Source organism: Streptococcus australis (assembly GCF_040226615.1).
GTDB lineage: Bacteria > Bacillota > Bacilli > Lactobacillales > Streptococcaceae > Streptococcus > Streptococcus australis_E.
Genome location: NZ_JBCOAT010000005.1, coordinates 57,057 through 114,727, shown reverse-complemented (window position 1 = coordinate 114,727; position 57,671 = coordinate 57,057). Strand labels below are relative to the sequence as shown.

At 41.6% G+C, this 57,671-nt stretch carries 57 protein-coding genes and 4 pseudogenes (2 of these 61 cut by a window edge); 39 read left to right on the top strand and 22 right to left on the bottom strand.

The window, feature by feature from the left end:
* The 4 genes in view from purK to purB are tightly spaced (at most 30 nt apart) and all read left to right on the top strand, a layout consistent with a single transcriptional unit that may run on beyond the window.
* Positions 1 to 596: the 3' portion of a 5-(carboxyamino)imidazole ribonucleotide synthase gene (gene purK, locus ABT997_RS06220; protein WP_350018967.1), read on the top strand. Its footprint begins 478 nt before the window's first position; only the last 596 of its 1,074 coding nucleotides appear in the window; its start codon lies beyond the left edge, outside the window; the stop codon is at positions 594 to 596.
* Between the two features lie 30 nt (positions 597 to 626).
* Positions 627 to 1,721, top strand: coding sequence for a GmrSD restriction endonuclease domain-containing protein (locus ABT997_RS06215; RefSeq protein WP_350018966.1), 1,095 nt, complete (start codon positions 627 to 629; stop codon positions 1,719 to 1,721).
* Entirely contained in the window at positions 1,714 to 2,751 is a 1,038-nt protein-coding gene (locus ABT997_RS06210) for a HEPN domain-containing protein (protein ID WP_350018965.1), read from the top strand. The genes ABT997_RS06215 and ABT997_RS06210 overlap by 8 nt, the downstream gene beginning before the upstream one ends.
* 20 nt (positions 2,752 to 2,771) lie before the next feature.
* Positions 2,772 to 4,070, top strand: a complete 1,299-nt coding sequence (gene purB, locus ABT997_RS06205; RefSeq protein ID WP_270616052.1) for an adenylosuccinate lyase — start codon at positions 2,772 to 2,774, stop codon at positions 4,068 to 4,070.
* A 385-nt stretch (positions 4,071 to 4,455) separates the two neighbouring features.
* On the opposite strand, the gene ABT997_RS06200 is transcribed toward purB, so the two are convergent.
* Positions 4,456 to 5,172, bottom strand: coding sequence for a GntR family transcriptional regulator (locus ABT997_RS06200; RefSeq protein WP_006595289.1), 717 nt, complete (start codon positions 5,170 to 5,172; stop codon positions 4,456 to 4,458).
* Positions 5,173 to 5,303: 131 nt separating this feature from the next.
* On the opposite strand from ABT997_RS06200, the gene ABT997_RS06195 reads away from it, so the two are divergent.
* The 14 genes from ABT997_RS06195 to ABT997_RS06130 all read left to right on the top strand — a co-directional run bounded on the left by ABT997_RS06195 (position 5,304) and on the right by ABT997_RS06130 (position 21,360).
* Complete coding sequence (locus tag ABT997_RS06195; protein ID WP_350018964.1) at positions 5,304 to 7,091, top strand: glycoside hydrolase family 35 protein; 1,788 nt, start codon at positions 5,304 to 5,306, stop codon at positions 7,089 to 7,091.
* Entirely contained in the window at positions 7,088 to 7,564 is a 477-nt protein-coding gene (locus ABT997_RS06190) for a PTS sugar transporter subunit IIB (protein WP_023027469.1), read from the top strand. The genes ABT997_RS06195 and ABT997_RS06190 overlap by 4 nt, the downstream gene beginning before the upstream one ends.
* A gap of 40 nt (positions 7,565 to 7,604) precedes the next feature.
* The gene (locus ABT997_RS06185) at positions 7,605 to 8,519 is read left to right on the top strand and encodes a PTS mannose/fructose/sorbose/N-acetylgalactosamine transporter subunit IIC (RefSeq protein ID WP_195348264.1); all 915 of its coding nucleotides are present in this window, start codon (positions 7,605 to 7,607) and stop codon (positions 8,517 to 8,519) included.
* The gene (locus ABT997_RS06180; RefSeq protein ID WP_023024889.1) at positions 8,506 to 9,327 is read left to right on the top strand and encodes a PTS system mannose/fructose/sorbose family transporter subunit IID; all 822 of its coding nucleotides are present in this window, start codon (positions 8,506 to 8,508) and stop codon (positions 9,325 to 9,327) included. Before ABT997_RS06185 ends, ABT997_RS06180 begins: the two co-directional genes overlap by 14 nt.
* Before the next feature lie 11 nt (positions 9,328 to 9,338).
* Positions 9,339 to 9,743, top strand: a complete 405-nt coding sequence (locus ABT997_RS06175; RefSeq protein WP_023024891.1) for a PTS sugar transporter subunit IIA — start codon at positions 9,339 to 9,341, stop codon at positions 9,741 to 9,743.
* 97 nt (positions 9,744 to 9,840) lie between these two features.
* Positions 9,841 to 11,004, top strand: coding sequence for an SIS domain-containing protein (locus tag ABT997_RS06170; RefSeq protein ID WP_350018963.1), 1,164 nt, complete (start codon positions 9,841 to 9,843; stop codon positions 11,002 to 11,004).
* A 27-nt stretch (positions 11,005 to 11,031) separates the two neighbouring features.
* Positions 11,032 to 12,072: an aldose epimerase family protein gene (locus ABT997_RS06165; RefSeq protein ID WP_350018962.1), complete on the top strand. Its 1,041-nt coding sequence runs from the start codon at positions 11,032 to 11,034 to the stop codon at positions 12,070 to 12,072.
* Between the two features lie 616 nt (positions 12,073 to 12,688).
* A complete protein-coding gene (ruvB, locus tag ABT997_RS06160) occupies positions 12,689 to 13,687 on the top strand; it encodes a Holliday junction branch migration DNA helicase RuvB (RefSeq protein WP_045760104.1) in 999 nt (332 codons plus the stop codon).
* Between the two features lie 6 nt (positions 13,688 to 13,693).
* Positions 13,694 to 14,260: a nucleotidyltransferase family protein gene (locus ABT997_RS06155; RefSeq protein ID WP_350018961.1), complete on the top strand. Its 567-nt coding sequence runs from the start codon at positions 13,694 to 13,696 to the stop codon at positions 14,258 to 14,260.
* Between the two features lie 118 nt (positions 14,261 to 14,378).
* Positions 14,379 to 14,801, top strand: coding sequence for a low molecular weight protein-tyrosine-phosphatase (locus tag ABT997_RS06150; RefSeq protein WP_061564578.1), 423 nt, complete (start codon positions 14,379 to 14,381; stop codon positions 14,799 to 14,801).
* Between the two features lie 57 nt (positions 14,802 to 14,858).
* Positions 14,859 to 15,272 (top strand): MORN repeat-containing protein, encoded by a 414-nt coding sequence (locus ABT997_RS06145; RefSeq protein ID WP_195348269.1) that lies wholly within the window; start codon positions 14,859 to 14,861, stop codon positions 15,270 to 15,272.
* Positions 15,262 to 17,079 (top strand): acyltransferase family protein, encoded by a 1,818-nt coding sequence (locus ABT997_RS06140; RefSeq protein ID WP_350018960.1) that lies wholly within the window; start codon positions 15,262 to 15,264, stop codon positions 17,077 to 17,079. The genes ABT997_RS06145 and ABT997_RS06140 overlap by 11 nt, the downstream gene beginning before the upstream one ends.
* 358 nt (positions 17,080 to 17,437) lie before the next feature.
* Entirely contained in the window at positions 17,438 to 20,089 is a 2,652-nt protein-coding gene (gene adhE, locus ABT997_RS06135; protein WP_350018959.1) for a bifunctional acetaldehyde-CoA/alcohol dehydrogenase, read from the top strand.
* Positions 20,090 to 20,310: 221 nt separating this feature from the next.
* Positions 20,311 to 21,360 carry a zinc-dependent alcohol dehydrogenase family protein gene (locus ABT997_RS06130; protein WP_154854679.1) on the top strand — a complete coding sequence of 350 codons (1,050 nt, stop codon included), beginning with the start codon at positions 20,311 to 20,313 and terminating at the stop codon, positions 21,358 to 21,360.
* 319 nt (positions 21,361 to 21,679) lie between these two features.
* Here ABT997_RS06130 and ABT997_RS06125 read toward each other — a convergent pair whose 3' ends face one another.
* The 5 genes from ABT997_RS06125 to ABT997_RS06105 are packed head-to-tail and all read right to left on the bottom strand — an operon-like array spanning position 21,680 to position 22,527.
* Positions 21,680 to 21,841 carry a hypothetical protein gene (locus ABT997_RS06125; protein ID WP_006595272.1) on the bottom strand — a complete coding sequence of 54 codons (162 nt, stop codon included), beginning with the start codon at positions 21,839 to 21,841 and terminating at the stop codon, positions 21,680 to 21,682.
* Positions 21,842 to 21,853: 12 nt separating this feature from the next.
* On the bottom strand, positions 21,854 to 22,021 hold the full coding sequence (locus ABT997_RS06120; protein ID WP_023024913.1) for a hypothetical protein: 168 nt from the start codon (positions 22,019 to 22,021) through the stop codon (positions 21,854 to 21,856).
* Between the two features lie 11 nt (positions 22,022 to 22,032).
* The gene (locus tag ABT997_RS06115) at positions 22,033 to 22,200 is read right to left on the bottom strand and encodes a hypothetical protein (RefSeq protein ID WP_006595270.1); all 168 of its coding nucleotides are present in this window, start codon (positions 22,198 to 22,200) and stop codon (positions 22,033 to 22,035) included.
* 12 nt (positions 22,201 to 22,212) lie between these two features.
* Positions 22,213 to 22,380 carry a class IIb bacteriocin, lactobin A/cerein 7B family gene (locus tag ABT997_RS06110; RefSeq protein WP_006595269.1) on the bottom strand — a complete coding sequence of 56 codons (168 nt, stop codon included), beginning with the start codon at positions 22,378 to 22,380 and terminating at the stop codon, positions 22,213 to 22,215.
* 21 nt (positions 22,381 to 22,401) lie between these two features.
* Positions 22,402 to 22,527 carry a bacteriocin gene (locus ABT997_RS06105; RefSeq protein WP_350018958.1) on the bottom strand — a complete coding sequence of 42 codons (126 nt, stop codon included), beginning with the start codon at positions 22,525 to 22,527 and terminating at the stop codon, positions 22,402 to 22,404.
* A 776-nt stretch (positions 22,528 to 23,303) separates the two neighbouring features.
* Here ABT997_RS06105 and ABT997_RS06100 point away from each other — a divergent pair.
* The 8 genes from ABT997_RS06100 (at position 23,304) to ABT997_RS06065 (ending at position 30,581) form a co-directional block, all read left to right on the top strand.
* Positions 23,304 to 24,002, top strand: coding sequence for an N-acetylmannosamine-6-phosphate 2-epimerase (locus tag ABT997_RS06100; protein ID WP_048717101.1), 699 nt, complete (start codon positions 23,304 to 23,306; stop codon positions 24,000 to 24,002).
* Positions 24,003 to 24,145: 143 nt separating this feature from the next.
* Positions 24,146 to 25,462, top strand: coding sequence for an extracellular solute-binding protein (locus ABT997_RS06095; RefSeq protein ID WP_048717102.1), 1,317 nt, complete (start codon positions 24,146 to 24,148; stop codon positions 25,460 to 25,462).
* A gap of 203 nt (positions 25,463 to 25,665) precedes the next feature.
* Complete coding sequence (locus ABT997_RS06090; RefSeq protein ID WP_048717104.1) at positions 25,666 to 26,553, top strand: carbohydrate ABC transporter permease; 888 nt, start codon at positions 25,666 to 25,668, stop codon at positions 26,551 to 26,553.
* A gap of 15 nt (positions 26,554 to 26,568) precedes the next feature.
* On the top strand, positions 26,569 to 27,408 hold the full coding sequence (locus tag ABT997_RS06085) for a carbohydrate ABC transporter permease (RefSeq protein ID WP_048717106.1): 840 nt from the start codon (positions 26,569 to 26,571) through the stop codon (positions 27,406 to 27,408).
* Positions 27,409 to 27,572: 164 nt separating this feature from the next.
* The gene (locus tag ABT997_RS06080; RefSeq protein ID WP_154854688.1) at positions 27,573 to 28,025 is read left to right on the top strand and encodes a NanQ anomerase/TabA/YiaL family protein; all 453 of its coding nucleotides are present in this window, start codon (positions 27,573 to 27,575) and stop codon (positions 28,023 to 28,025) included.
* A gap of 21 nt (positions 28,026 to 28,046) precedes the next feature.
* Positions 28,047 to 28,694, top strand: coding sequence for a YesL family protein (locus ABT997_RS06075; protein ID WP_154854694.1), 648 nt, complete (start codon positions 28,047 to 28,049; stop codon positions 28,692 to 28,694).
* A gap of 45 nt (positions 28,695 to 28,739) precedes the next feature.
* Positions 28,740 to 29,657 (top strand): dihydrodipicolinate synthase family protein, encoded by a 918-nt coding sequence (locus tag ABT997_RS06070; protein WP_154854698.1) that lies wholly within the window; start codon positions 28,740 to 28,742, stop codon positions 29,655 to 29,657.
* Positions 29,658 to 29,687: 30 nt separating this feature from the next.
* Positions 29,688 to 30,581, top strand: coding sequence for an ROK family protein (locus ABT997_RS06065; protein ID WP_154854701.1), 894 nt, complete (start codon positions 29,688 to 29,690; stop codon positions 30,579 to 30,581).
* A 173-nt stretch (positions 30,582 to 30,754) separates the two neighbouring features.
* Here the strand turns inward: ABT997_RS06065 and ABT997_RS06060 are convergent, their stop codons facing one another.
* On the bottom strand, positions 30,755 to 31,594 hold the full coding sequence (locus ABT997_RS06060; protein ID WP_154854704.1) for a MurR/RpiR family transcriptional regulator: 840 nt from the start codon (positions 31,592 to 31,594) through the stop codon (positions 30,755 to 30,757).
* 267 nt (positions 31,595 to 31,861) lie between these two features.
* Here ABT997_RS06060 and ABT997_RS06055 point away from each other — a divergent pair, with 267 nt between their 5' ends.
* From ABT997_RS06055 to ABT997_RS06005, 11 genes are all read left to right on the top strand, one after another.
* Positions 31,862 to 32,185 carry a hypothetical protein gene (locus tag ABT997_RS06055; RefSeq protein ID WP_129270542.1) on the top strand — a complete coding sequence of 108 codons (324 nt, stop codon included), beginning with the start codon at positions 31,862 to 31,864 and terminating at the stop codon, positions 32,183 to 32,185.
* Positions 32,175 to 34,124, top strand: coding sequence for a V-type ATP synthase subunit I (locus tag ABT997_RS06050; protein ID WP_350018957.1), 1,950 nt, complete (start codon positions 32,175 to 32,177; stop codon positions 34,122 to 34,124). Before ABT997_RS06055 ends, ABT997_RS06050 begins: the two co-directional genes overlap by 11 nt.
* Before the next feature lie 41 nt (positions 34,125 to 34,165).
* Positions 34,166 to 34,645 carry a V-type ATP synthase subunit K gene (locus ABT997_RS06045; RefSeq protein ID WP_023024938.1) on the top strand — a complete coding sequence of 160 codons (480 nt, stop codon included), beginning with the start codon at positions 34,166 to 34,168 and terminating at the stop codon, positions 34,643 to 34,645.
* A gap of 85 nt (positions 34,646 to 34,730) precedes the next feature.
* Entirely contained in the window at positions 34,731 to 35,321 is a 591-nt protein-coding gene (locus ABT997_RS06040) for a hypothetical protein (protein WP_154854712.1), read from the top strand.
* 8 nt (positions 35,322 to 35,329) lie between these two features.
* Positions 35,330 to 36,340 (top strand): V-type ATPase subunit, encoded by a 1,011-nt coding sequence (locus ABT997_RS06035; RefSeq protein WP_154854715.1) that lies wholly within the window; start codon positions 35,330 to 35,332, stop codon positions 36,338 to 36,340.
* A complete protein-coding gene (locus tag ABT997_RS06030; protein WP_023027501.1) occupies positions 36,330 to 36,650 on the top strand; it encodes a V-type ATP synthase subunit F in 321 nt (106 codons plus the stop codon). The genes ABT997_RS06035 and ABT997_RS06030 overlap by 11 nt, the downstream gene beginning before the upstream one ends.
* Positions 36,647 to 37,351 carry a GNAT family N-acetyltransferase gene (locus ABT997_RS06025; protein ID WP_154854718.1) on the top strand — a complete coding sequence of 235 codons (705 nt, stop codon included), beginning with the start codon at positions 36,647 to 36,649 and terminating at the stop codon, positions 37,349 to 37,351. Before ABT997_RS06030 ends, ABT997_RS06025 begins: the two co-directional genes overlap by 4 nt.
* A 33-nt stretch (positions 37,352 to 37,384) precedes the next feature.
* On the top strand, positions 37,385 to 39,175 hold the full coding sequence (locus ABT997_RS06020; protein WP_350018956.1) for a V-type ATP synthase subunit A: 1,791 nt from the start codon (positions 37,385 to 37,387) through the stop codon (positions 39,173 to 39,175).
* Entirely contained in the window at positions 39,162 to 40,559 is a 1,398-nt protein-coding gene (locus ABT997_RS06015) for a V-type ATP synthase subunit B (protein WP_048690706.1), read from the top strand. The genes ABT997_RS06020 and ABT997_RS06015 overlap by 14 nt, the downstream gene beginning before the upstream one ends.
* A 21-nt stretch (positions 40,560 to 40,580) precedes the next feature.
* Positions 40,581 to 41,204, top strand: a complete 624-nt coding sequence (locus ABT997_RS06010) for a V-type ATP synthase subunit D (protein WP_350018955.1) — start codon at positions 40,581 to 40,583, stop codon at positions 41,202 to 41,204.
* A 547-nt stretch (positions 41,205 to 41,751) separates the two neighbouring features.
* Complete coding sequence (locus tag ABT997_RS06005; protein ID WP_154854727.1) at positions 41,752 to 42,924, top strand: LysM peptidoglycan-binding domain-containing protein; 1,173 nt, start codon at positions 41,752 to 41,754, stop codon at positions 42,922 to 42,924.
* Between the two features lie 222 nt (positions 42,925 to 43,146).
* On the opposite strand, the gene ABT997_RS06000 is transcribed toward ABT997_RS06005, so the two are convergent.
* From ABT997_RS06000 to ABT997_RS05980, 4 genes are all read right to left on the bottom strand, one after another.
* Positions 43,147 to 44,364 (bottom strand): tyrosine-type recombinase/integrase, encoded by a 1,218-nt coding sequence (locus ABT997_RS06000; RefSeq protein ID WP_001291561.1) that lies wholly within the window; start codon positions 44,362 to 44,364, stop codon positions 43,147 to 43,149.
* 81 nt (positions 44,365 to 44,445) lie between these two features.
* Entirely contained in the window at positions 44,446 to 44,649 is a 204-nt protein-coding gene (locus ABT997_RS05995) for an excisionase (protein WP_000814511.1), read from the bottom strand.
* A 460-nt stretch (positions 44,650 to 45,109) separates the two neighbouring features.
* Positions 45,110 to 45,340, bottom strand: a complete 231-nt coding sequence (locus ABT997_RS05985) for a helix-turn-helix domain-containing protein (RefSeq protein WP_000857133.1) — start codon at positions 45,338 to 45,340, stop codon at positions 45,110 to 45,112.
* Positions 45,337 to 45,759, bottom strand: a complete 423-nt coding sequence (locus ABT997_RS05980; protein ID WP_000804885.1) for a sigma-70 family RNA polymerase sigma factor — start codon at positions 45,757 to 45,759, stop codon at positions 45,337 to 45,339. The genes ABT997_RS05985 and ABT997_RS05980 overlap by 4 nt, the downstream gene beginning before the upstream one ends.
* Before the next feature lie 504 nt (positions 45,760 to 46,263).
* Here ABT997_RS05980 and ABT997_RS05975 point away from each other — a divergent pair.
* Positions 46,264 to 46,485: pseudogene (locus ABT997_RS05975) on the top strand (helix-turn-helix domain-containing protein); the annotation flags it as partial.
* Positions 46,486 to 46,558: 73 nt separating this feature from the next.
* Here ABT997_RS05975 and ABT997_RS05970 read toward each other — a convergent pair.
* The 5 genes and pseudogenes from ABT997_RS05970 to ABT997_RS05950 form a co-directional block, all read right to left on the bottom strand.
* On the bottom strand, positions 46,559 to 49,477 hold the full coding sequence (locus tag ABT997_RS05970; RefSeq protein WP_001240982.1) for a Tn3 family transposase: 2,919 nt from the start codon (positions 49,475 to 49,477) through the stop codon (positions 46,559 to 46,561).
* Positions 49,478 to 49,480: 3 nt separating this feature from the next.
* Positions 49,481 to 50,035 carry a recombinase family protein gene (locus ABT997_RS05965; protein ID WP_000576156.1) on the bottom strand — a complete coding sequence of 185 codons (555 nt, stop codon included), beginning with the start codon at positions 50,033 to 50,035 and terminating at the stop codon, positions 49,481 to 49,483.
* A 354-nt stretch (positions 50,036 to 50,389) separates the two neighbouring features.
* The gene (erm(B), locus tag ABT997_RS05960; RefSeq protein ID WP_001038790.1) at positions 50,390 to 51,127 is read right to left on the bottom strand and encodes a 23S rRNA (adenine(2058)-N(6))-methyltransferase Erm(B); all 738 of its coding nucleotides are present in this window, start codon (positions 51,125 to 51,127) and stop codon (positions 50,390 to 50,392) included.
* A 124-nt stretch (positions 51,128 to 51,251) separates the two neighbouring features.
* Complete coding sequence (locus ABT997_RS05955; RefSeq protein ID WP_001814874.1) at positions 51,252 to 51,335, bottom strand: 23S rRNA methyltransferase attenuation leader peptide; 84 nt, start codon at positions 51,333 to 51,335, stop codon at positions 51,252 to 51,254.
* 48 nt (positions 51,336 to 51,383) lie between these two features.
* Positions 51,384 to 51,467, bottom strand: a pseudogene (locus ABT997_RS05950) (MLS leader peptide); the annotation flags it as partial.
* A gap of 283 nt (positions 51,468 to 51,750) precedes the next feature.
* Between ABT997_RS05950 and ABT997_RS05945 the strand changes: the two are divergent.
* Positions 51,751 to 51,888 (top strand): annotated as a pseudogene (locus ABT997_RS05945) (XRE family transcriptional regulator); the annotation flags it as partial.
* 59 nt (positions 51,889 to 51,947) lie between these two features.
* Here ABT997_RS05945 and ABT997_RS05940 read toward each other — a convergent pair.
* The 6 genes and pseudogenes from ABT997_RS05940 to ABT997_RS05915 all read right to left on the bottom strand — a co-directional run.
* Entirely contained in the window at positions 51,948 to 52,115 is a 168-nt protein-coding gene (locus tag ABT997_RS05940) for a cysteine-rich KTR domain-containing protein (RefSeq protein WP_000336323.1), read from the bottom strand.
* A gap of 118 nt (positions 52,116 to 52,233) precedes the next feature.
* Positions 52,234 to 54,153: a tetracycline resistance ribosomal protection protein Tet(M) gene (gene tet(M), locus ABT997_RS05935; RefSeq protein ID WP_000691727.1), complete on the bottom strand. Its 1,920-nt coding sequence runs from the start codon at positions 54,151 to 54,153 to the stop codon at positions 52,234 to 52,236.
* A gap of 15 nt (positions 54,154 to 54,168) precedes the next feature.
* Positions 54,169 to 54,216: pseudogene (locus tag ABT997_RS05930) on the bottom strand (hypothetical protein); the annotation flags it as partial.
* 313 nt (positions 54,217 to 54,529) lie between these two features.
* On the bottom strand, positions 54,530 to 55,462 hold the full coding sequence (locus tag ABT997_RS05925; RefSeq protein WP_001224319.1) for a conjugal transfer protein: 933 nt from the start codon (positions 55,460 to 55,462) through the stop codon (positions 54,530 to 54,532).
* Positions 55,459 to 56,460: a bifunctional lytic transglycosylase/C40 family peptidase gene (locus ABT997_RS05920; RefSeq protein ID WP_000769868.1), complete on the bottom strand. Its 1,002-nt coding sequence runs from the start codon at positions 56,458 to 56,460 to the stop codon at positions 55,459 to 55,461. Before ABT997_RS05920 ends, ABT997_RS05925 begins: the two co-directional genes overlap by 4 nt.
* Positions 56,457 to 57,671 carry the 3' portion of a CD3337/EF1877 family mobilome membrane protein gene (locus ABT997_RS05915; protein WP_000804748.1) on the bottom strand. It continues 963 nt past the right edge of the window, so the window shows 1,215 of its 2,178 coding nt (coding positions 964-2,178); its start codon lies beyond the right edge, outside the window; its stop codon occupies positions 56,457 to 56,459. Before ABT997_RS05915 ends, ABT997_RS05920 begins: the two co-directional genes overlap by 4 nt.

Genomic DNA, 57,671 nt, shown 5'->3' with positions numbered 1-57,671 from the left:
ATTTGGAAGAAGCCTATACACTAGCCGATTCAGCAGCTTGTGTCTTGGAAGAATTTGTCAACTTTGACCTGGAGATTTCTGTTCTTGTGTCTGGTAATGGTAAGGATGTGACAGTTTTCCCAGTTCAGGAAAATATCCATCGCAACAACATTCTTTCTAAAACGATTGTGCCAGCCCGCATTTCAGAAAATCTAGCTGAAAAAGCCAAAACCATGGCAGTGCGAATTGCAGAACAACTCAACCTGTCTGGTACCCTCTGTGTAGAAATGTTTGCGACAGCTGATGACATCATTGTCAACGAAGTTGCGCCACGTCCACACAATTCAGGCCACTACTCAATCGAAGCTTGCGATTTCTCGCAATTCGACACGCATATCTTGGGTGTTATCGGAGCACCATTGCCAACCATCCAACTGCATGCCCCAGCCGTCATGCTCAATGTCCTCGGGCAGCACGTCGAGGCAGCTGAAACATATGTGACAGAAAATCCAAGCGCTCACCTCCACTTATATGGTAAACTAGAAGCAAAGCACAACCGCAAAATGGGACATGTGACTTTGTTTAGTGATGTGCCAGAAAGTGTGGAAGAGTTTTAAATACGATAAAATTTAAAGAATGGAGAGAAAATGTCTATAGAGGAACTTTTAACAAAGCAACGAATTAAAGATTTATTGGATTCAAAATCTGATGATAGAATCGAGTTTCGAATTGTTACTGAACAAACACGTTATCCACTAAAAAATGTCAAAGAGATTTTTCAATCTTCTGACTATAAAATGGATCCATATTATCAAAGAAATGTTGTCTGGCCAGAATCAAAAAAATCAAAATTAATAGAAAGTTTTATTATAAATATTCCTATACCACCTATTTTTTTATTTGAGTATGAATATGGTAAGTTCGAAATTATGGATGGTAAGCAAAGGATTTCTACAATTATTTCATTTTTGGAAGATGAATTTCATCTAGAATCACTTGAATTTTTTCAGGAATACAATGGAAAAAAATATTCTGAATTGCCTGCGGATGTCAAAGAAACAATAACAAGAAGATATATTTCCGGAATAATCTTATTGAGTGAATCAACCAAAGATGAATCTGAGAAACAAAATATGCGACGACTTGTTTTTGAAAGACTGAATACAGGAGGCTTAGCATTAAACAAGCAAGAAGTGAGAAATGCGCTTTATAGTGAGCGATTTAATAAAATGTTGAAGCGCTTGGCATTAGACGAAGTGTTTAAACAATTATGGGCCCATCCGAAAAAAACTGAATACAATGAAAGATTAGAATATTCAGAAAAAGTCCTTCGTTTTTTTGCATATTTTAGTGCGGTACGTAATGACATTACTCCAATCTCTACTTCAAGACTATTAGATTTATATATGGAAGCATCGAAAGAGTTTACGGAATCTGAATTAGATGAATTGGAAGAATTTTTCAAAAAAGTAGTTACAACCGTAAGGAGACTTTTTGGAGAGAAAGCATTTATGTCGAGTGCAAAAAGTAAAAAAGCTGAAAATATGATTTTTGATAGTGTGATGCTTTTTACATCTAATAATTTAGATAATTTGGAACAATTTGATGATGGAGCTTTTGAACAATTGAAGTTTGATGTTTTGAAAACTAATAAAACAGATTTTAATGGTAAGTATACAGCAATAAAAAATGTAAAGACAAGAGTTTCTATTTTTGAAAAGGAATTTTTGAAAGATGAATAAATTTGTTCAAAATCAAACTTTCTATGAAAATATTGATAGTTTTAATGATATTATATCCGGTATTAAAGAATCAGATAAAAGATTTGTTGAAATGATTTTCAAAAAGAATTTTACAATTACACTTTATACCTTTTGGGAGAGTAATGTTAAGAAAATTCTTTTTAATCATTTAGTAGAGCATGCCAATATAATTTTTACAGAGGAATTTCTTAAGTCGTTTTATAGGACAATTCTAAATTCTCCAAATTATGTTAAAGAAAAATATCTAGATTCTTTGGATAAAAATGAAATACAGATAACACAAGAGTATTATTTATCAAGCAATAATTTATGGTTCGACAAAGTAGTAGAATTGATTCAAAGGATATATCCTGAGACCTCCCAAGATAATTTTTTGAAATTTTCCAATTCAAATTTGGAATTAAAAAAAACAATTGAAAAACTTGAACAAACTTTTATTTCAAAATATTCTGAAAAAAAAGCTAATCCAGATGGTTTAGAAGGTTATATAGATAGTTTGGTCAATAATAGAAATAATTTAGCTCATACAGGTGAATGTTCGGAATACATTGGTTTCAATGATATGAAACTTTATTTTGAATTTATTAGTCATATATTAATTACTATAGAGATGTATCTAAAAAATCTTTATATACAAAAATCTATATCTGAGCATAAATTAATAAATATAACAAGTGTTATTTGCGGAACTAGGCAGGCAAAGGCAATTGTTGAAGTGACTTTTGATAGTGAAATAGTAGAAAAATTTAACCAAGAAGAAAACGAGAAAAAGTATTCTGACTGGTATATAAAGAAAGGTGATTTTTTTTATCCTATTGCCATAGAAAAAATAAAGGATGAAGATAAAAAAACTGTTTCTATATTACCTGATAATGGGCATGTGACATTAGAAATAAAGAGTTGCAATATAAAGGTAACTAAAAGAGGTGATTATAATCTTTTAAATTTAACATACTCCCAACATGAAAATCATGAATTGAGTGAGAAAAAACTTATATTCAAATTTTAAAAATTAATTAAGGAGAAAACATGATTGAACGTTACTCTCGCCCCGAAATGGCGAACATTTGGACTGAAGAAAATAAATACCGTGCTTGGCTTGAGGTGGAAATCTTGGCTGATGAAGCATGGGCTGAGTTGGGGGAAATCCCTAAGGAAGATGTGGCTTTGATTCGTGAAAAAGCGGATTTTGACATCGACCGTATTTTGGAGATCGAGCAAGAGACACGCCACGATGTGGTTGCCTTCACGCGTGCGGTTTCTGAGACTCTTGGTGAAGAGCGCAAGTGGGTCCACTATGGTTTGACTTCTACGGACGTGGTAGATACTGCCTATGGTTACCTCTATAAACAAGCAAACGATATCATTCGCAAGGACCTTGAAAACTTCCTCAACATCATCGCTGACAAGGCTAAGGAGCACAAGTTCACTATCATGATGGGTCGTACCCACGGTGTGCACGCTGAGCCTACAACCTTTGGTCTTAAATTGGCCACTTGGTACAGCGAAATGAAGCGCAACATCGAGCGTTTCGAGCATGCGGCTACTGGTGTGGAAGCTGGTAAGATTTCTGGTGCGGTTGGTAACTTTGCCAACATCCCACCATTCGTAGAGCAATACGTCTGCGACAAGCTTGGTATCCGTGCTCAAGAAATCTCTACACAGGTGCTTCCTCGTGACCTTCACGCTGAGTACTTTGCGGTTCTCGCCAGCATCGCAACTTCGATCGAGCGTATGGCAACGGAGATCCGTGGTCTTCAAAAATCAGAACAACGTGAAGTGGAAGAGTTCTTTGCCAAAGGTCAAAAAGGGTCTTCAGCCATGCCTCACAAACGCAATCCTATCGGTTCTGAAAATATGACTGGTCTTGCGCGTGTCATCCGTGGTCACATGGTAACAGCTTATGAAAACGTAGCCCTTTGGCACGAACGTGATATCTCTCACTCATCGGCTGAGCGGATCATCGCACCAGATACAACCATCTTGATTGACTACATGCTCAACCGTTTTGGAAACATCGTTAAGAACTTGACAGTCTTCCCAGAAAACATGATCCGCAACATGAATTCTACATTTGGTTTGATTTTCAGCCAACGTGCCATGTTGACTTTGATTGAAAAAGGCATGACCCGTGAGCAGGCTTACGACCTTGTTCAACCCAAGACTGCCCAATCATGGGACAACCAAGTAGACTTCAAACCACTTCTTGAAGCAGATCCAGAAGTGACTTCACGCCTCACTCAAGAAGAAATCGACGAAATCTTCAACCCAACTTACTACACCAAACGGGTGGATGAAATCTTCGAACGCATCGGTTTGGGAGACTAACCGCAACTAAAAACGGGAATTTGAAAAATAGACGAAAAGAGGCTGGGACAAAAGTCCTAGCCTCTTTTCGTCTTTTGATTATCGAGCAAGAGTGGGCTCTACTAGGCTGATTTCATCAGCTGTTAGATCCCTACTCAACTGTGCGGAGGTGGGACGACGAAATCGAATTCTAACGAATTACCGATTTCTGTCCCACTCTCTTTTCTTTGCCTATATCAGGCGCTCTAGATCCTGAATTTATCATAATAAATTTTGACTGATTAAACTATTTATAGGAAGTCTATCACTAATTATAGATTATTCGTTTTACATGTTTTAGGAACTATTTTTTCATGCTATAATTTGTATCATAAAAGTCTGAGGCCAGACCCCAGACTTTGAATGATCAATGATCACGATCACAAGAGATAAATTTGATTTTATAGTAGTCACCGCGTTTATAGGTTTCGCTATATTCGAGAATTTGACCGGTCGCTTCCAATTTTGTCGTCTTCACTTGACGGACAGTTGGGAAGTTTTCATCGATATTCAACACAGAAGCGATTTTGCTTGGTGTTGGGAATACAATATCATTGATTTCTTCAAAGTGTTCATCATTCATATGGATATGATAATCTTCTTTAAAGCGATCATAAATCGAACTATAGTAATCTAAGCTCGGATAATTTGGGTTAATATATTGCTCTGGGACATAGGTCTGGTGGTAGATATAGGTATCTTCACCAATATGACGGGTCCGATCAATCTTATAATAGAATTGAGTCGGAGCGAGCCCCAGTTTATCCAGGATATTCAGCGCATTGCCACGCTTAATAGAGAGAACTTTTACGGTCGCTTTTTGGATAGGGAAGGTTTCAACGTCTGAAAACTCAACCAGTTTGTGTTTTCTAGCGCGCGAAACAAAGGTTCCTTTCCCTTGTTGGCGGACGATGTATCCATCGCTAGCCAAATCGTTCAAAGCACGAACAACAGTAATCGAGCTAACATTATAAATCTTAATCAGCTCGGCTTCTGTGTAAAATTTATCTCCATTTTCGAATTTACCTGAGATAATTTGTTGCTTCAAATCATCTTTGATGTGTTGGTATTTTGGGATTGCCATGTGCTTCACCTCTTCTTTCGATATCCCTTGTTAATATTATTTTAACATATTTTTTCAAAAGTGGTTGACATTTTTTTATTAATATATTATATTGATAAATGAAAAGGGTTTCTTAGAAGGAGGTTCTCAGTATGGGTGCATTTGAAATCCGTGAAGATTTTTATTTAAATGATCAACCTTTTAAGATTTTATCTGGTGCAATTCATTATTTTCGGATCGATCGTGAGGATTGGTATCATTCCTTATATAACCTAAAAGCTCTAGGTTTTAATACTGTTGAAACCTATGTTCCATGGAATGCTCATGAGCCACAAAGAGGCCACTTTCACTTTGAAGGGAATTTGGACCTGGAGCACTTTATCCAAGTAGCTCAAGAGTTGGATCTATATGTGATTCTCCGTCCGTCACCGTTTATCTGTTCGGAGTGGGAATTTGGGGGCTTGCCAGCCTGGTTAATCGACGAAGACCTTCGGATTCGCTCATCGGATCCGGCCTTTCTCAAGGAAGTGGCTCGCTATTACGACGAGCTCCTGCCACGTGTGGCCAAGTACCAATTGGATCGTGGGGGCAATATCCTCATGATGCAGGTTGAGAACGAATATGGCTCTTATGGCGAAGACAAGGCCTACCTTCGGGCGATCAGAGATCTAATGATTGAGAGGGATATTACTTGTCCACTCTTCACCTCTGATGGACCTTGGAGGGCGACCCTTCGAGCAGGGACCTTGATTGAGGATGGACTCTTTGTAACCGGTAATTTTGGTTCGCGTGCGAATTACAACTTCTCTCAGATGAAAGAGTTCTTTGCTGAGCATGACAAAAAGTGGCCACTCATGTGTATGGAATTTTGGGATGGCTGGTTCAATCGATGGAAAGAACCTATCATCAAGCGAGATCCAGAAGAGTTGGCAGAAGCAGTCCATGAAGTCTTACAAGAAGGCTCCATCAATCTCTATATGTTCCATGGTGGGACCAACTTTGGATTTATGAATGGTTGCTCAGCACGAGGGACTGTGGATCTCCCGCAAGTGACATCCTACGACTATGATGCTCTCTTAGATGAGCAGGGCAATCCGACTCCTAAGTACCATGCAGTCAAAAAGATGATGGCGACCTACTATCCAGAGTATCCACAGATGGATCCACTTGTGAAGTCGACTTTGCCAGAGCATAGACTAAAGTTAACCAACAAGACTAGTTTGTTTGGCAATTTAAACGAGATTGCTCAGGTCACAGAAAGTCTTTATCCACAGACCATGGAAGAAATCGACCATCCCTTAGGCTATCTGCTCTATGAGACAGAGGTGGAAATGGATGCGGAAGAAGAGCGCTTGCGTATCATCGATGCGCGTGACCGGGTACAGGTTTATGCCAATGATCAATTAATTGCTACTCAATACCAAGAAGAAATCGGTCAAGATCTTTTTTTAAACGGAAAAAAGAAAACGATTACAAACTTAAAACTCTTGATCGAAAACATGGGACGAGTCAATTATGGACACAAGCTTTTAGCGGACACCCAACGAAAAGGAATACGTACAGGAGTTTGTATCGATCTACATTTCAAGCTTGATTGGAAACAATATGCGCTTGATTTCACCCAGCTGGATCGCTTGGACTTTTCGAAAGAATGGCAAGAAGGTCAACCAGCTTTTTATCAATTTGCTTTTCATCTAGATCAGGTTGAGGATACCTTCCTTGACATGACTGGATTTGGAAAAGGGATCGTTCTTGTAAACGGCCACCATATCGGTCGTTTCTGGGAAGTCGGTCCAACACTCTCCCTCTACATCCCTCATGGTTTTCTCAAAGATGGGGAAAATGAGATCCTCGTCTTTGAGACAGAGGGCACTTGGACGGAGACCTTAAAACTTGTTTCACAACCTACATTCAAAGAAGTAAAGGGGGAAAACTTATGACTATTGTAGGATGCCGTATCGATGGACGTTTGATCCACGGGCAGGTAGCCAACCTTTGGACTACCAAACTAAATGTTTCACGTATCATGGTGATCGATGATGAAGTCGCTCAAAATGATATCGAAAAAAGTGGCTTGAAACTCGCGACACCACCTGGTGTCAAGCTCAGTATCTTGCCAGTAGCAAAGGCTGCAGAAAATATCTTGGCTGGAAAATATGACAGCCAACGTCTCTTCATCGTAGCTCGCAAGCCAGATCGTTTCCTCGGTTTGGTAGAAGCAGGTGTGCCACTTGAAACCTTAAACGTTGGGAACATGTCTCAATCAGACGAGACTCGTCCGATTACTCGTTCGATCAACGTAGTGGATGCTGATGTGGAAGCTTTCCACAAGCTAGCTGAAAAAGGAGTTAAGCTAACTGCTCAAATGGTTCCAAATGATCCAGTTGAAGACTTCTTGAAGTTACTCAAATAGTTTATAAATAAAAAAAGAAAAATTTTAGGAGGAAATTGTCATGATACAATGGTGGCAAATTTTACTACTTACTTTGTACTCAGCTTATCAAATCTGTGATGAGTTGACGATTGTTTCATCAGCAGGATCACCAGTCTTTGCTGGTTTCATTACAGGGCTTGTCATGGGAGATTTAAAGACAGGTCTCTTTATCGGAGCTTCTCTTCAATTGACAGTGCTCGGTGTTGGTACTTTCGGTGGAGCTTCTCGTATTGACGCTACTTCTGGTGCCGTTCTTGCGACTGCCTTCTCAGTAGCACAAGGGATTGATCCAGAGCTTGCTATTGCTACAATCGCTGTGCCGGTAGCAACTTTGTTGACCTACTTTGATATTCTTGGTCGTATGACTACAACTTACTTCGCTCACCGTGTAGATGCTGCGATTGAACGCTTTGATTACAAAGGCATCGAACGCAACTATCTCCTTGGTGCTCTTCCTTGGGCTCTTTCTCGTGCTCTCCCAGTTTACTTCGCGCTTGCTTTTGGTGGATCTTTCGTAGAAACTGTTGTTACAGGTCTTGCTAATGTACAATGGTTGGCAAACGGTCTGAAACTTGCAGGTCAAATGCTTCCAGGTCTTGGATTTGCGATCTTGCTCCGTTACCTTCCTGTTCGTCGTAACCTTCACTACTTAGCACTTGGCTTTGGTTTGACAGCTATGTTGACAGTGCTTTATAGCAATGTTCAAAGCCTTGGTGCTGCAGTGTCTAGCATTGTCGGTTCTGAAGTGTTCGCTAAACTTCCAGAAGAACAAGCTATTACTTTTGTTAACAACTTCAAGAGTGTATCTATGATTGGTATTGCCATTATCGGTATCTTCCTTGCAGTACAACACTTCAAAAACAGTCAACGTACAGTCGTAGCTGCTCCAGTAACTGAATCAGAAAGCGGGGAAATTGAAGATGACGAATTCTAAGAATTACAAACTCACTAAAGAGGATTTTAATCAAATTAACAAACGTAGTCTGTTTACTTTCCAATTAGGTTGGAACTATGAACGGATGCAGGCTTCTGGTTACCTTTATATGATTTTACCTCAGTTGCGTAAAATGTATGGTGATGGCACTCCAGAATTGAAAGAAATGATGAAATTGCATACGCAATTCTTCAATACTTCACCATTCTTCCACACCATTATCACTGGTTTTGACCTCGCTTTGGAAGAAAAAGATGGTGTCAAATCAAAAGATGCGGTCAATGGTATCAAGACAGGTCTCATGGGACCATTCGCTCCTCTTGGGGACTCAATCTTTGGATCATTGGTACCAGCTATTATGGGTTCAATCGCAGCAACTTTGGCTGTTGCAGGAAACCCAGCCGGTATCTTCTTGTGGATCGCTGTGGCAGTTGCTTATGACATTTTCCGTTGGAAACAATTGGAATTTGCCTATAAAGAAGGGGTTAACCTCATCAACAACATGCAAAGTACCTTGACAGCTTTGATTGATGCAGCTGCCGTTCTGGGTATCTTCATGGTTGGTGCCTTGATTGCCAGCATGATTGGTGTTGAAGTTTCTTGGGCTCCACACATTGGGGACAAAGCGATTGAAATTCAAGATATGCTCAACCTTATCTTCCCACGTTTGGTACCAGCTATCATCACAGGTGTGATCTACTGGTTGCTTGGACGTAAAGGTATGAACTCTACAAAAGCTATCTTGCTCATCATCCTTGCAGCAATCGCATTCTCAGCATTTGGCCACTTCTTCTTTGGAATGGCATAATGGAGTAAGGTATGGCAAAACAGTTAGTATTGGTCAGTCATGGTCGCTTCTGTGAAGAGCTCAAAGCCAGTACAGAAATGATTATGGGACCACAAGACAATATTCATGCCGTGGCCCTCTTGCCAGAGGAAGGTCCTGAGGAGTTTACAGCCAAGTTTGAAGCCTGTGTTGCAGACTTTGAGGACTATATCGTCTTTGCGGATCTTTTGGGAGGCACTCCTTGTAATACAGTTAGCCGTCTGATTCTTGAAGGACGTGCGATTGACCTCTATGCAGGGATGAACTTGCCAATGGTAATTGAATTTATTAATAACAGCCTGGTCGGAGGAGAAGAAGCTTATCCAGCGCGTGCACAAGAAAGCATCGTGAAGGTTAATGATCTTTTATCCAACTTTGATGACGACGAGGATGAATAAGATACGATAGCGAAGACCGCTTGAACATTCGGAATGGGGCTGGGACAATTGTCTCGGCCTCTTACCGCTTATAAGGCGAGTAGAAAAGAGGAGAAGCATGCTAGATTATACAAAAGAAGAACTGCTGGAACTGGGGGCTGAGATTACGACACGCGAAATTTACCAGCAACCAGAAGTTTGGAAAGAAACCTATCGTCTCTATCAAGAGAAAGCAAAAGAAATCCAAGAGTTTTTGGAGGCTATTGGGAAGCGTCATGGCTACATCAAGGTCATCTTGACAGGGGCAGGGACCTCAGCCTATGTGGGAGATACCTTGGTTCCTTACTTGCAGGAAGTCCACGATGAACGCCACTGGAATTTCCAATCCATTGCGACGACCGATGTCGTGGCGCATCCACAAACCTATCTCAAAAAAGAAGTGCCGACTGTCTTGGTTTCCTTCGCAAGAAGTGGCAACTCGCCTGAAAGTGTTGCGACAGTTGAGTTAGCTCAACAATTGGTGGAGGATCTCTATCAGATCACCATTACCTGTGCAGCCGAAGGAAAACTAGCCCAGCAGGCCCACGGAGATGAGCGCAATCTCTTGCTTCTCCAACCAAAAGAAACCAACGATGCCGGCTTCGCCATGACCTCCAGCTTTACTTCTATGCTTTTGATAGCCCTCTTGGTCTTTGACCCAAGTGAGGAAGAAATCAAGGAAAAACGAGTGGAAGAATTGATTTATCTGTCAGAGCAGGTCTTGGAGAAAGATCGCGAGGTCAAGGAAGTTGTAGATTTAGACTTCGAACGCGTCATCTATCTAGGAGCAGGACCTTTCTTCGGGCTAGCTCATGAAGCTCAGCTCAAGATTTTAGAGTTAACAGCTGGTAAAATCGCGACCATGTATGAGAGCCCTGTCGGCTTCCGTCATGGACCGAAATCCCTCATCAATGACCAGACCCTGGTCTTGGTTTTTGGATCCATTGATCCTTATACACGCCAGTACGATTTGGATTTGGTTGGAGAAGTGGCGGGAGATCAGATTGCCCGTCAGGTCGTCCTCTTGACCGACCAAGCTGCTGGGATTGAGCATGTACGTGAAGTGTTGGTAGCCTCTTCAGCAGAGTCGCTGGATATCTACCGTGCCTTCCCATACATTATCTACGGTCAATTGATTTCCCTCTTGACTTCGCTCAAGGTTCAAAATCGCCCAGACACACCATCACCGACAGGAACGGTGAACCGTGTTGTACAAGGAGTGGTGATTCACCCTTTTCACTAGAATGAATGATGTTGGAGGAGACAACTTGTGAAACACTATCAAAAATATCTATTTGGTCAATTGGACGGTCAAGATGTAGAAGCGTATCGCCTCGAAAATGACCTGGGTTATCAATTGTCTGTCATGACTTATGGAGCTACTATTTTAGAGTATGTAACACCAGACAAACAGGACCAATTCGCTAATATTGTTTTGGGCTTTGACAATTTTGATGCCTATGTCGGCAATAGCCCTAAATATGGAGCCAGTATTGGTCCAGTCGCTGGTCGAATCGCAGGTGCCAGCTTTGACCTCGATGGGCAAACCTATCACTTGGAAGCCAATAATGGAACCAACTGCAACCATAGTGGATCGACTGGATGGGACAGCGCCTTGTTTAGCGTGGAGTCGGTGACGGACCAAGAAATCACTCTGTACACAGAGCGTGCAGATGGCACCGGTGGATTCCCTGGGAATCTCAAGATCTGGGTGACCTATGCTTTGACTGAAGCAGGGGAGCTGGAAATCAGTTACCGAGTAGAGACAGACCAGGACACCCTAGTCAATCCGACCAACCACAGCTATTTCAACCTATCAGGCAACTTTACCCAGCCGATAAATGACCATGTCTTCCAGATCAATCATCAGGGGCTTTACCCCATTCATCCAGATGGCGTTCCTCTTCACACTGTGGATAGAGAAAGTCCAATTGTTCAGCATCTCTACCAAGCCATGCTGTTAGAGGATCTCTTCAAGGATGCTGATCCGCAAATCCGCCTGGTAGAAGGATTAGACCATCCCTTCGCTTTGCCAGAAGGGCATGAAAATGCAGGTTTCTTCTACCATCAGCCGTCTGGGCGCTTTTTGACCTTCAAGTCAGAAGCCCCAGCCTTGGTGGTGTATTCAGCCAATTTTGTGGATGAAACGGTTTATCTGGAAGGAAAACCAATGGTTCAACACAATGGCTTGGCCTTAGAATTCCAAACCGTACCAGATGCCATTCATAGCGACCAAGCTGAAAAGGTTATCTTGAGAGCGGGTCAAGTCTTCACCAGCAAGACTAGCTACCATGCCATCGCTAAGAAATAGATAAGAAAGAGAGGGTGACAAACAAGGATGTGAAATCTTTGTTTGTCACCCTCTCTTTTTTTGAAAAAAATTTTTTAAAAAGACTATAAGGAAACTTTAAGCTTCCCGTCGTATACTAATACCATCATCAAAGACCTCCTAACTTTGAATGATAAAACTCCTAAAACTTTTTCATAATAATCTCCCTATAAGAGCCACCAAAACCGGTGGCTTTTTTTCTGGGAGTGAGACAGAACAATTTTTTAAAATTGTTCGTTGTCTCACCCCCGCACAGTTGATTAGGTAATCTTTGGAGCTATAAGAGCGAACAAAGATACCAATCAACCACTGCGTTATGTAATTATTACTAAACCTATTTCATCTAACCAAGCCTGATAGGGACGTAGACGAGTTTAGGTACGTTGATGCAGTTTGAACGGAGCGAAAACTACGTTCCTTATTATAATGGTGAAGGCAGTCCAATAGGGTCGCAGACGGACTACGTTCCTTAAAAAGAAACAAGGTAGTTTAAGAGGGGAATCGATTCCCAACACCTAACAATCAATAATTAGTGATAGATTGAATAGAATATGATTTTAAATCATCAGAGGCATCATTTTTTGCTATAATAGACTGTATGAGTAGAATTTTAGACAATGAAATCATGGGCGATGAAGAGGCTGTTGAACGGACGTTGCGCCCACAATATTTACATGAATATATTGGTCAAGATAAGGTTAAGGACCAGCTGAAAATCTTTATTGAGGCAGCCAAGCTTCGGGATGAGGCGCTGGATCATGTCCTTCTTTTTGGCCCTCCAGGACTTGGGAAGACCACTATGGCCTTTGTCATTGCTAACGAACTGGGAGTCAACCTCAAGCAGACTTCCGGTCCTGTCATTGAAAAGGCTGGTGACTTGGTAGCCATCCTTAATGACTTAGAACCGGGCGATGTTCTCTTTATCGATGAGATCCACCGTCTGCCTATGTCAGTCGAAGAAGTGCTATACAGCGCCATGGAAGATTTTTACATCGACATTATGATTGGTGCTGGCGAGACTAGCCGGAGTGTCCATCTGGATCTTCCTCCTTTCACTCTGATTGGGGCGACGACTCGAGCTGGGATGCTGTCCAATCCCTTGCGTGCTCGCTTTGGAATTACCGGTCATATGGAATACTATGAGCAAGATGATCTGACAGAGATTGTCGAGCGGACCGCCGAGATCTTTGAGATGGAGATTACCCACGAGGCTGCCGAAGAGCTTTCTCTTCGTAGTCGGGGGACTCCTCGGATTGCCAACCGTTTGCTGAAGCGGGTGCGTGATTTTGCCCAGATTATGGGCGACGGCTTGATTGACGACACCATTACAGACAAGGCCCTCTCTATGCTGGATGTGGACCATGAAGGACTTGACTATGTCGATCAAAAGATCCTGCGGACCATGATTGAGATGTACGGTGGCGGCCCGGTTGGACTTGGGACCCTATCGGTCAATATTGCTGAAGAGCGGGAGACCGTAGAAGATATGTATGAGCCTTACTTGATTCAAAAAGGCTTTATCATGCGGACCCGGACAGGGCGCGTGGCAACCCGAAAGGCCTATGAACACCTGGGTTATCCCTACAATGGAGACTAGAAGAAGATGCTGACGGAAGAAGCGATAGTAGAGCAGATCCAAGCGGATCCGGAGATGATGACTGTCTTGACTATTATTCGAGATTTCAACCTGGCAGACGCTTGGTTAGCAGCAGGTGCGGTGCGCAATTTTATCTGGAACCAGCTTTCTGGCAGACCAGGGTTTGACGTGGCGACGGATCTGGATCTGGTCTTTTATGACCCCGCGATCAGCTATGAGGAGACTCTGCAGATCGAGCAGGGATTAAAGAAGACCTATCCTCAGTATGCCTGGGAAGTCAAAAACCAAGTCTACATGCACCAGCATAGTCCGGGGACGGCTCCTTATCATAGTGCCTGTGATGCGGTTTCCAAATACCCCGAGCAGTGTACGGCCCTTGCGGTTCGCTTAAGGAATGATGGTCAGCTAGAGCTCTTTCTCCCCTATGGGACAAGGGATATCGAAGACTTCATCGTTCAGCCGACTCCACATTTTTTAGCTAGTCCCGAGCGTTTGGCAGTTTATACAGAGCGTATGCGGAAGAAAGATTGGAAACGAAAATGGCCAGCCCTTCAGATCATCCTGCCTGAATAAAAAAAGAAAGTCAGCCTACCTCAATGGTGGACAGGCTTTTTTCATCTTGCCTCAAAATTATAATTTTAGCAGATTATATTTTTCTCACATTCTGTTATAATAGAAAGGAGGTGCTGTCATGAAAAAAATTGTATTTGTGTGTTTAGGAAATATTTGTCGGAGCCCCATGGCAGAGTTTGTCATGAAGGATTTGACCAACCAGTATGAGATTGAAAGTCGTGCTACATCTAACTGGGAGCACGGGAACCCTATTCACCAAGGGACTCAAAAGATTTTTCGCAGTCATGGCGTGCCCTATGATGCGTCTAAAACATCTCTTCAAATCAGTGACCAAGATTTTCATACCTTTGATCTGATCTTAGGAATGGATGAGAACAATGTGGCTGACCTCAAACGAATGGCACCGCCTGGAACAGAGCACAAGATTCATCTCTTTGCAGGAGAAAGTGTCCCAGATCCATGGTACACAGGAGATTTCGAAGAGACCTATCGCCGTGTCCTAGCTGGTTGTCAAGAGTGGTTGGATCGATTAGAAGATTAGTTTCGGACTGACTCCTTAAAGGACTAACCGGCTGAAGATAAAAAGAATGAACAGAATATGGAAAAAATAAAAGAATTATATGAGACCTATAAGGTCTATGTTACGAGAGAGAATATTGAACGCTTGTCCTTGGGGATCATTGTTCTGTCTGCTTTGTGGGTATTTCTTTCCTCCATTCCTTTCAGAGGTGTGCTGACCCTCGATAAGGGAGCTATTCGCTACGAAGGAAGTGTCGTCCGAGGCAAGATGAATGGCCAAGGGACGGTGACTTTTGAGAACGGGGACACCTACAAGGGCAATTTTGTCAATGGGACCTTTAGTGGTTATGGAACCTTTACAGCCAAGGCTGGCTGGAAATATGAAGGTGAATTTGTCAATGGCCAACCAGAAGGCCAGGGAACCTTGACGACAGAACAAAATGTCGTCTATAAGGGAACGTTTAAACAAGGAATTTATCAAAATGCGAATTAAATGGTTTTCATTGGTACGGATAACGGGACTTCTTCTCGTTCTTCTCTACCATTTCTTTCAAAAAGTTTTTCCTGGTGGATTTATTGGAGTCGACATCTTCTTTACTTTCTCAGGATTTTTGATTACGGCTCTTCTGATTGATGAGTTTGCCCGTCATCAAAAAATTGATCTCAAGGGCTTCCTTCGACGACGCTTCTACCGGATTGTCCCTCCTTTAGTCTTTATGGTCTTGCTGGTCATGCCTTTTACCTTCTTGGTCAGACGAGACTTTATAGCTGGGATTGGGACACAGATTGCAGCCGTCTTTGGATTTGTGACCAACTTCTATGAGATGTTAAGTGGCGGAAGTTACGAAAGTCAGTTCATCCCCCATCTTTTCATTCATACTTGGAGTTTGGCTCTTGAAGTTCATTACTATGTCCTCTGGGCGCTCTTGGCTTGGTTTTTGGGTAAAAAAGCTAAATCAGTTGGCCAATATAGAGGCTATATCTTCCTATCTTCGACAGGTCTCTTTTTGGTGACTTTCCTGACCTTCTTTGTCGGAGCGCTGGTCACCAAGAATTTGTCCAATGTCTACTTTTCTAGTATCGCTCACGTCTTTCCTTTCTTTGTGGGGAGTGCTTTAGCGACAGTGACAGGGATTACAACGACCAGCCCAAATCTTACTCAATTAGTGAAGAAGCTATCTCTACAGAAGACGTTAGCGATTTTAGCGGGTGCTTTTCTAGTTTTATTGGTCTTGACCTTTATCCTTCCCTTTGATAGTGTTTGGACCTATTTATTTGGCTTTTTAGTAGCAACTCTTGCTGCATCTGTGATGATTGTGATGACGCGTGTCCTTCATGAAAAGACACTGAATCAGAAAGAACCAGCAGTAATTACCTTTATAGCAGATACCAGTTATGGGGTTTATCTCTTCCACTGGCCATTTTACATCATCTTTTCTCAATTAATGACCAATGGCTGGGCTTCTCTACTAACAGCGCTTGTATCCTTTAGTCTTGCTGCCTTGAGTTTCTATATTATTGAACCAACCTTGGCTGGACGTGAACCGAAGATTTTTGGGATTTCGATGGATCTCAGAAGTTTCACGAAACCACTCTTTTACAGCGCGATTCCCTTGACCTTGCTCATGTTTGGAATTGCACTCTTTGCGCCACGCGTCGGAGCCTTTGATGAAAACCTGATTACCGAAGGTCTTCGTCAATCCGACAGCAAGATGCAGATCACGCGTGCCCAAGTTGACAATGCTTCAGCGACTTCCTACAATGTATCAGATGGCGTGACCATGATCGGGGATTCTGTAAACCTCCGGGCATCAGATTATCTGAAACAAGTTCTGCCAGATATCCAATTAGATGCTTTGGTGAGCCGCAATCTGGACTCAGGATTAAAAGTATATGAAACAGATATTGCCAATAGAGTCTTACTCAAGAACGTGGTGATTGCACTTGGAACTAACTCTTCTAATAATTATCAAGAATTGTTGGATAAGTTTGTTCAAGAATTACCAAAAGGACATCGCTTAATCTTTGTGACCCCATATGATGGGCGTGAAGCCAATGATAGCAATAGCGTTACCGTTCAGACTCGACAGTATCAGCTGGAATTGGCTAAAAAATATGACTATGTCTATGTAGCAGACTGGTACCAAGTGGCTGTCGATAATCCAGAGATTTGGGCTGGAACGGATAATGTCCATTTTGGTTTAGAATCAGATGGTTCCATCGATGTTGGAGGAAACCTGTATGCCAACGTCGTGAAAGAAGCAGTTGATCAAGCCAATCAGGGGCCGGTTAAACCGTAAAATTTACTATATGATTTAAGCAATTTTCACTTGAAGAAAATTGCTTTTTTTAGTAAAATTAAGAAAACGCTTACAAAAATTGCGTGAAAATATTTGTTTGTGAAATTGAAGTGCGTTCTCAAAAAATTCCTTCAATTTTTTCTTGAAAATACTCCTGTATAGAAGGAGAAGGAGGGTTCATGGAAAAAAGTTAAAAAAATATTTGTGAAACTATTTACAAATTTTCTAAAATAGAGTACAATAATATTGTGAAAAAATTAACAAATCGAAATTTCTTACACTATTCTTGAAAGTTTCTGAAAACAGGAAAAAGTTCCGGAAAAGGATAAGGGTTTCAAACATTGGAGGAAAGCATCAAATGGCTGATAAAAAAACTCTCTCACCTGAAGAAAAGAAACTCGCTGCTGAAAAACACGTAGACGAGTTGGTGCAAAAAGCACTTGTTGCGCTTGAAGAAATGCGCAAATTGGATCAGGAGCAAGTAGACTACATTGTGGCGAAAGCATCTGTAGCAGCTCTTGACGCACACGGTGAGCTCGCTCTTCATGCCTATGAAGAAACTGGTCGTGGAGTCTTTGAAGACAAGGCGACTAAGAACTTGTTCGCTTGTGAACACGTAGTAAATAACATGCGTCATACGAAAACAGTTGGTGTCATTTCAGAAGATGACGTCACTGGTTTGACCCTTATTGCGGAGCCAGTCGGAGTCGTTTGCGGGATCACTCCTACAACCAACCCAACTTCAACAGCAATCTTTAAAGCATTGATCTCCTTGAAGACACGGAACCCTATCGTCTTTGCCTTCCACCCATCCGCTCAAGAATCATCTGCTCATGCGGCACAAATCGTCCGCGATGCAGCGATTAAAGCAGGAGCTCCTGAAAACTGTGTACAATGGATCACGCAACCATCTATGGAAGCAACCAGTGCCCTTATGAACCACGAAGGGATTGCAACCATCCTTGCAACAGGTGGGAATGCCATGGTGAAGGCGGCCTACTCATGTGGGAAGCCAGCTCTTGGGGTAGGTGCAGGTAACGTTCCAGCTTATGTTGAAAAATCAGCTAACATCCGCCAAGCTGCTCACGATATCGTCATGTCTAAATCATTTGACAACGGTATGGTCTGTGCGTCTGAACAAGCGGTCATCATCGATAAAGAAATCTACGATGAGTTTGTTGAAGAATTCAAATCTTACCACACTTACTTTGTTAACAAAAAAGAAAAAGCCCTTCTTGAAGAGTTCTGCTTCGGCGTAAAAGCTAACAGCAAAAACTGTGCGGGTGCGAAGTTGAATGCGGACATCGTTGGGAAACCAGCAGCATGGATCGCTGAACAAGCTGGTTTCTCAGTCCCAGAAGGAACCAATATCCTTGCGGCAGAATGTAAAGAAGTTGGCGAAAAAGAACCGTTGACTCGTGAAAAATTGTCACCAGTCATCGCTGTTTTGAAATCTGAAAGCCGTGAAGACGGAATTAACAAAGCTCGCCAAATGGTTGAATTCAACGGTCTTGGTCACTCAGCAGCCATCCATACTGCTGATGAAGAATTGACCAAAGAATTTGGTAAAGCAGTTAAAGCCATTCGTGTGATCTGCAACTCTCCTTCGACTTTCGGTGGTATCGGAGATGTTTACAATGCCTTCTTGCCATCATTGACACTTGGATGTGGTTCTTACGGACGCAACTCTGTTGGGGACAACGTTAGTGCCATCAACCTCTTGAATATCAAAAAAGTCGGACGCCGGAGAAATAACATGCAATGGATGAAACTACCTTCAAAAACATACTTTGAACGTGATTCAATTGAATACCTACAAAAATGTCGTGACGTTGAACGTGTCATGATCGTTACAGACCACGCTATGGTAGAGCTTGGTTTCCTTGATCGCATCATCGAACAGCTTGACCTTCGTCGCAACAAGGTGGTTTACCAAATCTTTGCAGACGTAGAACCAGATCCAGATATTACAACCGTTGAACGTGGTACAGAGATCATGCGTGCCTTCAAACCAGATACCATCGTCGCTCTCGGTGGTGGATCTCCAATGGATGCGGCTAAAGTAATGTGGCTCTTCTACGAGCAACCAGAAGTGGACTTCCGTGACTTGGTTCAAAAATTCATGGATATCCGTAAACGTGCCTTCAAGTTCCCATTGCTTGGTAAGAAGACGAAATTCATTGCCATCCCAACAACATCTGGTACAGGATCTGAAGTAACACCATTTGCCGTTATCTCTGATAAAGCAAACAACCGTAAATACCCAATCGCTGACTACTCATTGACACCAACTGTGGCAATCGTAGACCCTGCTTTGGTATTGACAGTTCCAGGATCTGTTGCTGCAGATACTGGTATGGACGTATTGACTCACGCGACTGAAGCTTACGTATCACAAATGGCTAGCGACTACACTGATGGTCTTGCTCTTCAAGCCATCAAACTTGTCTTTGAAAACTTGGAAAGCTCAGTGAAGAATGCAGACTTCCACTCACGTGAGAAAATGCATAACGCTTCAACTATTGCTGGTATGGCCTTTGCGAATGCCTTCCTAGGTATTTCTCACTCAATGGCTCACAAGATTGGTGCGCAATTCCACACTATTCACGGACGGACCAATGCGATCTTGCTTCCATACGTTATCCGCTACAACGGTACACGCCCAGCTAAGACAGCAACATGGCCTAAGTACAACTACTACCGTGCAGATGAGAAGTATCAAGATATCGCTCGTATGCTTGGCCTTCCATGCTCTACACCAGAAGAAGCAGTTGAAGCTTACGCGAAAGCTGTTTACGAACTCGGTGAGCGCGTAGGAATCCAAATGAACTTTAAAGCACAAGGAATCGATGAAAAAGAATGGAAGAAACATTCTCGCGAATTGGCCTTCCTTGCTTACGAAGATCAATGTTCACCAGCTAACCCACGTCTTCCAATGGTAGACCATATGCAAGAAATCATCGAAGATGCATACTATGGTTACAAAGAACGTCCAGGACGTCGTAAATAAGACGCTACTGAACAAATAATGTTTATCAGCTATCCCTCGCTCAAAAGAGCGGGGGATTTTTCTTTATTTTAACGATAGAAATTGGTTTTTGTGATCTGAAAATTATCTTTTAAAAAAATCTAATAAATATGTTGCAAGCGCTTACCTTTGTATGTTATAATATTCACAAAGTAAAACTACAATAAAATGGTTTGATAAAACCAACAAAAAAGGAGTCGCTTATGAAAGCAGCAACATATGTATCCGCAGGAAATCTTCAGTTGATTGATCAACCAAAACCAGTCCTCAAGAAACCGACTGATGCAATTGTGCGTTTGGTAAAAACGACTATTTGTGGAACAGACCTCCATATTTTGGGTGGTGATGTTCCAGCCTGTAAAGAAGGAACCATCCTCGGTCACGAAGGAATTGGGATTGTCGAAGAAGTCGGTGATGCAGTCACGAACTTTAAGGTTGGAGATAAGGTTATCATCTCTTGTGTAACGGCTTGTAATACTTGCTACTACTGTAAACGTGGCTTGCCATCTCACTGTGAAGATGGAGGATGGATTCTTGGTCACCTAATTAACGGAACTCAAGCAGAGTATGTCCATATCCCTCACGCAGACGGCAGTATCTATCATGCACCTGCTTCTGTAGATGACGAAGCACTGGTTATGCTCTCTGATATTCTGCCTACTTCCTATGAAATTGGTGTTCTCCCTTCTCACGTGAAACCTGGAGACAACGTTTGTATCGTTGGTGCAGGGCCGATCGGTTTGGCAGCTCTCTTAACCGTACAGTTCTTCTCACCAGCTACCATTATCATGGTAGACTTGTCAGAATCTCGTCTCGAAGCTTCTAAGAAGTTTGGAGCTACTCATACCATCTGTTCAAGTGATATTGATGAAATCAAGGCCTTTATCAATGAAGTGACCGATGGTCGTGGTGTTGATATCTCTATGGAATGTGTGGGCTATCCAGCTACCTTCGATGTCTGCCAAAATATTATCTCGGTCGGCGGTCATATTGCCAACGTCGGAGTGCATGGGAAGCCAGTTAGCTTCAATCTTGATGACCTTTGGATCAAGAACATTACGCTCAATACTGGTTTGGTCAATGCCAATACAACTGAAATGCTTCTTAACGTCTTGAAATCTGGTAAGATTGATGCGACGAAGTTGGTGACCCACCACTTCAAATTGTCAGAGGCAGAGAAGGCATACGAAATCTTCAAACATGCTGGCGAAAACAATGCCTTGAAAGTCATTATTGATAACGACCTCAGCTAAGAAGTTGGATGGTTCCATCACCTAAATAAGGTAGAAAAATGAGAGTGGGACAGAAATCGGTAATTCGTTAGAATTCGATTTCGTCGTCCCACCTCCGCACAGTTGAGTAGGGCTGTAAAAGCTGATGAAATCAGCGTAGTAGAGCCCATTCAACCACTGCGTCTTGCTCGACAATCAAAAAATAATTGAGAGGCTAGGACTTTTGTTCCAGCCTCATTTTTTTTTTGCTTAAAAAGATCGTTTTAGCAATAGAACATCCCAGCTATAGAATGATAGCTGGGATGTTTGTACTGTTTAGTGAGATGATAAAGAAGTGTTACTATTTGCCTCGTTTGCGAGCGTATTCGTCAAAGGCGCCAGCGAAGGTTCCCATGAGTAGGGGAGTTGCGATTAGTCCAACAGTGATCCATACGGATCCACCATCTACATGGCTGAGTTCCTGCTCGGACAAGCTTCTAAAACGTGTTTCTTCGAGTTTCATGCTTGCTCCTTTCTAGTGCATGATGCCATTGATGATACTACGGCCAAAATCACGTCCGGAATTGTATAAAATATTCCATGTTTGAACGATGAATTTTGCCGAGTCAAAGACGGAGGCTCCTCCATCAATGGTCGCCAGTTCAGCTTCCGTTAGGCAAGTATAATGGATGCTTGTATCCATAAGTGTCCTCCTTAATGTAAGATCGTGTAGAGTAAATCAATTGCCTCGTTGAGAATGGTGAAAGTGACCATGAAGGCAATAGCAAATTTAGGAAAGTACCCTTCTACCTGTTTGGGTGCTTTTTTATCAAGAATGCAGTATCCTGTCAAAAGGATGAGGGTGATAAATACCAGACTCATAGGTCTCCTCCTTTACCATTTCCGTGTCATATTACTATGAAATGCATCGATCAGTTTTGTTGTCCCGATATAAGCAGAAGAAAAACCGTAAGCGAAAACTAACAGAAAAGGGAGTCCTCCACCATTAATATCACTTAATTCTTCATGCGTGAGATCTTTAAATTGTACTTGGTCTATCATTGCTTTTCTCCTTCAAATTAATTATTTAAATGCTCCCCAAATGGCAGTTCCGACAGCTGTTACACCACCAGCAATAGAGCCAGATAGATAGGGATGAGCAATGATCCAAGCGATCAATGGGATAGCTCCCCCATCGACTTGTGTCAATTATTCTTCTGTTAAGGGTGTGAATTTTTGTGTGAATTCTGTTGTCATTTAATTTTCCTCTTTCTTTCTTGTTTGTCGCCATCTAGCATCAACTGCTAGATAGATTGTAGCCACAATGGCTAAATTAATCTGTGGTTGAAATGCAATCAGGTGTGCATCATGTAAAACAGTTAATGCGATGATGATTGCAAAGATTATAGTGTGGATAGGCCATCTCATATTTTAATAATCCTAATTCTTATTGAGAAGCAAAGCTAGGGTAATTTTCCAATAGAGCTAGCTTGTATGGGTAGCCTTTTATTCATCTTGTGTCAGCTAAGCTGATTAGATGAAGCAAGGATAAGGTCAATAGCCAATGCTGTGTTTTTCTTACGTTTCAAGGTTTTAGTTTAAAACAACATCAATGAAAGCAAGATTAATAGAACAAAAGCTTTGGTATTCTTTTTCATGTTTGGTATTCCCTTTCCTTATTTATTTACGGAAGAAGTAATACAAAAACCATGGGATGATAATGGGAGTATAGTACATCTGAGGTCCTCCTTTCTTTTTGTTTGGTCACTTATACTATTCGTATAAAAATCTGGAAATGGAAAAAATTTCTTAAAAAATTTTAGAATGTTTGCATCTCTGAAACTAGTTTCAGAGGAATGGAAGAATAGTTTAAAATATGAAACTATTATCAAAATGGCTCCAGAATATTGTAAGCGCTTTAAAAATACTATATAATAACCTTACAAGTACTCGAGTTGACGTAATAAACGAAGGAGATGGAATGTATGTCCAAGATCACAAAAGAAGAATTAATTCAACAGATCAAAGACGGCATTATCGTTTCTTGTCAGGCGCTTCCTCATGAACCTCTCTACACAGAGGCAGGAGGTGTGATTCCTCTCTTGGTCAAAGCAGCTGAGCAAGGAGGGGCGGTTGGAATCCGGGCGAATAGTGTCCGTGATATCAAAGAGATCAAGGAAGTGACAAAGCTTCCGATTATCGGGATCATCAAGAGAGATTATCCTCCTGAAGAACCATTCATTACTGCTACCATGAAAGAAGTAGATGAATTGGCCGAATTAGATATCGCAGTGATTGCCCTGGATTGTACCAAACGTCCGCGTCATGACGGTCTATCGATTGTCGACTTTATCCAGCAAGTGAAGGAGAAATATCCTGATCAACTCTTGATGGCAGATATCAGCACCTTTGAAGAAGGCTTAACAGCTGTCGAAGCAGGGGTTGACTTTGTCGGAACAACCTTATCGGGCTACACAGATTACAGCCCGAAAGTAGACGGACCGGACATTGACTTGATTCGCCAACTTTGCCAAGCGGGTGTCGATGTAATTGCGGAGGGTAAGATCCACTATCCTGCACAAGCCAAAGAAATTCATGACCTGGGTGTCAGAGGGCTTGTGGTAGGGGGAGCTATTACGCGACCTAAAGAAATTACAGAACGCTTCGTTGCGGCTTTAAAATAGAAAAAAGAACAGTAAAAAGAGACAAGGAGGAAGCTAGGAAGAGAGAAATCATCCAGTAGAAATGAGAATATTTAATAATCACCGTCCTCAGTGAGGATATACTAAGTAAGAGAAATCTTACCGCAAACGTGAGGAGAAATCACATGAAAATGAAAAAAGTACTGTGCTCGTTGGTAGCTGGTGCAGCGGTGCTAGCACTTGCAGCTTGTGGATCTGGAGGAGGATCTAAGTCTGAATCTTCAAGCGATAACTCTGGTAAAACAGAAATCACTTGGTGGGCCTTCCCAGTCTTTACTCAAGAGAAAGCTGATGATGGTGTAGGAACCTACGAAAAATCAATTATCGAAGCCTTCGAAAAAGCCAATCCAGATATCAAAGTCAAACTAGAAACCATCGACTTCAAATCTGGTCCTGAAAAGATTACGACAGCTATCGAAGCTGGAACTGCTCCAGACGTGCTCTTTGACGCTCCAGGCCGGATTATTCAATACGGTAAAAATGGTAAATTGGCTGACTTGAACGACCTCTTTACAGAAGATTTTGTAAAAGATGTCAACAACGACAATATCATCCAAGCTAGTAAAGCTGGCGACACTGCCTACATGTACCCAATCAGTTCAGCACCATTCTACATGGCGATGAACAAGAAGATGTTGGAAGATGCAGGAGTTCTAGACCTTGTCAAAGAAGGCTGGACAACAGACGACTTTGAAAAAGTCTTGAAAGCTTTGAAAGACAAAGGTTACACACCAGGATCACTCTTCAGTAACGGTCAAGGTGGAGACCAAGGTACTCGTGCCTTTATCGCTAACCTTTACGGTGGTTCTGTAACAGATGAAAAAGTAACCAAGTATACAACAGATGATCCAAAATTTGTCAAAGGTTTAGAAAAAGCATCTAAATGGATTGAAGATGGTTTGATGATGAATGGTTCCCAATTCGACGGTGGAGCAGACATCCAAAACTTCGCTAACGGTCAAACTTCTTACACCATCTTGTGGGCACCTTCACAAAACGGTATCCAAGCTAAATTGTTGGATGCAAGTAAAGTTGAAGTAGTCGAAGTACCATTCCCATCTGATACAGGCAAACCAAAATTGGAATACCTTGTCAATGGTTTTGCAGTCTTCAACAACAAGGATGAAAAGAAAGTAGCAGCAGCTAAGAAATTTGTTCAATTCATCGCAGACGACAAAGAATGGGGTCCTAAGAACGTTGTTCGTACAGGTGCCTTCCCAGTTCGTAGTTCATTTGGTAAATTGTATGATGACAAACGGATGGAAACCATCAGTACTTGGACTCAATACTACTCACCATACTACAACACAATCGACGGCTTTGCAGAAATGCGTACACTTTGGTTCCCAATGTTGCAATCTGTTTCAAACGGGGATGAAAAAGCAGAACCAGCTTTGAAGACATTTACTGAAAAAGCAAACGAAACGATCAAGAAAAAATAGATCATCTATGAAACTCAAATGATCCTTTCATAGAAATAAGAAAGCATAGGCCCCCTCGATTTCTTATCTCCATGTGTAGATTGAAAGAGGGGGCCTTCGTGTTTTCGCTCTCCTAATTATCATATGTAGGAAAGGGCAGTGCCATCCATTCCACATAGGAATCAAGGGAAAAATAGAAAAAGAACATCAGGAGGTGCCTTATTGTGAAGGTAAACAAAATCCGAATGAGGGAGACGCTGGTTTCCTACGCATTCTTAGCACCCATTTTAATCTTCTTTATTGTCTTTGTATTAGCACCAATGATTATGGGGTTTGTCACTAGTTTCTTCAACTACTCGATGACCTCCTTCAAATTTGTTGGTCTTGAAAATTACTCCCGCATGTTTGCGGATAAGGTCTTTATCAAGTCCTTGATCAATACTGTCATCATCGTTATCGGATCCGTTCCAATCGTAGTATTGTTCTCCTTGTTTGTGGCTTCTCAGACCTATCATCAAAATGCCATTGCGCGTTCCTTCTATCGTTTCGTCTTCTTTCTTCCAGTTGTTACAGGGAGTGTAGCGGTAACGGTTGTGTGGAAATGGATCTATGATCCGCTATCAGGGATTTTGAACTTTGTATTGAAATCTGGACATGTCATCAACCAAAACATTTCTTGGTTGGGGGACAAACACTGGGCTTTGATGGCCATCATCATCATCTTGTTGACCACCTCTGTTGGTCAACCGATCATCCTCTACATCGCTGCTATGGGAAATATTGATAATTCTCTCGTAGAAGCAGCGCGTGTCGATGGTGCGACAGAACTGCAAGTTTTCTGGAAGATCAAATGGCCAAGCTTATTGCCAACAACCTTGTACATTGCGATCATTACGACCATTAACTCTTTCCAATGTTTCGCCCTGATCCAATTGTTGACATCCGGTGGTCCAAACTACTCAACGAGTACCCTCATGTACTACTTATATGAAAAAGCCTTTAAGCTCTCTGAATACGGTTATGCCAACACCATGGGTGTCTTCCTTGCGGTGATGATTGCTATTATCAGTTTTGCGCAATTCAAGATCCTCGGAAACGACGTAGAATACTAAAGAAAGGAGCCTCAGATGAAACCAACACAAAAGAAACCCATCACTGCCTTTACAGTGATTTCAACGATCATTTTGCTCCTTTTGACAGTCTTGTTCATTTTCCCATTCTATTGGATTTTGACAGGGGCCTTTAAGTCTCAGCCAGATACCATTATGATCCCACCTCAGTGGTGGCCAAAGACACCAACCATGGAAAATTTCCAACAGTTGATGGTACAAAACCCAGCCCTGCAATGGTTGTGGAATAGTGTCTTCATCTCCCTTGCAACCATGCTTTTGGTTTGTATGACGTCTTCCTTGGCCGGTTATGTCTTGGCTAAGAAACGCTTCTATGGGCAACGAATTCTCTTTGCTACCTTTATCGCAGCTATGGCCCTTCCAAAGCAAGTTGTCTTGGTTCCATTGGTACGGATTATCAACTTTATGGGAATCCACGATACCCTTGCAGCCGTTATCTTGCCACTGGTTGGATGGCCATTCGGGGTCTTCTTGATGAAGCAATTTAGTGAAAACATCCCAACAGAACTCTTAGAATCAGCTAAGATCGATGGTTGTGGAGAGTTACGGACTTTCTGGAGCGTTGCCTTCCCAATTGTCAAGCCGGGATTTGCAGCCCTTGCTATCTTTACCTTTATCAACACCTGGAACGACTACTTTATGCAATTGGTAATGCTGACCTCTCGTCAAAACCTGACTATTTCACTAGGGGTTGCGACCATGCAGGCTGAAATGGCCACCAACTATGGCTTGATCATGGCTGGAGCAGCTTTGGCTGCGGTGCCAATCGTTACGGTCTTCCTGGTCTTCCAAAAATCCTTCACTCAAGGGATTACCATGGGAGCGGTCAAGGGATAAGCCGTCTGCTTGGACAAACGATAGTAGTGTACAGATACTTTTTTCTAGGCTGAGAGGTGTAGGGCTCTTGCAGGTTCTACACTTCATCGGTGCCCTAGAAGGGGCTAGGGAAGAAATCACTTGTGTTCTTTTCTCGTCCTAAGAAGTGTCGAAAGGAAAAGTGTATGATATTAGATGATTTAAAAAACATCACCTTTTACAAAGGAATCCATCCCAATCTAGATCAGGCCATTGATTTTCTCTATGAGCATCGGAAGGATTCTTTTGAATTAGGGAGATACGACATTGATGGAGACAAGGTCTTTCTCGTCGTTCAAGAAAACACCCTCAATAAAGAAGAAAGCAATCGCTTTGAGCACCACAAAAGATATGCCGATTTGCATCTTTTGGTAGAAGGACATGAGTTTTCGAGTTATGGATCTCGTGTGACAGGTGAGGCGCTCGCCTTTGATGAAGCATCGGACATCGGTTTTGTCCATTGCCAGGAGTCTTATCCACTTCATCTGGGGTATCATAATTTTGCGATTTTCTTCCCAGGGGAACCTCATCAGCCTAATGGTTATGCGGGTCAAGAAGAAGTCGTTCGAAAACAGTTAGTGAAAATTTTAATCGATTAAGAGAGTCAGAAAGGAGACGGTATGTCACAAAGAGAAACAGGATTGATCAAAACAGTTTTTAATACTAACAATCTGGTGATGCGAATCAGCGAGAAAATAGCGGACTTAGTCACAGTCAATCTTCTTTTTGTGCTGAGCTGTCTGCCGATTGTCACAATCGGGATCGCAAAGATTAGTTTGTATCAAACGGTTTTTGCCATCAAACACCAGCGTCGCCTACCAGTCATTCGGACTTATATCAACGCCTTTCGAGAAAATTGGAAGTTGGGGCTTCAGCTCGGAGGGATAGAGTTGCTCATTTCAGGGATCTGTCTCTTTGACTTGTTCCTCTTTTGGAGTCAGACAGCCTTGCCAATGCAGGTGTTAAAAGCTGTTTGTCTAGGGCTCTTTATCTTCCTAGTTCTGGTCATGCTAGCGGCCTATCCAATTGCGGCGCGTTATCGATTGACTTGGACAGAGTGTCTACAAAAAGCTCTGATTGTATCTGGTTTGTATTTCCCATGGTTCTTCGTTATGGGGGCTCTCTTGTTGCTAGTAGCTATGGTGTTTGTGACTTCTGTCTTAAGCTTTCTACTAGGACTCATGGTCTTCTTCTTGATTGGTTTTTCTAGCCTGACCTTCCTACAGGTTGGATTGATGGAAAAGATATTTGCTCGTTTTAAAGAATAAAAAAGAAAAATAGGATTTGGTAAACATTCGTGAAAGGAGAAAAGAATGTCAGATTTAAAAAAATATGAAGGAGTCATCCCAGCTTTTTATGCCTGTTATGATGACCAAGGAGAAATTAGCCCGGAGCGGGTACGTGCGCTGGTAGAATATTTTATCGCGAAAGGTGTGCAGGGCTTGTATGTCAACGGATCTTCCGGCGAATGTATCTACCAGAGCGTAGCCGATCGCAAGCTAGTCTTGGAAGAAGTCATGGCAGTGGCTAAAGGGAAATTGACCATCATCGCTCACGTAGCCTGCAACAACACCAAGGACAGCGTGGAATTGGCACGACATGCAGAAGAGCTAGGAGTAGATGCCATTGCGGCCATTCCGCCAATTTATTTCCGCTTGCCAGAATACAGTGTTGCCCACTACTGGAATGAAATCAGCGCAGCAGCACCAAACACAGACTTTGTCATCTACAATATCCCGCAATTGGCAGGGGTAGCTTTGACACCGAGTCTGTATAAAGAAATGTTGAAAAATCCACGGGTGATTGGGGTGAAGAATTCCTCTATGCCTGTTCAGGATATTCAGACCTTTGCTTCTTTGGGAGGCGATGACCATATCGTCTTTAATGGTCCAGATGAACAATTCTTAGGTGGCCGTCTTATGGGAGCAGGAGCTGGTATTGGAGGCACCTATGGTGCGATGCCAGAGCTCTTCTTGAAACTCAATCAGCTGATTGCTGAGAAAGACTTGGAAACTGCGCGTGACTTGCAATTTGCCATCAATGGTATTATCGGAGTCTTGACGTCTGCTCATGGCAATATGTATGGCGTTATTAAAGAAGTCTTGCGGATCAATGAAGGTCTAGAACTGGGATCTGTTCGGAGTCCATTAAGTCCAGTAACTGAAGGAGACCAGGAAGTGGTCCAAAAAGCAGCTAGCTTAATCCGTGAAGTCAAGGAACGTTTCCTTTAAAAAAGAGTGTAAATCGGAAAGGAGAGGTGTATGGCCTATTACCTAGCGATTGATATCGGTGGGACCAATATCAAATATGGTCTGATTGATGAAGCAGAGAATCTGATCGAGTCGCATGAAATGCCGACAGAAGCTGAAAAAGGGGGCCCTGGGATTCTAGGGAAAACCAAGGCTTTAGTAGAATCTTACCTCGAAGAGAATAACATCCTTGGAGTCTGTATTTCGTCAGCTGGGATGGTTGACCCCGATAAGGGGGAAATCTTTTATGCGGGCCCTCAGATTCCCAATTATGCAGGAACTCAGTTCAAAAAAGAAATTGAAGAGACCTATCAAATCCCCTGCGAAATTGAAAATGACGTCAACTGTGCTGGTTTAGCAGAAGTGATGTCAGGGAATGGCCAGGGTGCTCAAGTTGCCGTCTGTTTAACGGTCGGTACTGGTATTGGTGGCTGTCTCTTGATCAACGGGGAAATTTTCCATGGCTTTAGCAATTCTGCCTGCGAGGTAGGTTACCTTCATCTTCAAGATGGCGCCTTCCAAGATTTGGCTTCGACGACAGCTTTGGTTGAATATGTTGCCAAGCAACATGGAGATCCTGTCGAACAATGGAGTGGTCGTCGCATATTCAAGGAAGCGACCCAAGGAAATACCATCTGTATGGCAGGAATCGATCGCATGGTCGACTACCTAGGCAAGGGGCTTGCCAATATTTGTTATGTTGTCAATCCTCAAGTGGTTATTCTTGGTGGTGGAGTTATGGGACAGGAAGCTATTTTGAAACCAAAGATTTCAGCAGCCCTCAACGACTCCCTCGTTCCAAGCCTAGCAGACAAGACGCAATTGGAGTTTGCGCATCATCAAAATACAGCAGGGATGGTAGGAGCTTACTACCATTTCAAACAACAACAAGCCAGACGCAATTAAATCAAAAATGCTCACCACTTAGGTGAGCATTTTTTGAATGTAGACAAACTATTGTTTTACATAAAACAGCTAGATAATTTTCAAAAAAGGACTTATATCTATAGTCATTTAAGAAGATTAAAAACCAGGAGACCAAGGAAAGGAGCTTCAGCTCCTGGTGATAAATCAGAAGACTAGCGTCTACGTGAATCGTAGCCATTGAGTTTTTTGTTTTCCCAATAGCTATTGAAAATTCTTTCTTTACGTTCCCGATCCATTTCGAGAAAGTAAGCATAGATTAAATCAATCGTGGTTAAGAAGGGAAGGGTTGCCGTAATACGGTCGATATAGGTGCTTCCAGGTAGGGGAGCAACTGGTAAAATTTCCGTAAAGTCATCTTTGATAGCATCTGGTTGAGCAGTAAGAAGAACGGTTTTTGCTCCCATTTCTTGAGCATCCAGAAGGCTATGGATAATCGAGCGGGTAGTTCCTGATAGAGAGAAGGCAATGACCAGGCAGGATTTATCCAAGATACTGGTCGTCCATGCAAAGCCGTCTTGATCGGTTAAGGCCTCGCAAACAACGCCCAGTCGAAGGAAGCGAAGTTTCATCTCAGAAGCCACCAATCCTGAGCTTCCTTTTCCAAAGAAGTAGACCCGATCTGCTTGAGTGATTAAGTTAGCGACTTCTTTGATTTGCTCATCTTTTGCTAGGTTTTCTGTAGCCTGAAGGACCTGCTGGTAGCGACGCAAGACATCCTGTGTTAATTCGCCGTGCGGGGATTGTTGCTTTTGAGATTTGGTTTCTTCGTTAAAGTGATATATAAATTCCCGGTAGCCTGTGAAGCCACACTTTTGGGAAAAACGGGTCAAAGCAGCTTTTGATACATGCAAAAGTTCCGTCACTCTAGACGAGGAAAGAGAGTGTTGCTGCGCTTCGGGAGATAAAAAATAGCGGGCAATGTCTAGCTCTAGCTCCGTCATTTCTTCTTGATGACTCTTAATAATGCTTCGGAGATCACGATCTTGTTTCACAGCAGTCCTCCTTTCAACCGAGGTTACACCCGGAGAAAATCCTATAATATATTTCACAGTATAACATAAAAAACAGGGATATACAAGGAATACGACCAGCGAACGACTGAAAGAAGGAACAGAATCCGCATCTTTTTTGAATCACCTTTGTTAAAAAAATAACCTCTGGAAACAAAGGAAAGACGCTGAAAAAAGTTGATGAAATATGTTATAATTTACACAAGAATTCGTTCCTTCTCGTAAAGGAAGAAGTAAGGAGGTGGAGTGATGGCCAACGCAACTCTCGAAATGATGCAAGAGATTGAAATGGCGGCAGAAGCCGTTGTCGCAAGTTACGAGGATCAGGTCCAAAATTTGCGCCAACAGCTAGGTGATCACCTACAGGAGGTAGCAGCATCCTATGACAAAGAGACCGCCAAGCTAGTCGCAGAGCGGGAAGAGTCCTCGAAAGCGACGATTGCTAGCTTGGAAGCAGACCTGGCAGTGACCAGTCAACGCAATGACGAAAAGGTGCAGCAAGCTATGACAGATAAGCGCGCAGCTTTGGTAGACGAAATTGTAGAAAAGGTGGTAGCAACCTATGGCAATTAGTCCAATGCAACACCTTTCTCTGGTCTTGCCCACAAATCTAATGGACGAGCTTCTCTTGTCGCTCCAGTCAGAGGAGTCGGTCCAAATTTATGATTTGAGCGAGCAAGAGGATTGGCAAGTTGCCTTTCAGACGAGTGATGGGTCCAAAGGATCAGCTCTAAGAATGGATGAACTAAGACGTCGGGAAGAGCAGTTAGAAAAGGCCATACAGGCCCTGGAGCCTTTTATTCCTCAGAAGAAGGGATTAGAAAAACTAAAAGAAGCTCCCTTGTCCTTGTCTTTTCACGATTTAGAGTCTCATGGGGTCATCCGTGATGAGCAACGTCTTTTACAGTCCGTACAAAAACAATTGGCTGTCTTAGCAAAGGCTCGGGATCGCATCCAGCAAGCCCAAGAGGAAATCGCCTCTTTAGAAAAATGGGCTGCCTTGACGACAACACCTGACCAGCTCAAGCGTTTCCGTTATGTTCGTGGCTTAATCGGTACCATTCCGAATAGTGAACAGGATCAGGCGCGACAAGCCTTGCTGGCTCATCCAGATGTAGAGGTCGATGTGGTCTTTAGCTCGGAAACGGAGCATGGGGTGGTAGTCTTGTATAAGTCTGGGGATTTAACAGACCTTCAAGATACGCTGACCAGTTCGCATTTCAAAGAGTTTGATTACCAAGGAGAAACGCTACCAAAAGAACGTTTGGAGCAACTCAAGAGAGAAATCAAAGAACAAGGTGCTGTCGAAGCAGCTACGTTGGAAACGCTCAGTCAAGCCAAGGAAGACCTCAACCAGCTCAAGTACCAACTCGATTATGTCTTGAGTCTAGGAGCCCGGGAAGAGGCCAAAGGCTCTCTTGCCAGTACAGCCCATTTGGTTGCCCTAGAGGGATGGATTGAAACTACTCAACTCGATGCTTTAAAAGCCAAACTTCAAAAGGAGTTTGGGAACCAAGTCGTCTTGCAGACACGTGAAGTCGCTCAAGAAGAATGGGACCAGGTACCAATCAAACTGAAAAACAATGCCTTGGTGGAGCCCTTCGAGTTAGTGACGGAAATGTATGCTCTGCCCAAGTATTACGAGAAAGATCCGACCCCAATCGTCTCTCTCTTCTACTTTGTTTTCTTCGGCATGATGGTAGCAGATATCGGCTATGGTCTCTTGTTGACATTGGCAACTGGCTTTGCTCTAAAAGCTTTCCAGTTTCAGCCGAGCGCAGCAAAAAACCTTCGATTTTTCTGCCTTTTAGGAATCTCGGTAGCCCTTTGGGGAGTCGTATACGGTTCCTTCTTCGGATTTGAGATGCCCTTTGCTTTGATCAGTACGACGACCAATGCCATGACTATCTTGATCCTATCGGTTGTCTTTGGTTTCATCACCGTTTTGGTCGGTCTCTTCCTAGGTGGGATGAAAAACGTCCGCCTGAAAGACTACACGGAAGCCTACAACGCAGGCTTTGCTTGGGTCTTGATCTTATTGGGCTTGATGCTCTTAGCAGTCGGAAACATCCTACCAGGCTTGTCCTACCTAGTCCCCATTGGCCAGTGGCTAGCCATTCTCAACGCGATTGGCATTTTGGTCGTGTCCATTGTCAGTGCCAAGAAATTATCAGGACTTGCAGCCGGTCTCTTTAATCTCTACAACGTTAGCGGCTATGTCGGAGACTTGGTCAGCTTTACTCGTTTGATGGCGCTTGGTTTATCAGGGGCCAGCATCGGTTCAGCCTTTAACCTGATTGTCAATCTCTTCCCAACCCTGGGACGATTCACCGTCGGCCTTGTCCTCTTTGTCCTCCTCCATGCCATCAACATGTTTCTGTCCTTTTTATCAGGCTATGTGCATGGAGCGCGTTTGATCTTTGTCGAGTTCTTTGGCAAGTTCTACGAGGGTGGTGGCAAGCCCTTCCGACCTCTAAAACCGTCGGAACGCTATGTCAAAACAAAAAAATAATTCAGTAAATCAATCATAAAAAATTTTATAGGAGTATATTCATGGAATCTTTAGCTTCATATTTCTCAACCCATGGGGGTGCCTTCTTTGCAGCACTTGGTGTAGCCATTGCAGTGGCTCTTAGTGGAATGGGTTCAGCCCTCGGTGTTGGTAAGACCGGTCAAGCAGCTGCCGCACTCTTGAAAGAACAACCAGAAAAATTTGCCCAAGCCTTGATCTTGCAATTGTTGCCAGGTACACAAGGTTTGTACGGTTTCGTTATCGGGATCTTGATCTGGTTGCAAATTAAACCAGATATGGCTCTTGAAACAGGAGTTGCTTACTTCTTCACAGCCCTTCCAGTAGCGATCGTCGGCTATTTCTCAGCGAAACATCAAGGAAATGTCGCAACTGCTGGGATGCAAATCTTGGCAAAACGCCCTGAAGACATGATGAAAGGGGTTATCCTTGCGGCCATGGTTGAAACCTATGCCATCTTAGCCTTCGTTGTGTCCTTCCTTTTGACTCTTCGCGTCGGCTAATCTAGACACACCTCAGTCAAAGAAGAGGAATGTTCTCTTCGTCTATTATCGGTGGCGAAGAACTCCAAAGGAGGAAATAAAAATAATGACGGATTATTCCCAATTAAAGGATTCCATCCTTGAACAGGCCCATGAAAAAGGTCGGAAATTAGTAGCGGAAGCAACGGCTAAGGTTCAAGCAGAGTCCCAGTTGCAGGAAGCTCGTTTGGTAGAAGAAAAGTTACACCAACGGGCGGTTCAATTGCAGACCATTGAGCGCCGCTTGCAACGTGAAAGCCAACAAATAGAAAATCAAAAGCGCCAATCAACATTGGTTACCAAGCAACGGGTCTTAAAAGAGTTGTTTGCGGATGCCTACCAGAAAATGGCGACTTGGTCACGTCAAGAAGAGCTCGCATTTCTGCATCGCGTTCTTCCTCGCTATGTAGATCAAGCAATGGTCTTAACGTTTGGTGCTGTGACGGCAGAAAAATTGACAGATCAAGATCGTCAAGATTTGATAGAGGCCTATCCACAGCTTCAATTAGCGAAAGAAACGCTTGCCCAAGAGGCTGGTTTTGTCCTTTCCTTTGGCAAAGTGGATGCCAGCTACCTCTACCGTGATTTGGTTGATGCTGTGCGGGAGGAGCAAAGCTTCCATATGGCAACCAGCATTTTTAAAGAAGAGAAAAACTAGGAGGGGCTATGAGTGAACGGACGTATTCTCAAGTAAATACCGGGATTAGTGTACGTGAAGCTAGTTTTTTGAGCCCGGCTCAGTTTGATGCCCTTCTGAATAGCTCCGATGCAGAAGCGCGTGCTAATCTCTTGCAAGGGACGGCCTATGCCTTGGAGGCAGATCAACTGCGTCAAGTCCAAGTGATCGAGCAAGCCTTGATGAAGCACCTTCTAGCAGAGTACGATTGGGCTTATCAGGTAGCTCCGAACCCTGCGGTAGTCGACCTCTTTGCCCTCAAGTACACCTATCACAATCTCAAGGTCTTCTTGAAAGAGCGAGCAACGGGGCGGGATTTGAACTTCCTATTATTGGATGCAGGTCCCTATTCCTTAGCTGTTCTTGAACAAGTAGCCAAGACCTTTTCTTCAGAGAACTGCCCAGATTTTATAGCTCAAGAAGTCGCAGCAACCTGGCAGGAATATGTCGACTATCAGGATATTCGGGTTCTGGAAATCGGCATGGATTTGGCTTACTTTGATCATCTCAAACGCTTGGCGAAAGATCTGGACCATCCACTTTTAGAATCTCTGGTCACCTTGACCATTGATTGTTACAATGTTATCACAGTTGAACGAGCCCTCAGTTTGAAAAAGCCGAACAGCTTTATGAAGCAACTCTTGTCCGATGCAGGGACCCTCTCAGCAAGAGAAGTCATTCAGTGTGTCGAGCAGGGCAACCTCATCAGTTGGTTCCAACAAGTCACCCCCTTGCCTTATGATGTGGAATTGACACAGTACGAAGAACAGATGCGAGCAGGCAGAGTAACTGCTGAGACAGTGGAATACATGGAGCATGTGCTTAAGTACCGAATTTTAGAACAAGCTTCCTTTGAGATAGACGGGCCCTTGCCTTTAGCTCGCTATCTCTTTGGAAAAGAGCTGGAGGTGAAGAACCTTCGTTTGGTCTTGACGGGTCTGGATAATCAGCTCCCGATTGACAAAATAAAAGAAAGGATGAGACCAATCTATGGCCAGTAAAACGCAAAAAATTGCCGTTGTGGGAAACCGTGATGCCATCCTTCCTTTTCAAATGATTGGCTTTCAGACCTTTCCCGTAGCAGAGGCTCAGGAAACCATCAATACCTTACGTCACTTGAGCCAAGAAGATTTTGGCATCATCTATCTGACGGAGGATATGGCTCAGGAAATCCCAGATACCATTGCCCACTATGATCGCCAAGTAACCCCAGCCGTCATCTTGATTCCTACTCATAAGGGATCGACTGGACTGGGACGGCAACGCATTCGCGATAATGTCGAAAAAGCAGTAGGACAGGATATTTTATGAGAACAAATGAATTTGGTCAAGCGATTGGAGATGCACTGCCGGATTTTACACCGGGGCGCTTGCCAGCTATTGAGCGGATCGAGGGTCGCTATACCGTAATTGAGCGCCTGTCAAAAGAAAAACACGGGGCGGATCTTTATCAGGTCTACGGGCCAGCCTCCCCAGCAGCTATGTGGACCTATCTGTTCAAAGGCCCTGCCCGAAATGAAGAGGAGTGGGACCGCTTATTAGATGATCTCATGGCAGCCCAAGGTCGCTTTTACTATGCGATTGTAGACAAAGATTCGGGCAAAGCATTAGGGACTTTTTCTCTCATGCGGATCGATCCAGCCAACCGGGTGATCGAAGTCGGAGCAGTGACCTACTCACCAACGCTCCAGAAGACTCGCATGGCAACCGAAGCCCAGTATCTGTTAGCACGCTATGTGTTTGAGGAGTTAGGCTACCGCCGCTATGAGTGGAAATGCGATGCCTTAAACCAAGCTTCTCGCGAAGCAGCTGAGCGCTTGGGGTTCACCTATGAAGGGTGTTTCCGTCAGGCTATTGTTTATAAAGGTCGGACTCGAGACACAGATTGGTTGTCTATCATTGACCAAGACTGGCCAGCTATCAAAGAGCGTTTCGAAGCTTGGTTGAATCCAACTAATTTCGAGGCCAATGGTCAACAAAAGCAATCTCTAAGAGAGATAGCACAAAAGTAAAACAAAGAAACAAAGGATTCCCAGGAGGAATACATGACTCAAGGAAAAATTATTAAAGTTTCCGGTCCCTTGGTGGTTGCATCAGGGATGCAGGAGGCCAATATCCAAGACATTTGCCGGGTCGGCGATCTTGGTTTGATTGGTGAAATTATTGAGATGCGTCGGGATGAAGCATCTATCCAAGTATATGAAGAAACGTCTGGAGTCGGTCCAGGAGAACCAGTGGTAACAACCGGAGCTCCCCTTTCTGTTGAGTTGGGACCAGGTTTGATCTCTCAGATGTTTGACGGGATCCAACGTCCCTTGGAACGCTTCCAAGAAGTCACCGCCAGCGATTTTTTGGTTCGTGGGGTGCAAGTTCCCAATCTCGATCGTGACACCAAATGGGCTTTCGAACCAAGTGTAGCAGAAGGAACTGAGGTAGTCGCAGGAGACATCGTTGGTACCGTTCAGGAGACCAATATGGTGGAACACCGCATCATGGTGCCATTTGGAGTCAGTGGATGTGTGACCAAGATCGCAGCAGGTTCTTACACAGTGGAAGAGCCGGTTTATGAGATCGAGCAGGCAGATGGCAGTCTCTTTACCGGAACCTTGATGCAAAAATGGCCGGTTCGTCGAGGTCGTCCCTTTGCACAAAAACTGATCCCAGTAGAACCTTTGGTCACAGGTCAACGGGTCATCGATACCTTCTTCCCTGTGACTAAGGGTGGAGCTGCAGCTGTTCCTGGTCCTTTCGGAGCTGGGAAAACAGTTGTCCAACACCAGGTGGCCAAGTTTGCCAATGTAGACATCGTAATTTATGTCGGTTGTGGGGAACGTGGAAACGAAATGACGGACGTTCTGAATGAATTTCCAGAATTGATCGATCCGACGACCGGTCAATCCATCATGCAACGGACCGTTTTGATTGCCAACACTTCGAACATGCCGGTGGCAGCGCGTGAGGCTTCCATCTACACAGGGATTACTATTGCTGAATACTTCCGTGATATGGGCTATTCCGTTGCCATCATGGCGGACTCTACTTCTCGTTGGGCAGAAGCTCTCCGTGAAATGTCTGGTCGTCTAGAAGAAATGCCAGGGGATGAAGGCTACCCAGCCTATCTTGGTAGCCGGATTGCTGAATATTACGAGCGTGCAGGTCGGGTTAAGACACTCGGAACCACTGCGCGTGAAGGTTCGATTACCGCCATCGGTGCCGTTTCCCCTCCAGGTGGAGACATTTCAGAGCCGGTGACCCAAAATACCCTGCGGATTGTCAAGGTTTTCTGGGGACTAGATGCTCAGTTGGCCCAACGCCGCCACTTCCCAGCCATCAACTGGTTGAGTTCTTATTCCCTTTACCAAGATGAAGTGGGCCAATATATTGATCAGCATGAACAGATTAGCTGGGCAGAAAAAGTGACCCGCGCCATGAACCTGTTGCAAAAAGAGAGTGAATTGCAAGAGATCGTGCGTTTGGTTGGTCTGGATTCCCTGTCTGAAAAAGACCGCTTGACCATGAATGCGGCCAAGATGATCCGTGAAGACTACCTGCAACAAAATGCCTTTGATGAGGTCGATACCTATACTTCCTTTAGCAAGCAGGTGGCTTTGTTGACCAACATTTTGACCTTTGATCAAGAAAGTCAAAAAGCACTAGAATTAGGAGCTTACTTCACAGAAATCATGGAAGGAACTGTAGACCTTCGGGACCGCATTGCCCGGAGCAAGTTCATCCATGAGGACCAGTTGGCCACCATCCAAGCTTTGAAAGAAGAAATCGTAGAAACCCTACACCAAATCGTCGCAAAAGGAGGAGTAGACAATGAGCGTGATTAAAGAATACCGTACTGTCAGCGAAGTTGTTGGCCCCTTGATGATTGTCGATCAGGTCGAAGGGGTTCACTACAATGAACTGGTAGAAATCAAGCTCCATGACGGAACGACCCGTCAGGGACAAGTCCTCGAAGTCCAAGAAGATAAGGCCATGGTCCAGCTTTTTGAAGGATCTAGCGGGATCAACTTGGAAAAAGCCAAGGTCCGCTTTACCGGACGTCCCCTAGAACTCCCTGTGTCTGAAGACATGGTCGGACGCATTTTTAACGGGATGGGCAAACCCATCGATGGTGGTCCAGAGATTATCCCAGAGAAGTACTTGGACATTGATGGCCAAGCCATCAACCCTGTTTCGCGGGACTATCCAGATGAATTTATCCAGACAGGGATCTCAGCCATTGACCATTTGAATACCTTGGTTCGGGGCCAAAAACTCCCAGTATTCTCTGGATCAGGGCTTCCTCACAAAGAATTAGCAGCTCAAATTGCCCGCCAAGCAACTGTGCTTAATTCGGAGGAAAACTTCGCCGTGGTCTTTGCGGCCATGGGAATTACCTTTGAAGAAGCCGAGTTCTTTATGAACGACCTGCGGGAAACAGGTGCGATTGATCGCTCTGTCCTCTTCATCAACCTAGCCAATGACCCAGCTATCGAGCGGATTGCCACTCCTCGGATCGCCTTGACAGCTGCCGAATATTTGGCCTATGAAAAAGACATGCACGTCTTGGTTATCATGACGGATATGACCAACTACTGTGAAGCCCTTCGGGAAGTATCTGCTGCCCGCCGGGAAGTTCCAGGACGTCGGGGCTATCCAGGTTACCTTTATACTAACCTCTCAACCCTCTACGAACGTGCAGGACGCTTGGTTGGAAAGAAGGGATCTGTGACCCAAATTCCGATCCTCTCCATGCCAGAAGATGACATCACCCACCCCATCCCTGACTTGACAGGCTACATCACCGAAGGTCAGATTATCTTGTCCCGCGATCTCTACAATAGTGGTTATCGCCCACCGATCAATGTTCTTCCATCCCTTTCCCGTTTGAAGGACAAGGGTTCTGGTGAAGGTAAGACTCGGAAAGACCATGCAGCGACCATGAACCAGCTCTTTGCGGCCTATGCCCAAGGAAAACAGGCAAAAGAGTTAGCCGTAGTGCTGGGGGAATCCGCCTTGTCCGATACCGACAAGCTTTATGTCAAATTTACGGATCGCTTTGAGAAGGAGTATATCAACCAAGGCTTTACCACCAATCGGACCATTCAAGAAAGTCTGGATCTAGGTTGGGAATTACTTGCTATCTTGCCACGGACCGAGCTCAAGCGGATCAAGGATGACATGATTGACGAATACCTCCCAAAAACTTCTCAGGAAGCACAAGCCTAGGAGTAGAAAGGAGGAAGTCAAATGGCACGATTAAATGTCAAACCCACTCGGATGGAGTTAAACACCCTCAAAGAGCGTCTGAAAACGGCAACCAGAGGACACAAACTTCTCAAGGATAAACGAGACGAGCTCATGCGACGCTTCATCGAGTCGGTCCGTGAAAATGACCGCCTCCGTCAGAAGGTTGAAGCCGCTCTCATTGGGAATATGCAAGAATTTGTCATGGCTAAATGTCTGGAAAATGACCTCATGGTCCAGGAAATCTTTGCAGTTCCGACGCGGGAAGTCAGCCTGCATATCGAGACGGAGAATATCATGAGTGTGCGCGTGCCCAAGATGCATGCCCATATTGATAATCCATATGGAGACGATGAGGGAGACGTGGTATACAGCTATGTGGCTTCCAATAGCCAGATGGACAATACCATTCAAGAAATGGAAGAACTCCTTCCAGACCTGTTGCGCTTAGCAGAGATTGAAAAAACTTGTCAGCTCATGGCCGATGAGATCGAAAAAACGCGTCGTCGGGTCAATGGACTGGAGTATGCGACGATTCCAGACCTCAAGGAAACCATCTACTATATCGAAATGAAACTCGAAGAAGCCGAACGCGCCAACCTGGTCCGAATGATGAAGGTCAAATAAGATACAAAGCCGTTAAGCAACTCAAAGGAAAATAGGGAGCAGGACAGAAGCACTGTTGTATAGAATGCTTCGTTGTCCTGCCCCCACAAGGCTGATTAGGATTTTTCCGAGCTCTTAAAGCGAGAGAAAAATCCAATCAGCTACTGTGCCTTTGAAGTTAGTACTATTACAGTTTGCGTTTTACACACAGCATTTAGGTGTGTTCAATTCATAAGATACAAGCCGTTAAAAACAGCACCCCAAGTGATGTCTACAGGACACGAACTTGGGGTGTTTTTAGCTTTTATTCGACTGAAAAATCTTCCAAAATCCCATTGTGCAGGACTCTCAAAGGCTTCTGATACAATGGATTTGTTTGATCATCCAAATAGTACTAACTGTCATTAATTATTAAGAGAATGTAACAAGAAAGGGTTAATGTTACAAATTAGGGTCAGTTAGATTAAAAGAAAAGAAGAGCCATTTTAAAGACAAAAAATGTGGTAGAATATTAAATGTATCTGTCTGGAGATAAATCTCCGATAATAAGAAAACGAGGAAAGAACGTATGAAGAAAGTAAATAAAAAGGCTTTAATTGCTTCGACTGTTGCTATGGCGGTCTTGCCATTTACAACTGGTAAAGCAGAATCAAATGGGGATTGGGTTGCCCGTTCTGTAGATGAAATTCGTGCAGATATTTCAACTTCAGAAAACAAACAAACCTACACTATCAAATATGGGGATACCCTAAGCACGATTGCGGAAGCTTTGAATGTTGACGTAACTGTTTTGGCAAACTTGAACCAAATCAGCAACATTGATTTGATTTTCCCAGGAACTGTCTTGACAACAACTGTCAATGATCAAAACCAAGTGACAGGTGTAGAAATCCAAACTCCTACAGCAGGTAATGCTGATGCAACTGTGACAACTTCTGCTGATTTGACAAACAACCAAATCAAAGTAGACAATCAAACTGTTGCAGTGGGTGATTTGACAAAACCAGTAGCAGATGAAAGCAACCAAGCTGTAGAACTCCCTCAAGCACCTGCAGTTGTAGCAGCAGTGGCAGAGCAAGTATCAGAAAGCTTGTCAACTCCAGAAGCACCAGCTGAAACACCTGCACCAGCAGCTCCAGTAGCAGAGGAGACACCAGCACCAGTTGTTGAAGAAGCACCTGCGCAACCTGCTACAGTGCCAGCTGAAGTAGCGGCTCCTGTAGAAGCACCAGTTGTTGAGGAAGCCCCAGCGACTCCAGTAGCTGAACCAGCACCAGTCGTAGAAGTTCCAGCAGAACCAGAAGTTACTGCGGTTGCTTCAACACCACAATATGGTGCACCAGCACCAGTTGTTGATACGACAGCTTCAACTCCTTCAACAGCAACTCCAACTTCAAATGAAGGTCTTCGACCTCAAACAATTAAATTCAAAGAACAAGTGATTAATGAACTTGGCTTGACTGATATCGGTGGTTACCGTCCTGGTGACCCAGAAGATCACGGTAAAGGTCTTGCGATTGACGTTATGGTTCCAGAAAGTTCAGCGATTGGTGACCAAGTAGCTCAATATGCAATCGATCACATGCAAGAAAATGGAATTTCTTACATCATCTGGAAACAACGTTTCTATGCTCCAGTAAATAACATTTATGGACCAGCAAACACTTGGAATGAAATGCCAGACCGTGGTAGCGTAACAGAAAATCACTACGACCACGTACACGTATCATTTTACGAATAATTAAGACATAGCAAAGAATCAGGATATTCCTGATTCTTTTTTTTGTATAAACAAAGTATAAATTTCTAATTATCTTTTTATATTTTCTTAAATGCTCGTAAAGCCTTATTCTATGTGCTTTCGAGTATTTTTACTGTAGGAAGATACTTCACGTTTCTTTGCATATTTCCTCATGTCTTAGCTGTCAGAAGTGGTAAATAAGTAGTAAATTCATTTGTACTACTAAGCAACAAGACGCTCCTGTTGCTTCTCTTTATTCAAGCGTTTCATTTCTGCCATTGCAGAATCGAATGTTGCATGTGCGTAATAGTTCAGCGTCATGGCTATATTAGCATGTCCCATAATGTACTGTAATGCCTTTGGATTCATTCCTGCATTTGCATAGTTGGTACAGAATGTATGTCGCAAACTATGTGGAGTGATGTGTGGCAATTTATCCTCGTTATACTTATTGTATTTCTTAACAAGACCTTTCATCATGCCGTTGTAATCACTTGCCACTTTTGGATAGTTCTTTCTATTAAGAAAGAGGAAATCACTATATCCATCAATCTCAACACGCTTATCATTCTTTCGATTCGCTAACACTCGCTTAAATGCTTGATAGGCTTCTTCAACCATAGGAACTTGACGTTCGCCACTTTTGGTCTTTGGTGTTTCAATGTAGTACCCAATTTCAGTATCTCTCAATAGCTGATGGTCTATATTGACAAGACGATTCTCAAAATCTAAATCTGGAAGTGTCAAACCACCAAACTCTGAAATACGAAGACCTGTTTTTAAGAGTATCAGAATTTCATCATAATTTTTGCTGTAGGTTTTATCAGCTTTTGCAAAGGCTAACAGTTTTTCTTCCTGTTCTTCTGTTAGTACGGTCTTAGGGACAGTATCATCATCAAGAACTGCTTTCAGTTGAAAGTCAAATGGATTCTTCCGAACACAATCATCTTGTATAGCAATATAGAATGAAGCCTTTAAAGAACGTTTGTAGTTATTGATGGTTTGATAAGCATAACCATTTTCACTCATTCTAATAGCCCATTCTTTAGCGTCTGATGGCTTAATACTGTCAATACTTCTTACACCTAACTTGTCTTTCTTCAAAATATCCATAAGATATTTGCGTCCAGTTTCAGTGTTTTTTCTAACCTTTGGTCTTTGAGCGTTCTGTTTTGCGTAAAGCTGGCAGAGTGTCATTTTCTTTCCTACAACATCAATACCATCATGAATGTCTTTCTGTAACTCTGCGATTTTCTCTCTAAGTGAGATACAATCACGCTTTCCTGCTGGTACTCGGTCTGTAGCCACAAGTTTCCACGAGTAAACAAATTGCGGTTCTCCAAATGAATCTATATATTTGTATAAGTATCTTCCGTCTTTTCGTTGGCTCTCTCCAGTCTTTAAGATTCGACCTTTATTGTCACGTCTTTTTTCTGACATGGCATTTGCTCCTTTCCTTTATGGAAAGAGCCTTGATACGACTTAATACTATTTTATCATATACAAGACCCTTTGGCGACGCTAGATTGCGTCCAATGTATCTATAATTTTTTCAAATTGTTTTCGTTTAATCTGAATACGATTGCCATTCATAATCAGCCAATTTGCATTTTTATTTTCCTCTGCCAAGCGTCGTAGCTTGTTTTCGCCAATACGAAAATATTTTGACGCTTCTTCAATGGTTAGGGTATAACGTTCCCAAATAGGAATGTCAGTCTGCTTCATAAAATCCTCCTTTCCAAATCACTTATTTGGATTTCATAAAAGTTGTTTTACCAGCAATCGAACAGCTTTAGCAAAGCTCACGGGAGTTCCACCCCTGCATGGTTCTCATGTAGCCATACTCATTGCCTGCGACGGTTTTATCACGCTCGGACTATTGACTGTATGGGAGTATCATTATCACGATAAGAATGTCGTTGCAGGCAATCCTGCTAAAGATTGCTTCTCGGATCACTAACATGAATCGCTCGCTATCTTTATAAGATAGGTCATGGCGGTTAGTTCCGTTGGCTCTTTTCTTATCGAAACGTATTCGATTACTTTTATTCAGTTTTCAAAGAACAATGGCTCGTTAGCCTATCAAAACACATTGAAAGCTCAATATGCTTTGGTGGAATAACAAACCTCCCTGTTCGGGAAGCGTGGAATGGTTTAGCACGCTTCCACGAAAGGAGAGAGGATATTACTTAATTTCAAATGACAAAATCTTTGTAATCAGTCTGGTTTCCATTCTTCCACGTAAGACTTCATCAACGACCATACTTTGATTGCCATATTCATCTTTCATAAGTCGTAGGGAACGCTTCGTTATGTACCCTCTGTAATGATGTAGAATCTGGTTAATCGCTTCGGTATCGCCATCTGTTGCCTTTACAATGAGAGGAAAGGGAATCATAGGATATTGTGTTTTCATTCTTCAAATTCCTCCATAAACTTTTTAATTAAGGCTAGTCCACTGGTTCTATGCCGATAGACAGTAGAACGGTTCAATTTCAACAGGTCTGCAATTTCTGAATCGCTCATGTCCATAAAGTAAAACAGCAGTAGAATTTCACGTTTCTTGTCTGGCAACTCACGTAATGCTTCACTCAACAAATCATTTTCAACGCCTACTGATAACCCATTGAGTGTAAAAATCTGAAAGTCAGTTGAATAGTTATCTGTTGTCGCAAACTGGCTAACAAGATAATCGCCAACATCCGAAAAGGACACCTCACGCTTTGCAATCCTTGAAAGATAAAGCATATAATTCTTTCGCTCGTCTTCCATAGCACGTTTACAGATATAGTCAAACTGATTTTCTATTGTGGTCTGAAAAGAAGATGGTTTCATGTTTCTCACCCCCTTTCTGTCTAGGAAAGGAAGTGAGCCTTGCTCGTTTATCTCCTTTCACTCTTAGTCCCAATGTGAAAGGGGGATTTGTTGCATTACTGATAAATAAACTTTGTAAAAAAGTTCTGAATAGCCAAAAAAGCATATAAACAGATTTATTTCTCTGTTTACATGCTTCTGTTATTCTATCTATATGATTTATAAAACCACATTGGTGGACGTACTTATCTATTGCAGATAGACGACTTTTTTTGACAAGAACCCAATGTAAGGAAATTTATTGTATATGATGTACTTCATGGCGACGTTGACCTCCAACAAACCGCCATTTGGAAGTAATATACAATATTTTAACAGCGTAAATAGCACTACCATATAACGGTTTTTTTTATTGGCGTTTAGTAGTGCTTTTTATTAAATATAAACCTATAAACCATATAACACGTTTTTCTATACCTGTTTTTAATTCAGTAGGAACAATAAAATGTATAGAGGTGGTCTACTATGCGTAAAAAAGAAGATAAATATGATTTTAGAGCCTTTGGTTTAGCCATTAAAGAAGCTCGATTGAAACGAGGTTTAACTCGTGAACAAGTGGGAGCATTGATTGAAATTGACCCACGGTACTTAACTAATATTGAAAATAAAGGGCAACACCCCAGCATACAAGTTCTTTATGACCTTGTATCGTTACTTCATGTTTCCGTTGATGAATTTTTCTTACCTGGGGTCCCGAGCGCTTAGTGGGAATTTGTATCGATAAGGGGTACAAATTCCCACTAAACCAATGTTTCAAGGCCTATTTATTTTTTATATTCAATTCTCTTAAGTGTTTAGGAATAGATAACAAGTCAAATTTATACTCTCCAAGAAAAGTGATATGCTCCCAATTAATAGGAGATACATGCTTCATATACTTAGTTACTTCGGGATCTATTTTGACGAGATAATTATAAGCTGCTTGTAAGTAGACGGCGTTCCATATACTTATTGCATTTATTAACACATTAAGCGCACTAGCACTTTGAAGTTGTCGGCGAATATCGCGCTCCATAAATTTTCCGCGTCGCCCAAAAAATAGTTCTCTAGCTAAAGCATTAATCGCTTCTGTCTTATTTAGTCCATGAGTGATCCTTCGCCGTAGCTCACTATCTGTAATATAATCTATCATAAAAATGCTCTTTTCAATGCGACCTAGTTCTCTCAGTGCAAGAGCTACTCTATTCTTACGTGCGTATGAGCCTAGCTTTCCTAATAGTAAAGAACTAGATACTTTTCCTGTTTGAATCGAATAGGCGATTCGTTTAATTTCATCATAGTTTTCTTCAATAATTTTTACATTGATTTTTCCGCTTATATCTTCTGATAAGTTAGGGTAGTAGGAAGGTGATTTGATAGAAAATAATTGTGATTTTTTTATATTTCTGATGCGAGGTTCAAAATCAAAGCCTAGTAATGCGGTCATTCCAAACACCTGATCAGAATACCCATTTGTATCAGTAAAATGTTCCTCAATATCTAGATCTGTTTCATGATAAAGTAGGCCATCAAGGGTATGAGTAGCTTCCCTTGTATTAGTTGAAGCAACCTCGATATGATGAGTCGTATGCCTATCATTTATTGATCGAATCATTGTAGCTCCTTTTTCCATACTTTTGTAATGTGGATTAACATCGGATTTTAGAGCTGAGACGCCCACTGGGACGCGCATTCCGTCTGAAGCAGTGGTTTTTCCTTCACCCCAAAAGTCTGCAACAGGAAGCTTTAACTGATAATTAACCAAAACAGATTGAGCACGAGTCAGAGCTTCTTTATAAAAGCGCCATTGTTTGGCATTGGCTAACTGAGAATAAGAAATTCCAGGAGTTGATTGGGCCATTTTTTCAAGACCAATATTCATCCCTAAACCCAGCAAAGCAGCAAAAATAATTTTTCTTTCTTGTTCACTCGGCGGTTTCCCTGTAGAATCATGACTAAATTCTTGTGAAAAGTTGGTCCAACTGTCCACCTCAATTAAAAGATCACTAAGCCTTATCTTAGGAATTATTGAATAAAGTTTTTTTCTATATATTTCTGCTTCGCTAGGTGTAACTTTTTCCAACTTTTTAAGGTTTGCTCTTGAAATTCTCTTATCAACTGTCGAATAAAATTGAAGCTGTAAATCTAAAATTATTTCCCGATCCTTTAAATAGTCCTCAAACGTGTCTGGAATAGTTTCTGAATCAATACAAGCAGATAAATCAACTAAGTAATCATCAATATTTCGATGGATCATACTTCCTTCAACTGAAATATCTCCTGATCGAATATTGTTCTTTAGCTCGGTGAAAGCTACTAACTCATAGTAAGACCGATCTATTTTCCCCTCTTCTGGCCGAACAAGGCTTTTCCATTTTTTACTCACAAAATCAGTAGAAGTATCTGCCGGTATTTTTCTTTTACCACTATTGTGTAAATCAGTTAGTTGAGTTAGGGCCATGAGGACTGGATTTGCTGCCGGAGTTGCTTTGAACGAAAGGGTCCTCAATAACATTGGCGTGTATCTTCGGAGGTAATTAGCTTTATTTCGAACCATTTCTAAATAGCCATGATTTTTATTACCTGTAATTTTTTTAGCTTCTTCTCCATCTTGTACTAAATCTTCCCAAGGCATGATTCGTTCAATTTCGTCAAAAGGATTACTATCATTATCTTTTGCAAAGTGAAGAGCATCAATTAAAGAAGCATAATGTTCCAATTTTTTAGTAGCCAATTTTCCTTTTTCTTTTAACTGTTCTTGTGAATCACGTGTCCCTTTGCGTTTAATACTTGCTAAAATGCGGTCATTAATCTCAATCAGTTGATCGATCAGATATTGATGATGATTGACTAAAAAAGCAATAAGTAAAGAGTATCTTTTTTCAAGCTCAAAACGGGAGAAGTCATATGCATCATAATTTTCCCCTAGTCTAGCTAGCTGAAGAAACCTGTTCCGATTAATATGGGAGACATTAATTGTCCCGAGTCCCATGGAAGCAATCACTTCCACTTTTTTACAAATACTCATAAAGCTTTCTGGATTTGCCTTACCTGGAATGTCTTTTAGCCAAGCGAGTTTAGTTATTTTCGTCTCTTCATAAATTTGAAACAAACTCTCTAGTTTTTCAATTTGTATATCTGTTAATGAACAGAGTAATATTGAAAATAAGTTGTTTTCTGCTTTATCTCGACAGCGGCTTATAATGTCTTCAAGTGTAGCTATAGATGGAAAAATAATTCTTTTTCGAGTTAAGAAATCAATTGTTTTTTTCATTAGATAGATAGAGTCATCATTTTCTAAAGCTAGTTCAATTAAATATTCTATTAACTGTTTTTGTGTATTAGCACTACCGAATCGATGATAGTTGAATACTTCTAAGATCTCGTTGAAGTGATTTGCACGTGTATTTCTATGATCATATGAATTTAAATCAATTGCATCAAGATGGAGCTGTCGACTCACATAAGAAGTTAGTCTGGTTGATTTAATCGGCCAATTACTTAAAGAACACCCAGGATACCGGGCCAAACAAAGTTGTATCGCAAATCCTAGTTTATTGACCTTTCCACGGTGTTGATTAATAACCTCCAGATCATAATCAGAAAAACTAAAATACGCTTTAAAATCCTCTTCTGATAAGTGGTCTACAGAAAGAAGTTGTTCACGCTGTGAAGTAGTTAAAATTCTTTTCATAGCCATATCTTAAGCATTCCTTTTATTGAGGTAACGGTAAAAGGTTGTTTTGCTTAATTTAGAGGCATCAAGAATTTGACGAATAGAATACTCTTTGCTGTCATACATTTTTAAAGCTAAATCAATTGATAGCTTACCTTTACTTGGACGGCCCCCTTTTTTTCCTCGGACTCTGGCTGCCTTAAGACCAGAGTTAGTTCGTTCAATAATAATATCCCGTTCCAGTTCTGCTAAACTAGCCATAACTCGGAAAAAGAATCTTCCCATAGACGTTGAAGTATCTACGTTATCTTGAATAGATATAAAATTGACACTAAGTTCTTCAAATAATTCAGAAAGTTCAATCAAATGTTTAGTTGATCGTGAAATTCGATCTAACTTGTAAATGACAACAGAATCTCCTTCACGTAGTAGGTTGATCATTTCTTCTAATTGCGGTCGGTCTTTTTTCGCACCAGTTACTTTTTCTTGAAATAATTTATCAATTCCATAATGAGTAAGTGCATCAATTTGTAAACTAAGATTTTGATCATCCGTACTCACTCGAGCATAGCCAAAAATCATAAAAAAACCTCCTTAATTTTATAATTTAAATGTACCATAACTCATTAAGTATAACTATATAGGAACTATGAAAAAGGAACGGATTTTGGTACTTGATTTACTTAAAAAACATTTAGAAAAAGCAGGAAAATGAAAAGGTACCATAAACGGTCGTTTATGGTACCATTCAAATTTATCCTTATTGTACAAAATAACAGCGAAATTTTTAAATCTATTCCTTATCGATACAAATTCCCCGTAGGCGCTAGGGACCTCTTTAGCTCCTTGGAAGCTGTCAGTAGTATACCTAATAATTTATCTACATTCCCTTTAGTAACGTGTAACTTTCCAAATTTACAAAAGCGACTCATAGAATTATTTCCTCCCGTTAAATAATAGATAACTATTAAAAATAGACAATACTTGCTCATAAGTAACGGTACTTAAATTGTTTACTTTGGCGTGTTTCATTGCTTGATGAAACTGATTTTTAGTAAACAGTTGACGATATTCTCGATTGACCCATTTTGAAACAAAGTACGTATATAGCTTCCAATATTTATCTGGAACATCTGTGGTATGGCGGGTAAGTTTTATTAAGACACTGTTTACTTTTGGTTTAGGATGAAAGCATTCCGCTGGCAGCTTAAGCAATTGCTGAATCGAGACTTGAGTGTGCAAGAGCAACCCTAGTGTTCGGTGAATATCCAAGGTACGCTTGTAGAATCCTTCTTCAACAATCAGATAGATGTCAGACGCATGGCTTTCAAAAACCACTTTTTTAATAATTTGTGTGCTTAAATGGTAAGGAATATTCCCAACAATTTTATACCTCTGTTTGTTAGGGAATTGAAACTGTAGAATATCTTGGTGAATTAAAGTGACACGAATGTTCAGTTTTAATTTTTCTGACGATAAGTTGAATAGATGACTGTCTAATTCAATAGACGTTACCTGTTTACTTATTTTAGCCAGTTTCGTCGTTAAATGCCCTTTACCTGTTCCAATTTCGTAAACGGTATCGGTTTCTTTTAAATTCAATTGTTTTATTATTTGGTTGAGTACTTTTTCACTCGTTAAAAAGTTTTGAGAATATTTTATATTTTTGTTCATGTAATCACTCCTGAAGTGATTACATCTATAAATAAATACAGAAGTTAAACGATTTGTTTGTAATTTTAGTTATCTGTTTAAAAAGTCATAAGATTAGTCACTGGTAGGAATTAATCTAACGTATTTATTTATCTGCGTAATCACTGTTTTTAGTCTGTTTCAAAACAGTAGATGTTTTATCTACATTACGCATTTGGAATACCAACATGACGAATCCCTCCTTCTTAATTACAAATTTTTAGCATCTAATTTAACTTCAATTCCTATTATACAAAATTTTAAGATAATGCACTATCAACACACTCTTAAGTTTGCTTCTAAGTCTTATTTCCATAACTTTAGGGTTAACCATACGCAAGACCAATCACTCTCGGACAATACTCATGATTTTAATGATAAAATCCATGTTAAACCCATAGATAAGAAATACACCTGCAATAACCGTTACCTGTTTGTGCCAATTTAAAAATGCACCACTTTTTTATAATTAAAACGGTTGAAAACTGTACCACTAATAACTCACAATAGAGAGATGTCACCGTCAAGTTAAATGTACAAAATAACAGCGAAATTTTTAAATCTATTTCTTATCGATACAAATTCCTCGTAGGCGCTCGGGACCCCTACCTGCTAATAACTTGGTAAAAAGCACCCGACGATTACAGATAGAGAAATACATGGATAGCTTTACAGACAAAGAACTATCCTTAATGGAATCTTTAGCCAGCGGTATCAACGAAGCAAGAAACATCGAAGACTAATTAAAAGAATCCATACATAACGGAAAGAGCCGATAAAATGAGATTGTATTAATCTCATTTTATCGGCTCTGCGTCTTTGCGTCTGGCTCTGTAATCACAGTTACTTTGAACTGCTTTATTTCAATTAAATTTTCTTGTCTGCATTTCGGACAATAGAGGGGGAATTTTTTTAATTCAGTATCTTCCCTTATCTTTAATCGTGTTTTATTTCCACATACAGGACACAATATCCACTTGTAGTTTATAATAACTATCTCCTCCTTTACACTTTAATTCAAATCTTTATTAAAAAATATTTCATCTTATTTAACAAGAAACCATATTTATATAACAACATAAAATACACTAAGTTATTTTATTGAACATATATCGTACTTTATCTATCCGACTATTTGGACGACGGGGCTGGCAAACAGGTTCACCGGTAGTAACATGGTACCCTTTTAACTCTGTTAAACAAACACTACGTCCATTTGTAAAGAAAGTTAAATCACTACGATATTCTTGAATACACCGAGCAGGGATTTCTCCACTAAGAATGACCTCATTATTTTTCAATTGAGTGTCTACGATGTTCGCACAATATTTAGGAGCATCGTTGTATGCTCGTGAAAGATATTCCTGTGGCGCATAAATTTTAAAACTAAGATATGGCTCTAACAATTCTGTTCCAGCTTTTTTTAAGACTTGTTCCAATACAATAGGAGCAAGCATCCGAAAATCTGCTGGGGTACTAACAGGGCTATAGTATAAGCCATACTTAAAACAGATTTTACAATCCGTCACATTCCAACCATATAATCCTTGTTCGCAACCATAGCGTATCCCTTCCATAACTGCATTTTGAAATGATTGATTTAAGTATCCAAGAGAAACCGAGCTCTCATACTGCATTCCACTTCCCAACGGAAGCGGTGATACAGATAAACCAATGGAAGCCCAGAAAGGATTTGGCGGCACTTCGATGTGAATGGTATATTCTGCATTTTTTAACGGTCTCTCCATATAAATGACTGTAGGCTCTTTTAGTTCTATCTCCACATGATACTTTTCTTGCAACAGTGCACTAATCACTTCCATTTGTACTTTCCCTAAGAAAGAAAGTATAATTTCATGTGTCGTAGAATCCACGTAATATCGTAGAAGCGGATCACTATCTGAGATTTCCAAAAGGGCATCAAGCAACATTTCTCTCTGTTCAGGTTTACTCGGTTCAACAGTTGTTTGTAGTAGAGGGTGCGGATTTTCAATCTTTTTTCTCTGTGGCAATAGTTTTGTATCTCCAAGAACACTATTTAACTTCAAAAACTCATTTTGCAAAATAACAATTTCTCCAGAATAAGCTCTATCAATCTTACATAATTCACCATTTATTGAAGTATACATTTCTGTAACTTTTATTTTTTCTTTTTCTGATACTCTAACCGAATCTCGTAAATGTAGTACTCCACTATAAAGGCGTATATATGCAAGACGTTGTCTTTTTTTTGTATATTCAATTTTGAAAACATTTCCGCAAAGTTCAGACGGACCTCGATGTGTTGATGAATAAAATTTATTCGTAATCACTTCTATAAGGTTATCAATCCCTATATTGTTTTTTGCACTTCCGTGATAAACAGGGAACAGGGAACAATTATGAAATCTTATGCTTTCCTCTTGTTCGAGTTCCAATGCTTCTAATGATTTACCGGACATATATTTCTCTAAAAGGTCATCGTTTCCCTCTATTACCGTATCCCATTGTTCAGATTCGGTAAAGTTCGTCACACACATATTAGGATACAGTTCTACCTTCTGTTTGATTACAATTTCGGCAGAAAGTTTCTCTTTAATATCCTGATAAACCGTTGATAAATCAATTCCATTTTGGTCAATCTTATTGATAAAAAAGATTGTGGGAATCCCCATTTTCCTAAGTGCATGAAATAATATACGAGTTTGTGCTTGTACGCCATCTTTTGCAGAAATCAGTAGAATTGCCCCATCTAAAACTGATAATGAACGATATACTTCTGCTAAGAAATCCATATGTCCTGGCGTGTCTATGATGTTCACCTTCGTATTTTCCCACTGAAAAGAGGTTATTCCTGTCTGAATTGTAATTCCTCTCTGACGTTCTAAAAGCGTATTATCCGTCCTCGTTGTACCTTTGTCCACGCTTCCTAATTCTGTAATCGCTCCACTGTTATATAATAAGCTTTCTGTTAAGGTAGTTTTTCCTGCATCAACATGAGCTAAAACTCCAATATTAATAATTTTCATGTGATTTTCCTCCATTCAAAAACCCAAAAGGGCATAAAAATCCCAGTGATAAATACTTTTATCACTGGGATTTTTATGCATAACCATAGGTATACAAAGCATACAGATATTCTCTGGATACTTTAGAATCACATGATAAAGGTATTCTTAAACTGGGTACAAAAAACTAAGCCCTCCTAAAAAAGGACATCTAATTATTTGTTCCCGCTATCAAATTGACAGTTTATTTAAGAATACCTTGCCGCATATTTATTAACTCCTTTTAAATAGTCACTTAAATAATAGCACGTAAGAGCATATTTGTAAAGGAATCTCCAATTTTTTATCAAAAAGAGTACATGATTACAAAGTATCTGTAATCATGTACCAATATTTGTTATTTTACAATCTTCCAATTACTCCCGTTCTTTTCAAGTACCAAATCAAATTGAGATACCTGCGTTGCTTTGGTCTGCTGGTCGATATACTCCACTGTCAGCGATACCGTGACTTGATTATCCTTACGATTGTGAATAGGATTTACCAGTTCTTGAAAGATGTACTCTTTTCCGATTGGTTTTAATATCCCGTCATTCACATAGTAGGAAAGTTCACTGGCTGTCGCTGTAGGATAGAGCTTGAAGAACGTCGTTAAAAACTCATTGATTTCATTGGTTGTAATGGAATCAACCGTCCCCTCACTTTCAATGGCTTTTGGTTTATAACTTGATTTCTTAGGTATGTTGGTAATGGTCGGATTCTTAACCAGTACCATATTTCCAGAACCATCTACATAGACACTCACTATATAAGCAGAGTGGACGGTCTTTGTATTTTCTCCCTCTGTAATGAGCTGGTCTACACTGTAGGTTACATTAAACTCATTGTCGCCAGTTGGCTCTACCGTCCATATCTGAAATCCTCTTACAGAAGACGATACAGGAATATCTTTGCGTACTGTATCAACATTGAGAGCTTGAAGTTCATCTGTCAGATAGCCTTTTAGACTTTCCATTCGATTATCAATGGACTTATCGGATTGCTCCCATGAATAGTAGACTTTCGCAAAGTTCTCTACAAAATTTTCTACATGATGAGTATCAACGTATTCCTTTTCTATGATAGTTGTTTCGTGAATAGTATGAGTATCTATAGCTGTAAAGTGCTTGAATATCGCAAAGCTGAAACTAAGCCCTAAAAGTACCCACAAGGCAATCACAACCTTTTTATGAGGATTGACCTTATAGACACGAGGTTTCTTTTCCTTTGGTATCTGTTTTTCTTTATTCTGATTTTTTCTAAATTTCATCATTAAATCTTCCTTTCTCATTGTTTGATTCGTCCTGCTCCCACTAAATGCTGTTGCCAGTAGGGGCTTGTTAAGTCGGCATAACCGATTGGGTCGCCTGCATGAAACATACGGTTATTGCCAAGGTATATCCCAACATGAGTAATATAAGAGCCAGCGTTATAGGTAGAATGAAAGAAAACCAAATCGCCAGCTTGTGCTTCCGATAGTGGGATATGCTGGGTCACATCATATTGCTGTTGTGCGGTTCGTGGTAAGTTAATTCCAGCTTTTCCATACGTCCATTGTGTCAGTCCGCTACAATCAAAAGAAGTAGTCGGGGAAGCTCCACCGTAAACGTATCGCCAGCCCTCATATTTCAGTGCTTCGTCCATGATGGCTTGTACCGTATCATCATCAAACTCTGTTGTGACAAGATACTGCGTTACCAGTTGCACATAAAACATATTGCCATAGTTGTATCGCCAGCCCCCATTGATAGGTATGGCTATGGGATTGGGGTAAGACACTTTTTCGCCACCTGAATACTCTTTTGAGAAACTTTGAGCCAGTTCAAAGGTATATTTATTTCCACGATTAGCCACATACCCTAAGAAACCACCACCATAATTGTAGGACTGGATAACCGATTCTAAATCTACACTGAGCCTTTCGCTACTGGCTAATAATTCACTGAAATACTTCACACCTTGCTTAATGGATTCTTCTGTACTCAATGAATTAGGTGGAAGACCGAGGGATTCCGAGGACTGCATAACATCTTCCGCAGTACCGCCCGATTCCACCTGTATAATCGCAAGAAGTATGTTGACATATTCTTCAACGCCATATTCTTTGGCATATTTTTCTACCATAGGCTTATGAGCCAGCACTTCTGCGGAAACATTCACACCTCCATAATGAATATTGGAAATTCCGCTGTCCTGTTCATCTGAAAATAAAATGGCAACAAACAGAAGCAGTGAGAAGACCATCAAGAATAATCCAGAACCACCAATCACTAAAGTTTTCAACTTCATGGTTTCTTACCGACTTTCTTAATGGTGGCAGTTTTGATTGGTGGTCTACTTCTTGTATTTTGTAGTGGTACTCTTTGAACAGTAGACGGACGTTCTTTTGTGATTGGACGTTGTGAAGTTCTATCTGCTGTAGTGGTTGAAGTTGCTGGCTTTTGAACGGTTTTTTCTTGAACGGTATTGCCTTGGCGTTCCACTTTTGGACTTGAAAAATCGGACTTAACTGCTGGACGCTCTTGTTTGGCTTGTTGAGATTCCTTATATGAAGTCTGAATATTAGACTGTTTTGAGGTCTGTTCATCATGATATTGTTCTTGTCTTGTAGTCGGTCTTTCATGAACAGAAGAAGCAGGCTGTTTTTTCTGTTTGACCTGTTCCATTTCAGAGCGACGCTTCGCAATGGTTTTTCGCCTTTGTTCCTGCTGTTCCTTGCGTCCACTGGCTCTGTCCGCTTTGGTTTGAGAAATACTACTGGTTAAATCACGGACATTCTCTTTTACTTTGGATTTTCCTTGATATACTGCATATCTTGCATTGGTCGGCAAATCTTTAACCTGTTCTTTCAAACCACTAGCAGTGTCTACCATTCTGTCTTTGGTATCAGCTACTGTACCGATGGTTTGACCGATACGTTTTCCAAGTGTTGATTTTTCCTTTCCGTCTGGTCGGGAGTGATCTGCTTGTGTCCTTGCAGAACTCCCCGAACCCGACTGTCCTTTTTTACCTGTAACAATGGCAGACCCAGCCCCTAGAGTAGTCATGGAACGTCCAAGTTTCCGCTGTAGACGGTGCATGTGAGCGTGCATAAGCATACGAGGTTTTCTCATCACACGACTTCCCACACTTTGAGAATCGTTACTCTGTAGAGAAAACATACTCATTAAATCGCCCAGCTTGAAGTAGATTCCTGCAAAGGTCACAATCTGTAGAAAAGCAATCAAAAAGAACGGATAACCAGCCGATAAGGTATAGAGCATGGTTGAAATACTAAATGCTGTCGTAATAATCAATGTGATTCCAGCTCGTGTCAAAATGGTATTAAAGAGCTTTGTTATGGCTCGTTTTGACATACCATCAAATGATGGAATCATGCTTAAAATAAAGCTCACAGGCAGAAACATAGCATAGATGATAAAAAGTACCTGCGAGAAAATCATGATTCCTGTTAATAGGAATACAAATATGGAAATCCCAATATTGAAGACAAATAGGAA

Coding starts and splice junctions, on each gene's coding strand:
- ABT997_RS06215 (WP_350018966.1), top strand. CDS start 627: ATGTCTATAGAGGAACTTTTAACAAAGCAACGAATTAAAGATTTATTG.
- ABT997_RS06210 (WP_350018965.1), top strand. CDS start 1,714: ATGAATAAATTTGTTCAAAATCAAACTTTCTATGAAAATATTGATAGT.
- purB (WP_270616052.1), top strand. CDS start 2,772: ATGATTGAACGTTACTCTCGCCCCGAAATGGCGAACATTTGGACTGAA.
- ABT997_RS06200 (WP_006595289.1), bottom strand. CDS start 5,172: ATGGCAATCCCAAAATACCAACACATCAAAGATGATTTGAAGCAACAA.
- ABT997_RS06195 (WP_350018964.1), top strand. CDS start 5,304: ATGGGTGCATTTGAAATCCGTGAAGATTTTTATTTAAATGATCAACCT.
- ABT997_RS06190 (WP_023027469.1), top strand. CDS start 7,088: ATGACTATTGTAGGATGCCGTATCGATGGACGTTTGATCCACGGGCAG.
- ABT997_RS06185 (WP_195348264.1), top strand. CDS start 7,605: ATGATACAATGGTGGCAAATTTTACTACTTACTTTGTACTCAGCTTAT.
- ABT997_RS06180 (WP_023024889.1), top strand. CDS start 8,506: ATGACGAATTCTAAGAATTACAAACTCACTAAAGAGGATTTTAATCAA.
- ABT997_RS06175 (WP_023024891.1), top strand. CDS start 9,339: ATGGCAAAACAGTTAGTATTGGTCAGTCATGGTCGCTTCTGTGAAGAG.
- ABT997_RS06170 (WP_350018963.1), top strand. CDS start 9,841: ATGCTAGATTATACAAAAGAAGAACTGCTGGAACTGGGGGCTGAGATT.
- ruvB (WP_045760104.1), top strand. CDS start 12,689: ATGAGTAGAATTTTAGACAATGAAATCATGGGCGATGAAGAGGCTGTT.
- ABT997_RS06155 (WP_350018961.1), top strand. CDS start 13,694: ATGCTGACGGAAGAAGCGATAGTAGAGCAGATCCAAGCGGATCCGGAG.
- ABT997_RS06150 (WP_061564578.1), top strand. CDS start 14,379: ATGAAAAAAATTGTATTTGTGTGTTTAGGAAATATTTGTCGGAGCCCC.
- ABT997_RS06145 (WP_195348269.1), top strand. CDS start 14,859: ATGGAAAAAATAAAAGAATTATATGAGACCTATAAGGTCTATGTTACG.
- ABT997_RS06140 (WP_350018960.1), top strand. CDS start 15,262: ATGCGAATTAAATGGTTTTCATTGGTACGGATAACGGGACTTCTTCTC.
- adhE (WP_350018959.1), top strand. CDS start 17,438: ATGGCTGATAAAAAAACTCTCTCACCTGAAGAAAAGAAACTCGCTGCT.
- ABT997_RS06130 (WP_154854679.1), top strand. CDS start 20,311: ATGAAAGCAGCAACATATGTATCCGCAGGAAATCTTCAGTTGATTGAT.
- ABT997_RS06125 (WP_006595272.1), bottom strand. CDS start 21,841: ATGAAACTCGAAGAAACACGTTTTAGAAGCTTGTCCGAGCAGGAACTC.
- ABT997_RS06120 (WP_023024913.1), bottom strand. CDS start 22,021: ATGGATACAAGCATCCATTATACTTGCCTAACGGAAGCTGAACTGGCG.
- ABT997_RS06115 (WP_006595270.1), bottom strand. CDS start 22,200: ATGAGTCTGGTATTTATCACCCTCATCCTTTTGACAGGATACTGCATT.
- ABT997_RS06110 (WP_006595269.1), bottom strand. CDS start 22,380: ATGATAGACCAAGTACAATTTAAAGATCTCACGCATGAAGAATTAAGT.
- ABT997_RS06100 (WP_048717101.1), top strand. CDS start 23,304: ATGTCCAAGATCACAAAAGAAGAATTAATTCAACAGATCAAAGACGGC.
- ABT997_RS06095 (WP_048717102.1), top strand. CDS start 24,146: ATGAAAATGAAAAAAGTACTGTGCTCGTTGGTAGCTGGTGCAGCGGTG.
- ABT997_RS06085 (WP_048717106.1), top strand. CDS start 26,569: ATGAAACCAACACAAAAGAAACCCATCACTGCCTTTACAGTGATTTCA.
- ABT997_RS06080 (WP_154854688.1), top strand. CDS start 27,573: ATGATATTAGATGATTTAAAAAACATCACCTTTTACAAAGGAATCCAT.
- ABT997_RS06075 (WP_154854694.1), top strand. CDS start 28,047: ATGTCACAAAGAGAAACAGGATTGATCAAAACAGTTTTTAATACTAAC.
- ABT997_RS06070 (WP_154854698.1), top strand. CDS start 28,740: ATGTCAGATTTAAAAAAATATGAAGGAGTCATCCCAGCTTTTTATGCC.
- ABT997_RS06065 (WP_154854701.1), top strand. CDS start 29,688: ATGGCCTATTACCTAGCGATTGATATCGGTGGGACCAATATCAAATAT.
- ABT997_RS06055 (WP_129270542.1), top strand. CDS start 31,862: ATGGCCAACGCAACTCTCGAAATGATGCAAGAGATTGAAATGGCGGCA.
- ABT997_RS06050 (WP_350018957.1), top strand. CDS start 32,175: ATGGCAATTAGTCCAATGCAACACCTTTCTCTGGTCTTGCCCACAAAT.
- ABT997_RS06045 (WP_023024938.1), top strand. CDS start 34,166: ATGGAATCTTTAGCTTCATATTTCTCAACCCATGGGGGTGCCTTCTTT.
- ABT997_RS06040 (WP_154854712.1), top strand. CDS start 34,731: ATGACGGATTATTCCCAATTAAAGGATTCCATCCTTGAACAGGCCCAT.
- ABT997_RS06035 (WP_154854715.1), top strand. CDS start 35,330: ATGAGTGAACGGACGTATTCTCAAGTAAATACCGGGATTAGTGTACGT.
- ABT997_RS06030 (WP_023027501.1), top strand. CDS start 36,330: ATGGCCAGTAAAACGCAAAAAATTGCCGTTGTGGGAAACCGTGATGCC.
- ABT997_RS06025 (WP_154854718.1), top strand. CDS start 36,647: ATGAGAACAAATGAATTTGGTCAAGCGATTGGAGATGCACTGCCGGAT.
- ABT997_RS06020 (WP_350018956.1), top strand. CDS start 37,385: ATGACTCAAGGAAAAATTATTAAAGTTTCCGGTCCCTTGGTGGTTGCA.
- ABT997_RS06015 (WP_048690706.1), top strand. CDS start 39,162: ATGAGCGTGATTAAAGAATACCGTACTGTCAGCGAAGTTGTTGGCCCC.
- ABT997_RS06010 (WP_350018955.1), top strand. CDS start 40,581: ATGGCACGATTAAATGTCAAACCCACTCGGATGGAGTTAAACACCCTC.
- ABT997_RS06005 (WP_154854727.1), top strand. CDS start 41,752: ATGAAGAAAGTAAATAAAAAGGCTTTAATTGCTTCGACTGTTGCTATG.
- ABT997_RS06000 (WP_001291561.1), bottom strand. CDS start 44,364: ATGTCAGAAAAAAGACGTGACAATAAAGGTCGAATCTTAAAGACTGGA.
- ABT997_RS05995 (WP_000814511.1), bottom strand. CDS start 44,649: ATGAAGCAGACTGACATTCCTATTTGGGAACGTTATACCCTAACCATT.
- ABT997_RS05985 (WP_000857133.1), bottom strand. CDS start 45,340: ATGAAAACACAATATCCTATGATTCCCTTTCCTCTCATTGTAAAGGCA.
- ABT997_RS05980 (WP_000804885.1), bottom strand. CDS start 45,759: ATGAAACCATCTTCTTTTCAGACCACAATAGAAAATCAGTTTGACTAT.
- ABT997_RS05970 (WP_001240982.1), bottom strand. CDS start 49,477: ATGGCTATGAAAAGAATTTTAACTACTTCACAGCGTGAACAACTTCTT.
- ABT997_RS05965 (WP_000576156.1), bottom strand. CDS start 50,035: ATGATTTTTGGCTATGCTCGAGTGAGTACGGATGATCAAAATCTTAGT.
- ABT997_RS05955 (WP_001814874.1), bottom strand. CDS start 51,335: ATGTTGGTATTCCAAATGCGTAATGTAGATAAAACATCTACTGTTTTG.
- ABT997_RS05925 (WP_001224319.1), bottom strand. CDS start 55,462: ATGAGAAAGGAAGATTTAATGATGAAATTTAGAAAAAATCAGAATAAA.
- ABT997_RS05920 (WP_000769868.1), bottom strand. CDS start 56,460: ATGAAGTTGAAAACTTTAGTGATTGGTGGTTCTGGATTATTCTTGATG.